50 protein-coding genes, 4 pseudogenes and 1 riboswitch (1 of these 55 running past the window's edge) are annotated in these 52226 nt (G+C 54.2%); of the genes and pseudogenes, 43 read left to right on the top strand and 11 right to left on the bottom strand.

Annotation, left to right across the window (positions count from 1 at the left end):
• The 12 genes and pseudogenes from AC27IT_RS11260 to AC27IT_RS11205 all read left to right on the top strand — a co-directional run.
• Positions 1 to 231, top strand: a pseudogene (locus AC27IT_RS11260) (hypothetical protein); the annotation flags it as partial.
• Positions 232 to 409: 178 nt separating this feature from the next.
• A complete protein-coding gene (locus tag AC27IT_RS11255; RefSeq protein ID WP_487091796.1) occupies positions 410 to 1543 on the top strand; it encodes a DUF6155 family protein in 1134 nt (377 codons plus the stop codon).
• A gap of 13 nt (positions 1544 to 1556) precedes the next feature.
• A pseudogene (locus tag AC27IT_RS11250) lies at positions 1557 to 1649 on the top strand (helix-turn-helix transcriptional regulator); the annotation flags it as partial.
• 209 nt (positions 1650 to 1858) lie between these two features.
• The gene (gene cas1c, locus AC27IT_RS11245; protein WP_487091795.1) at positions 1859 to 2983 is read left to right on the top strand and encodes a type I-C CRISPR-associated endonuclease Cas1c; all 1125 of its coding nucleotides are present in this window, start codon (positions 1859 to 1861) and stop codon (positions 2981 to 2983) included.
• Positions 2865 to 3155, top strand: coding sequence for a CRISPR-associated endonuclease Cas2 (cas2, locus tag AC27IT_RS11240; protein WP_025846424.1), 291 nt, complete (start codon positions 2865 to 2867; stop codon positions 3153 to 3155). The genes cas1c and cas2 overlap by 119 nt, the downstream gene beginning before the upstream one ends.
• An 875-nt stretch (positions 3156 to 4030) precedes the next feature.
• On the top strand, positions 4031 to 4351 hold the full coding sequence (locus tag AC27IT_RS11235; protein WP_081494716.1) for an SDR family NAD(P)-dependent oxidoreductase: 321 nt from the start codon (positions 4031 to 4033) through the stop codon (positions 4349 to 4351).
• Positions 4348 to 4686, top strand: a complete 339-nt coding sequence (locus AC27IT_RS11230; protein WP_005829166.1) for a hypothetical protein — start codon at positions 4348 to 4350, stop codon at positions 4684 to 4686. Before AC27IT_RS11235 ends, AC27IT_RS11230 begins: the two co-directional genes overlap by 4 nt.
• A 128-nt stretch (positions 4687 to 4814) precedes the next feature.
• On the top strand, positions 4815 to 5006 hold the full coding sequence (locus AC27IT_RS11225; protein WP_007784731.1) for a hypothetical protein: 192 nt from the start codon (positions 4815 to 4817) through the stop codon (positions 5004 to 5006).
• Between the two features lie 753 nt (positions 5007 to 5759).
• Entirely contained in the window at positions 5760 to 6335 is a 576-nt protein-coding gene (locus AC27IT_RS11220; protein ID WP_283857990.1) for a Wadjet anti-phage system protein JetD domain-containing protein, read from the top strand.
• On the top strand, positions 6325 to 7827 hold the full coding sequence (locus AC27IT_RS11215; RefSeq protein WP_005829160.1) for a hypothetical protein: 1503 nt from the start codon (positions 6325 to 6327) through the stop codon (positions 7825 to 7827). Before AC27IT_RS11220 ends, AC27IT_RS11215 begins: the two co-directional genes overlap by 11 nt.
• Positions 7820 to 8551 carry a DUF6063 family protein gene (locus AC27IT_RS11210; protein WP_005829158.1) on the top strand — a complete coding sequence of 244 codons (732 nt, stop codon included), beginning with the start codon at positions 7820 to 7822 and terminating at the stop codon, positions 8549 to 8551. Before AC27IT_RS11215 ends, AC27IT_RS11210 begins: the two co-directional genes overlap by 8 nt.
• The gene (locus AC27IT_RS11205; RefSeq protein ID WP_487091794.1) at positions 8552 to 12997 is read left to right on the top strand and encodes a coiled-coil domain-containing protein; all 4446 of its coding nucleotides are present in this window, start codon (positions 8552 to 8554) and stop codon (positions 12995 to 12997) included.
• Positions 12998 to 13337: 340 nt separating this feature from the next.
• On the opposite strand, the gene AC27IT_RS11200 is transcribed toward AC27IT_RS11205, so the two are convergent.
• Positions 13338 to 14249, bottom strand: a complete 912-nt coding sequence (locus tag AC27IT_RS11200; protein WP_487091793.1) for a LysR family transcriptional regulator — start codon at positions 14247 to 14249, stop codon at positions 13338 to 13340.
• 218 nt (positions 14250 to 14467) lie between these two features.
• Here AC27IT_RS11200 and AC27IT_RS11195 point away from each other — a divergent pair, with 218 nt between their 5' ends.
• Both AC27IT_RS11195 and AC27IT_RS11190 read left to right on the top strand, forming a co-directional pair.
• Positions 14468 to 14932 carry a DinB family protein gene (locus tag AC27IT_RS11195; RefSeq protein WP_487091792.1) on the top strand — a complete coding sequence of 155 codons (465 nt, stop codon included), beginning with the start codon at positions 14468 to 14470 and terminating at the stop codon, positions 14930 to 14932.
• 62 nt (positions 14933 to 14994) lie between these two features.
• Positions 14995 to 15150, top strand: a pseudogene (locus AC27IT_RS11190) (nuclear transport factor 2 family protein); the annotation flags it as partial.
• Between the two features lie 101 nt (positions 15151 to 15251).
• Here AC27IT_RS11190 and AC27IT_RS11185 read toward each other — a convergent pair.
• Positions 15252 to 16157 (bottom strand): DMT family transporter, encoded by a 906-nt coding sequence (locus AC27IT_RS11185; RefSeq protein WP_026557430.1) that lies wholly within the window; start codon positions 16155 to 16157, stop codon positions 15252 to 15254.
• Between the two features lie 210 nt (positions 16158 to 16367).
• On the opposite strand from AC27IT_RS11185, the gene AC27IT_RS11180 reads away from it, so the two are divergent.
• The 6 genes from AC27IT_RS11180 (at position 16368) to AC27IT_RS11155 (ending at position 22529) form a co-directional block, all read left to right on the top strand.
• Positions 16368 to 16871, top strand: coding sequence for an Lrp/AsnC family transcriptional regulator (locus AC27IT_RS11180; protein WP_005829150.1), 504 nt, complete (start codon positions 16368 to 16370; stop codon positions 16869 to 16871).
• A 131-nt stretch (positions 16872 to 17002) separates the two neighbouring features.
• A complete protein-coding gene (locus AC27IT_RS11175; protein WP_487091791.1) occupies positions 17003 to 17800 on the top strand; it encodes an HAD family hydrolase in 798 nt (265 codons plus the stop codon).
• A gap of 143 nt (positions 17801 to 17943) precedes the next feature.
• Positions 17944 to 18312: a hypothetical protein gene (locus AC27IT_RS11170; protein WP_487091790.1), complete on the top strand. Its 369-nt coding sequence runs from the start codon at positions 17944 to 17946 to the stop codon at positions 18310 to 18312.
• A 51-nt stretch (positions 18313 to 18363) separates the two neighbouring features.
• Complete coding sequence (locus AC27IT_RS11165; protein WP_025846406.1) at positions 18364 to 19515, top strand: SEC-C domain-containing protein; 1152 nt, start codon at positions 18364 to 18366, stop codon at positions 19513 to 19515.
• Between the two features lie 247 nt (positions 19516 to 19762).
• Positions 19763 to 21250: a type I restriction-modification system subunit M gene (locus AC27IT_RS11160; protein ID WP_025846404.1), complete on the top strand. Its 1488-nt coding sequence runs from the start codon at positions 19763 to 19765 to the stop codon at positions 21248 to 21250.
• On the top strand, positions 21243 to 22529 hold the full coding sequence (locus tag AC27IT_RS11155; RefSeq protein WP_238504052.1) for a restriction endonuclease subunit S: 1287 nt from the start codon (positions 21243 to 21245) through the stop codon (positions 22527 to 22529). The genes AC27IT_RS11160 and AC27IT_RS11155 overlap by 8 nt, the downstream gene beginning before the upstream one ends.
• On the opposite strand, the gene AC27IT_RS11150 is transcribed toward AC27IT_RS11155, so the two are convergent.
• Positions 22518 to 24002: a flavin monoamine oxidase family protein gene (locus AC27IT_RS11150; RefSeq protein WP_283857987.1), complete on the bottom strand. Its 1485-nt coding sequence runs from the start codon at positions 24000 to 24002 to the stop codon at positions 22518 to 22520. The genes AC27IT_RS11155 and AC27IT_RS11150 overlap by 12 nt on opposite strands.
• Positions 24003 to 24133: 131 nt before the next feature.
• On the opposite strand from AC27IT_RS11150, the gene AC27IT_RS11145 reads away from it, so the two are divergent.
• The 5 genes from AC27IT_RS11145 (at position 24134) to AC27IT_RS11125 (ending at position 29702) form a co-directional block, all read left to right on the top strand.
• The gene (locus AC27IT_RS11145; protein WP_197187559.1) at positions 24134 to 24733 is read left to right on the top strand and encodes a putative glycolipid-binding domain-containing protein; all 600 of its coding nucleotides are present in this window, start codon (positions 24134 to 24136) and stop codon (positions 24731 to 24733) included.
• 17 nt (positions 24734 to 24750) lie between these two features.
• Positions 24751 to 25167 carry a hypothetical protein gene (locus tag AC27IT_RS11140; RefSeq protein ID WP_005829135.1) on the top strand — a complete coding sequence of 139 codons (417 nt, stop codon included), beginning with the start codon at positions 24751 to 24753 and terminating at the stop codon, positions 25165 to 25167.
• 15 nt (positions 25168 to 25182) lie between these two features.
• Complete coding sequence (locus tag AC27IT_RS11135) at positions 25183 to 25626, top strand: HD domain-containing protein (RefSeq protein ID WP_007784707.1); 444 nt, start codon at positions 25183 to 25185, stop codon at positions 25624 to 25626.
• A gap of 441 nt (positions 25627 to 26067) precedes the next feature.
• A complete protein-coding gene (locus AC27IT_RS11130) occupies positions 26068 to 28203 on the top strand; it encodes an endonuclease MutS2 (protein ID WP_487091789.1) in 2136 nt (711 codons plus the stop codon).
• Between the two features lie 584 nt (positions 28204 to 28787).
• A complete protein-coding gene (locus AC27IT_RS11125; protein ID WP_283857985.1) occupies positions 28788 to 29702 on the top strand; it encodes a phosphotransferase in 915 nt (304 codons plus the stop codon).
• A gap of 59 nt (positions 29703 to 29761) precedes the next feature.
• On the opposite strand, the gene AC27IT_RS11120 is transcribed toward AC27IT_RS11125, so the two are convergent.
• On the bottom strand, positions 29762 to 30973 hold the full coding sequence (locus AC27IT_RS11120; protein ID WP_283857984.1) for a sigma-54 interaction domain-containing protein: 1212 nt from the start codon (positions 30971 to 30973) through the stop codon (positions 29762 to 29764).
• Between the two features lie 499 nt (positions 30974 to 31472).
• Here AC27IT_RS11120 and AC27IT_RS11115 point away from each other — a divergent pair.
• Positions 31473 to 31649: pseudogene (locus tag AC27IT_RS11115) on the top strand (acetamidase/formamidase family protein); the annotation flags it as partial.
• A 38-nt stretch (positions 31650 to 31687) separates the two neighbouring features.
• Here AC27IT_RS11115 and AC27IT_RS11110 read toward each other — a convergent pair.
• From AC27IT_RS11110 to AC27IT_RS11100, 3 genes are all read right to left on the bottom strand, one after another.
• Positions 31688 to 32209 carry a GrpB family protein gene (locus AC27IT_RS11110; protein WP_283857983.1) on the bottom strand — a complete coding sequence of 174 codons (522 nt, stop codon included), beginning with the start codon at positions 32207 to 32209 and terminating at the stop codon, positions 31688 to 31690.
• A gap of 104 nt (positions 32210 to 32313) precedes the next feature.
• Positions 32314 to 32448, bottom strand: a complete 135-nt coding sequence (locus AC27IT_RS11105; protein WP_274388681.1) for a hypothetical protein — start codon at positions 32446 to 32448, stop codon at positions 32314 to 32316.
• 328 nt (positions 32449 to 32776) lie between these two features.
• Positions 32777 to 33427, bottom strand: coding sequence for a TetR/AcrR family transcriptional regulator (locus AC27IT_RS11100; RefSeq protein WP_283857982.1), 651 nt, complete (start codon positions 33425 to 33427; stop codon positions 32777 to 32779).
• 303 nt (positions 33428 to 33730) lie between these two features.
• Between AC27IT_RS11100 and AC27IT_RS11095 the strand changes: the two genes are divergently transcribed.
• The 5 genes from AC27IT_RS11095 (at position 33731) to AC27IT_RS11075 (ending at position 38162) form a co-directional block, all read left to right on the top strand.
• Positions 33731 to 34423, top strand: a complete 693-nt coding sequence (locus AC27IT_RS11095) for a response regulator transcription factor (RefSeq protein ID WP_025846388.1) — start codon at positions 33731 to 33733, stop codon at positions 34421 to 34423.
• 6 nt (positions 34424 to 34429) lie between these two features.
• Positions 34430 to 35803 (top strand): sensor histidine kinase, encoded by a 1374-nt coding sequence (locus tag AC27IT_RS11090; protein ID WP_005829117.1) that lies wholly within the window; start codon positions 34430 to 34432, stop codon positions 35801 to 35803.
• The gene (locus AC27IT_RS11085) at positions 35800 to 36381 is read left to right on the top strand and encodes a PepSY domain-containing protein (RefSeq protein WP_025846385.1); all 582 of its coding nucleotides are present in this window, start codon (positions 35800 to 35802) and stop codon (positions 36379 to 36381) included. The genes AC27IT_RS11090 and AC27IT_RS11085 overlap by 4 nt, the downstream gene beginning before the upstream one ends.
• A gap of 91 nt (positions 36382 to 36472) precedes the next feature.
• A complete protein-coding gene (locus AC27IT_RS11080) occupies positions 36473 to 37039 on the top strand; it encodes a PepSY domain-containing protein (protein ID WP_005829114.1) in 567 nt (188 codons plus the stop codon).
• A gap of 190 nt (positions 37040 to 37229) precedes the next feature.
• On the top strand, positions 37230 to 38162 hold the full coding sequence (locus tag AC27IT_RS11075) for a manganese-dependent inorganic pyrophosphatase (protein ID WP_487091788.1): 933 nt from the start codon (positions 37230 to 37232) through the stop codon (positions 38160 to 38162).
• A gap of 158 nt (positions 38163 to 38320) precedes the next feature.
• Here the strand turns inward: AC27IT_RS11075 and AC27IT_RS11070 are convergent, their stop codons facing one another.
• On the bottom strand, positions 38321 to 38491 hold the full coding sequence (locus tag AC27IT_RS11070) for a hypothetical protein (protein ID WP_005829110.1): 171 nt from the start codon (positions 38489 to 38491) through the stop codon (positions 38321 to 38323).
• 120 nt (positions 38492 to 38611) lie between these two features.
• Between AC27IT_RS11070 and AC27IT_RS11065 the strand changes: the two genes are divergently transcribed.
• The 10 genes from AC27IT_RS11065 to AC27IT_RS11020 all read left to right on the top strand — a co-directional run bounded on the left by AC27IT_RS11065 (position 38612) and on the right by AC27IT_RS11020 (position 46834).
• Complete coding sequence (locus AC27IT_RS11065; protein WP_005829108.1) at positions 38612 to 39370, top strand: MerR family transcriptional regulator; 759 nt, start codon at positions 38612 to 38614, stop codon at positions 39368 to 39370.
• A 228-nt stretch (positions 39371 to 39598) separates the two neighbouring features.
• Complete coding sequence (locus AC27IT_RS11060) at positions 39599 to 39901, top strand: cupin domain-containing protein (protein ID WP_283857981.1); 303 nt, start codon at positions 39599 to 39601, stop codon at positions 39899 to 39901.
• A gap of 41 nt (positions 39902 to 39942) precedes the next feature.
• On the top strand, positions 39943 to 40428 hold the full coding sequence (locus AC27IT_RS11055) for a YbaK/EbsC family protein (RefSeq protein ID WP_283857980.1): 486 nt from the start codon (positions 39943 to 39945) through the stop codon (positions 40426 to 40428).
• Between the two features lie 77 nt (positions 40429 to 40505).
• The gene (locus AC27IT_RS11050; RefSeq protein WP_007784686.1) at positions 40506 to 41453 is read left to right on the top strand and encodes an MBL fold metallo-hydrolase; all 948 of its coding nucleotides are present in this window, start codon (positions 40506 to 40508) and stop codon (positions 41451 to 41453) included.
• Positions 41454 to 41588: 135 nt separating this feature from the next.
• Positions 41589 to 41737, top strand: a riboswitch (cobalamin riboswitch).
• 150 nt (positions 41738 to 41887) lie between these two features.
• The gene (locus tag AC27IT_RS11045; protein ID WP_221843563.1) at positions 41888 to 42865 is read left to right on the top strand and encodes an ABC transporter substrate-binding protein; all 978 of its coding nucleotides are present in this window, start codon (positions 41888 to 41890) and stop codon (positions 42863 to 42865) included.
• Between the two features lie 2 nt (positions 42866 to 42867).
• The gene (locus AC27IT_RS11040) at positions 42868 to 43905 is read left to right on the top strand and encodes a FecCD family ABC transporter permease (protein WP_025846378.1); all 1038 of its coding nucleotides are present in this window, start codon (positions 42868 to 42870) and stop codon (positions 43903 to 43905) included.
• Between the two features lie 7 nt (positions 43906 to 43912).
• Complete coding sequence (locus tag AC27IT_RS11035) at positions 43913 to 44689, top strand: ABC transporter ATP-binding protein (protein WP_283857979.1); 777 nt, start codon at positions 43913 to 43915, stop codon at positions 44687 to 44689.
• Positions 44690 to 44702: 13 nt separating this feature from the next.
• Positions 44703 to 45269 carry a bifunctional adenosylcobinamide kinase/adenosylcobinamide-phosphate guanylyltransferase gene (gene cobU / locus AC27IT_RS11030; RefSeq protein ID WP_283857978.1) on the top strand — a complete coding sequence of 189 codons (567 nt, stop codon included), beginning with the start codon at positions 44703 to 44705 and terminating at the stop codon, positions 45267 to 45269.
• Positions 45270 to 45546: 277 nt separating this feature from the next.
• Positions 45547 to 46206, top strand: a complete 660-nt coding sequence (locus AC27IT_RS11025) for a YitT family protein (protein WP_283857977.1) — start codon at positions 45547 to 45549, stop codon at positions 46204 to 46206.
• A gap of 163 nt (positions 46207 to 46369) precedes the next feature.
• A complete protein-coding gene (locus AC27IT_RS11020) occupies positions 46370 to 46834 on the top strand; it encodes a hypothetical protein (protein ID WP_487091787.1) in 465 nt (154 codons plus the stop codon).
• On the opposite strand, the gene AC27IT_RS11015 is transcribed toward AC27IT_RS11020, so the two are convergent.
• The 3 genes from AC27IT_RS11015 to AC27IT_RS11005 all read right to left on the bottom strand — a co-directional run bounded on the left by AC27IT_RS11015 (position 46831) and on the right by AC27IT_RS11005 (position 50154).
• Positions 46831 to 47952 (bottom strand): N-acetylmuramoyl-L-alanine amidase family protein, encoded by a 1122-nt coding sequence (locus AC27IT_RS11015; protein ID WP_035987236.1) that lies wholly within the window; start codon positions 47950 to 47952, stop codon positions 46831 to 46833. The genes AC27IT_RS11020 and AC27IT_RS11015 overlap by 4 nt on opposite strands.
• Before the next feature lie 101 nt (positions 47953 to 48053).
• Positions 48054 to 48860 (bottom strand): WYL domain-containing protein, encoded by an 807-nt coding sequence (locus AC27IT_RS11010; RefSeq protein WP_283857976.1) that lies wholly within the window; start codon positions 48858 to 48860, stop codon positions 48054 to 48056.
• Entirely contained in the window at positions 48847 to 50154 is a 1308-nt protein-coding gene (locus AC27IT_RS11005; RefSeq protein WP_026557422.1) for a helix-turn-helix transcriptional regulator, read from the bottom strand. The genes AC27IT_RS11010 and AC27IT_RS11005 overlap by 14 nt, the downstream gene beginning before the upstream one ends.
• A gap of 219 nt (positions 50155 to 50373) precedes the next feature.
• Between AC27IT_RS11005 and AC27IT_RS11000 the strand changes: the two genes are divergently transcribed.
• Together AC27IT_RS11000 and AC27IT_RS10995 are read left to right on the top strand one after the other, a co-directional pair.
• Positions 50374 to 51810, top strand: a complete 1437-nt coding sequence (locus tag AC27IT_RS11000) for an RtcB family protein (protein WP_429777055.1) — start codon at positions 50374 to 50376, stop codon at positions 51808 to 51810.
• 230 nt (positions 51811 to 52040) lie between these two features.
• Positions 52041 to 52226: the 5' end (the start) of a hypothetical protein gene (locus AC27IT_RS10995; protein WP_005829085.1), read on the top strand. It continues 321 nt past the right edge of the window; 186 of the gene's 507 nt are visible here — the first part of the coding sequence; its start codon is at positions 52041 to 52043; its stop codon lies beyond the right edge, outside the window.

Below are 52226 nucleotides of genomic sequence, written 5' to 3'. Positions count from 1 at the left end.
CCACAGATTGGTCGTGCCCGCAAACCACGGACTTATCGGGATAAAGCGCGAAAGGAGTACCTGGCCGTGGCCAAACAACGTCGTGCAAACGGCAAGGTGATTCGTCGAGCGATCGGCAAGCAACTCCTGGTGATGAACCTCGAGCGCAGGCTGCGGGATCTTTTTGCCTTCTGGTTAAACCCCCTTCTTTCGTATAGAATTCCTGGTTTTGGAAACGTTTTTGTAGTTTGAAAACCGTTCAGCAAACCCTAAGTACAAACCCTTTCGTTAATGGCTGAATTTTCATTCAATAACTATCTGTTAGAGTGAAAATTGATTTGTTTGTTGTCTGTTGTCTGTTGACGATTTCTATCAACTATAATAGGGTTAAAACATAAAGCGTCTTATTTTTTACTAAGGAGTAGAACGAATGATCTATCAATTTAAAGTGGCATTAAAAGATATATACCCGACAATCTGGAGAAGATTCCAAGTGAATGGCTTAATCACTTTTCACCAATTGCATAAGACGCTACAGATTGTCATGGGGTGGGAAGAGTATCATCTCTATCTGTTTGATTTTGGGTCTTTCACGATTACCCGTCCAGATCCGACATTTCCACCAGGAAACACACCAGAGCTGAATGCACGAAGGGAAAAAATCGTTGACCATATCACCAAAGAAGGGCAGCAGGTGCTGTATGTCTACGACTTTGGCGATGATTGGCAACATGATTTAATACTTGAGAAAATCTTGCCTGTCCAGCCTGAGAAGCAGTATCCTGTATGTCTCGAAGGTGAACGTCATTGTCCGCCAGAGGATTGCGGCGGTGTCTTGGGGTATCAAAGGATTTTGGAGATTTTAGCAACGAAGTCACATCCTGAATATGAAGATACGATTGCCTGGTTGAAAAAGGGGTTTGATCCCGAGCATTTTGACCTTAAAGGAGTAAATGAACAGCTTCTGCAAAAGAAAAAGCAACTAAATCCAAAAGAATTTATAAAAGTTGAAGAATCGAAGAAACCCATTAAGCTAACGACGGCAAAGCTGAAAAAACAACTGCAATCCCTTTCGCAGCAAGAACTTATTGAATTGCTTGTTGATACCTTTAAATCGAGCAAACAAGCCGAGCTATTTCTAACCGTAAAGTTGATTGGGGAGGAAGCCATAGAGGCATTGCTTCCCGTATATCAGAAAAAGGTGAAAGATGAGTTCTTTCCAGACCGAGGATTCGCAAAACTGAGGCTGGCAGATGCAAAAAAGGCAATTGATGAGTTTGAAAAGATCACTCAAAGCCCAAACCATACGTTGGAATTAATGCTCTTTTACGTTGAAATGGGTGTGGAATTTACCAATGCTTATGGCGATATAGATTCACGATTTTATGAAAGTATTCTGAAGATGTTTGCATCGGTCATCGACAGGATAAACGCGGACGACGGATACGATTTGTTTGAGGAGTTTGAGGAAAGAATCGCCGCTGTCGTTGAAAAAACGGAAGGAATCGGTTGGGGGTTCCACGAAAATATGCAGTATATTCATGAGGCAATTAGATGGTTATAGATTGTGTGCTTCAAACCACATCACGAATGTCATGCAAAAATTAGGTGTCAAAGGTCGATCTCAGGCAGTAGTCGAACTCGTTCGACTTGGTGAACTAGAGATTTGAACCCAGTCCACCCAGCCTCCCTTTTCTTCCCATGGTCGGAAGGGAGGGTTTTTTTATTTTGGGGGGAGCGGGGGGGAAGAGATGCCATACATAATATTGATTCATCACCATAACCCGTGCTAGACATTGAGGGAATGTAAATTTTTTTGTGTAAATGGGTTTTTAACAGGCAGATGGTTACGTGGGCGGCTTTACATGGAGGGGCGGGCATGATAGGCTCGTTTGCCATGCGATGCATGGTTGACTGGCATCGCGCTGATGGTGCCAAAGAATTGCAGGTGCCGCGCATTCAGTTAGAGTCGATTGTTATTTTCGGTTACGTCGGCGTCAGTCCGGAAGCGATGAACTTATGTGTGGACAACGGAATTTCACTGGTGTTTCTGACGCCCACAGGCCGGTTCAAGGCACGGGTGACGGGAGAGGTATCCGGCAATATTCATCTGCGGCGCACGCAGTACCGCTGGTGTGACAGGGAGGAGCAGTCGCTGCTGCTGGCAAAACGGTTCGTTTATTCCAAGCTTGTCAATGCAAGAGTATCCGTTAAGCGTACGCTGCGTGATTACGCAGAACGGATTCAAGCGGAGCAATGTCAATCCGTTGTGACGTGGCTGGATCGACAAATGCGGGAAGTCGTCAAGGCAAAGTCGCTGGATGAACTGAGGGGAATCGAAGGACTGGCGGCGCGGCATTACTTTTCAGTGTTGCCGGAGCAAATTTTGGCAAATAAAGAGGACTTCGCGTTTAGGGGCAGAGTGAAACGGCCTCCTCGGGACCGCGTGAATGCGCTCCTGTCTTTTCTGTACACGCTGCTCGCGAATGATGTTACGCATGCACTGGAGACGGTCGGCCTTGATCCACAAGCCGGATATTTGCATCGGGATCGCCCGGGGCGGAACGGTCTGGCGCTGGACTTGATGGAGGAGTTTCGGGTCTATATGGCGGATAAAACGGCGCTGACGCTCATTAACCGGAAACAGGTGACCAAGGATGACTTTGTAGAGAAGGAGTCTGGGGCGTTTATTTTGAGCGATGAGGCCAGAAAGCTTGTTTTGACGGAGTGGCAGCAGCGCAAGCGGGACGAGATTTATCATCCATTTTTTGAGGAGAAGATAGCCGTCGGACTTCTTCCTTACGCGCAAGCGATGCTGTTGGCGAGATACATGCGCGGCGATCTGGATGATTATCCGCCATTTTTTGGAAGTAGGGTGATGTGGGATGATGGTGTTGATTACTTACGATGTAAATACAACCTCTGCCGACGGGCAAAGACGGTTGAGGCAGGTTGCCAAAACATGCGAAAATTACGGCCAGCGAGTGCAGAATTCGGTGTTTGAATGTTTGCTTGATCCGCAGCAACTGAAGGAATTGCATATCAAACTGAAAAGGATGATAGAGCCGGAGACAGACAGCTTGCGCTTCTATCGGCTGGGTGCTAATTGGAAGGGGAAGGTCGAACACGTCGGTGCCAAACAAGGGTATGATCCGGAAGGGTTTTTGATGATTTAGCAGTGGATTTTGCATTTGCGAACCCAAGGCTCACAGAGATTTTCAGGGAGGTTCGCAAATGCCTGCTGTTGCTGGGATTTGGGGGAGTTTGGGCATACGTCGCTGCGTATTATACGACCGTACAAACGAGGTTCGCGGAAATCGCGTGAAATCCCCAGTCGGGACAAGGCTTTCTAGGTAGTACAGTCGCCTGTCGCAGGCAGGCGTGAATGGAAACATCTCATGAAGAGCCAAGTATACGAAAAACAAGAAGAATGCCTTCCTGGTCAGGAGTTGGCGATCACAGGAACTTCAATAGGCTGGGGTAGATAGGGTTTGACTACCGTCTATCCCGGTGCTAACCAATGAATGTCGACCCCGTGCCCGCTTCTGGGTTTTTGCGGATCTGAAAGCTGCGGGAGTTGTTGGAACAAATGCGTCAGGAAGTCGTTCAGCGGCAGATAGCTGCGCTGGCCTTTGCTTCACGAGCCATATTGACACACCCCGATCGTGGTCTTGGTTCCTCGACGATTTCAACTACACCCGCAGGCCATCGTTCCATCTAGGGCAGCCAGCTTTTCCCTGGCGCTCTGGTGCTCCGCACTATAGCGCTTCGTCATCTCTTCCCGTTGCAAAAATTCACCGAACCTGGTGACCAGTGACGGCCAGTCCGACCAGACGGCGTGCTCCTCACGAGGTCCCGGACCCGTTCTGCATAGAAATTCGCCCATCATCATTCACCGCCATTCTTTATTGGATCGGCCTTGAGCCGGCGACTTCAACTATACTGTCCGCAATGCTCCCGCAAAGGCTTCCTCATCTCAAGACCGTTCCCTAACCTCTGAGTATAGCATTTTCAAAATTTCACGCGTGTCCAATATCGAGATAAAGCAGCAATTTTTTACAGAGAGAATGTCGGAACAACCCAAATTGTAAACGAGATTCTTGAACGGTTTGGGGGCGTTGATATTTGGGTAAACAACGTTGGCGCCTCTCCTGCTCCAATCGGCGGAGCGCTCGCGCAAAGCGATGCGGATTGGCAGTTGGTATTCGAGACGAATTTGTTCGCGGCTGTCCGGCTAGATCGGGGATTATTGCCGTCAATGCTTAAACAAGGCCATGGAGTGATCGTTATCGGGGTAGAGCATACAATTGACGAAGGAGTTGTTCGAACCATCTACATACTTTGCCAAAAAGAAGGGGTATCCCAAAAATGAATGGACAATTACCAGAAGCGATTGAAACGTACTTTCAGGCATCCAACTCTTATGATAGCAATCTGCTTGCCAAGTGCTTTACAGAAGATGCCATACTCTATGATGAAGGATTGGCCTGTCACGTCCACGGCTCCTCGGTTATCGAATTGCATATTGTTGACATAAATAAGAACTTGCTGATTCAAACAGATGTGGCAAATGCCGTAGAAAAAATGGGGAAACGGTTGTCACTGCAACAATTTCCGGAAACTTTGACGGAAGCCCACTGGCGCTTGATTACTATTCACCGTGAAACACCAGAAGATTGCCAAGCGAAAAATCGGTTCGGCAGGTAGGCTGTGGATTCGATACCACCATTCTATCGGAGGGTTTTGAAAATGGCTCTCCTTGGAGGTTCATGGTACAATGGCACAGGCAGCGATATGAGAAGACGCCGTAAACGATAAGGAAATGAGGAAACAGCGTGTTTTTTGTACTGTTATTGCCAATTGGGTTCATTGCCGTTTTCATTGCGATTGTGATGGCGTTCGTAGGGATGCGAAAGGATGCCCAGCAGAAGAAGGATGAAGCCAAACGCATTTTTAAGCGCATGAACATCATTGCCGCGATTGGATTTGCTTGCATTGCACTTGGCCTTTTTGGCCCGAGCGGGTAAAAGGAATCGATGGACAGGTCGGATTCGGGCAAAGAGGCGGGAGAGATCACGGCTTTTATCGCTAAAAATTAGGCTGAACGGAAAAAACGATTATGTTCGAGCAGTTCTGCGAGAGAGCGTAAAAAGTTTTGTGTATGAACCTCACCGCTGTAAAAAGACTTTTCCCTCACTCAAACGCTCTTTTCCCCTAGAAGCAAAAGAAAAACACCCCCCCAAAAAAAATCCTGCCTCTCCTTGTTCCCTTGCCCTATAATATAAAAAGGGTGATTTCATTCTATGTACGATACATTTATCAAGCATCTAAAGTCCTATAAAAGCACAAAAATATCCCTCGGCCAGTTTGAAACATGGGCTGATCCGCAGACAACGTACCCGCAATTTCACCGAGCCATGCAAACATTGCTCGACAACCAGATCCTCATCCCCGTTCGAAGTTCCGGGACGAACGCCAAAAATCCGCCACTCCCTATGGCTTACCGCATCCAGAAATCCGTCCTTTCTCAGCCGATCAAGCAAGCAATAAAACAAGCACAGTTGTGCTTTCATCCGAGTATCAGGCTGGACGTCTATTTTCGGCTTGCTGAATCCAGATGGAGCAAAGATTTGCCGTACATCCAGCAAGTGCATGACTACCTCACGCAACGGGGATTTCCGCAGAGCGAAGCGACGGCACCTGAGCGTTCCTTTCACTTGGTCGGGGACGAAAAGTGGATCGATGAGAAAGGAGGGCGCAAGCTGCTGGAGGCGATCGGCGTGTGGGAGCAGTTGAAGGTTACAGCTATGCCCGATCCGCTTATGTTTGCGGTCCATCTGCAACAGGTAGGAGAAAAACAGGGTATCTATCGGCACTTGATCGTCGAGAATAAAACCACTTACTATGCGATATTGCCCATCCTGTCTTCGCTTCCCTATGCGACTTTGATTTATGGAGCCGGTTGGAAGGTTGTTTCCGGAATTGACGGCCTTTCAGAGCAGTTGGGAGTGGGGCGGGATGCGCGTCATCAGTTTGAATATTTTGGCGACCTCGATCATGAAGGTTTGGCGATCTGGCACGCGCTTTCTCAAAAATGCGGGGCCGTGCCGGCAGTTGAACTGTATCGGGCATTGTTGCGACAGCAAGCATCCACCGGAAAAGGAGGGCAGCGGGTGAACGGAAACGCGATTGAACAGTTCATCTCGTTCTTTTCGGAAGAAGAAAGAACGCAGGTTTCGGCCTTGTTGAAAAACAAAGAGTATGTGCCGCAAGAAGCGATCCCGGCAGAAGCGCTGCGAAACAGGCTGCTTGATTCGGCAGCAGAGAGAAGGGAGGAGAAAGGGAGTGGAGCATGAACGGCTGGAAAGTGTGCTGGAGGACTACAAGGAGCGCATCCAGCGTCTTGCGTTGTTTGATCCTTTGCACAAGCTGGATGCCAAGCGGGAAAAAGATCGGCAAGAGCGGCCTATCGATATGTTTGGACTGGGGTTGTTAGCTCTGCTGTTCTTTTTTGAAAATATGTTAATCCGCAACAAAAAGACCGGGGTGCAAGAGCTTGCCGCCTTTCTCATGCAGATGAACCAGGAGGAGATCGACCTAGAGGATGAGGGATTTGAAAAGATCGCCCGAACGATTATTGAGACGTTCCGGCCCGCCAGTGGCAAACGCAACCACCGGAGCTTTTATAACTGGGAGACACGGCAGATGGACAAGGTGGAGTTTTCGATTTTGAAAGCAGAGCGGGGAGATATAGCGGCCAACAAGCAGTATTATTCCCTCGACGAAGACGGGCTAGAGCTGGTTTTTGCCACAAAGGAGTTTTTCCGGGAGTTTCATTTGTCGATTAATCAATTGCTATTGAGAAAACAGTTGGAAAAAGGTGAGTTCGGAGGAGCGCTGCGGCAAATCAGCGAGATGCGGATCGATGTGGAAGCTTTGCAGGAACGCATGGTGCGGATGAAGCATGAAGTGCAGCGCAACATTATTTCGGAAGAGACGTATGTGCGCTACAAGCAAGTCATTGAAGACATCCATCTGCGTCTTGCGAGAGAGCATGAAGAGTTTCACGAACTGCAAGGGTTTGTCGATGAAACGAAAGAGCGGCTTCTGTATGAGCGCAAAGGAGAAAAAGAACACCGGGCGTATGAATATATTTTACGCATTGATCGGGAACTAGGAGAGGTGCACTTTGCCCATACGGAACTGTTGAAAGACAGCATCGTGCTGAAAACGACAGCTCTCCAGGCGGCACAGGAGACGCTATACCATGTGGCTTTGCAATCTTTCAATTTTGACCAGGAAATCGTCGCTCGCCTGATCGCTTCCCCTCTGCCTCTGACCGCGACGAGAACATTGCTTGCGCCGTTTCTTTCCCTGGAGCAACATACAGGCTGGTCGCCGCTGGCTGTGTTTGAAAAACAGCGGGTAGGGGGCGAACTCGAGGAAGAAGGTCAGGGCGATTTTGAAGAGGTAACCGATGAAGCGGAACAGGAGCAGACGATCGTCCAGCAGCAAAACTTTGGAAAAATCATGCGCTATGTCCTCACTGTTCTCGATGAACAAGGAGAGGCTACGATTTCGCAGGTTGCCCGGCATATGCGGGAAAACGGACATGAACATTGGCTGCAGCATCGTTCCTTTTATGATTTCTGGTTGCTCGTACATCAGCGTTCCCCGTTGCAAAAGGCGCACGAAGAGGAAGACCATCACTTGCTGGGGGAAGTGCTCGCCCTGCTGCAGCCTGGACAGCGCATCGAGGTGATTGAGCTAGAGGAACGCTTGCAGCTTACGAAGCGATTTGAAATACAAGATATGAAGGTATGCAGAAAGGAGAGTTCCCATGTATGACAACGAGCAGGTTCTGACGGCCTTTCGCATCTATTCTCAACTTAGCCGGGACGGACAGGCAGATACGGAAAGCATGAGAATGTATGTGGGCAATGACGTAATCAGAGGGCTGGTGGAGCAGTTCGCACGCGAAGTGGATTGTGCCGTCATTCCTGCGGGGGACAAGCTGTACATGGTTCCGCTCGCGGTAAGCTCTCCGTTCCATTTGAAAAATGCTTCGCTGAAAAAAGAATACTTGCCCGCCAAAGCCAAGAACATTGATTTGTACATGATGTACGTAGCTATCCTCATTCTGTTTGGCGAGTTTTACGACAGCTACCACTCAACGGAAATGACGAGAGATTTTATCACCTTGGGAAGCTGGTTGGAAAGCATCGACGCCCGTATCCAGACGTTGAAGGAACATGGTCCGGAGCGCTTGCAAGCACTTGACGCCGAGTATGAATATAACTGGAGTCTGCTGGTGGAGAAATGGGAGGCCATTGATGACTTACGTGAGTCTTCCAGGCAGCAGGATGGACGGACGAACAGCCGCCTGGGCTTTTTGTCTATCGTCCAAAATTTTTTGCGAGAACAAGGTCTGATCGCGGATCTAGGGAACCAGGAGTTGACGCTCACGGAAAAAGCCAAGACGATTATTCAGCGCTACTACATGGACGTGGATTACAATCGGGGAATTCTGGACTTCATTTCCGGGCAGGAGAAGCAGAAGGAGGGAGCGTAAATGCCTGTCATTTCCAAAATTCGCTTTACCAATGTGATCTATGAGGGAGGAAGCAAGCGCTATAATGATGAGCTGTTCGTGTTTGACGGGCATAACGGCGCGATTTTGCTTGAAAATGGCGGAGGGAAAACCGTCTTCATCCAGACGGCCCTGCAAACCGTGCTGCCGCATCAAGAGCTGGCGGGACGCAAAATCAGGGAGACGTTATCGCTGGCAGGCACTCCTGCTCATATTGCTATTGAATGGATTATCAACGACTCTCCTCGCCGTTACGCTTTGACCGCTGTCACCTTGTTTTTGCACAACAACGACCTCGATTCGCTGCGCTATGTGTATGAATATGAAGAGGGGAATCCTCATGCGATCGATGAGCTTCCTTTTTCCAGAGAAGGGGCGTTTGGGAAAAAGCGACCGGCAGATAAAGGAGAAATGCAGGAATACTACACGCAGATGAGTTCTCGGCATATGAACGCGCGTACGTTTGCGACGATCAGGGAGTATCATGCCTATCTGGAAGAACACTTTCAGTTGATTCCCGCCGAATGGCGTAAAGTAGCGACGATAAACGGTGCGGAAGGCGGCGTGGAGATTTTTTTTGACGACTGCAAGACGACGGACCAATTGGTGTCGCAGTTGTTGATCCCTACGGTGGAAGAGGCAATCAGCGGCAACAATGGTCAGGCTTTTGCGGAAATTTTTGAAAAACAGCGAGAGCAGTTCAAGCAAAGCAAGCAGCTCCGCATGCAGATCCAGGAGTGTCAACTGCTGGAAAGGTCCGTGCAGCAGTATAAACAAGTGTTTGCCACGTATCAGGAATCGAGAGAGTTGCTGGAACGGGAAAAGGAATGGACGAAGGCACTGTTTCAGCACGCCCGGAACGAACTCTTGCTGGTAACAGCGGAAGCCGAGAAAATCGCAGGGCAACTTTCCGAATTGCAGAGAAAAAAGCATACTTTAAACTGGAAAAAGGCATCCCGGGATATTGCAGCCCAGGAAGCAGTCGTGAAGCAATACGGTGCCGAATGGCGCGAGGAATCGCGCAAGCTTGAAAAAATGACGCTGGAAGCCGAAAGGGCGGAACGCCACCAGTACACCTTGGAATATGCCAAATACCTGTCGCAAAAGCAAGTGGCCGAAGAAAAGCTGACATTGGCCGAATCCCAGATTGCGAGGCTGGATGAAGAACAGGACGTTTCCCAGATCAAAGAAGCGCTTGGGCGCACGAACAGAGAAATTCGCGGGTACTACGACCAGGCGGAAAAAGAATGGAAACAGCAGGAGAGCATGATCCGCAGCCAACTGGACAGTGTGCTCCAGCAAAAAAAGGCCAAACGAAACGAAAGCGAACAAGAGCGGGAACGTCTCGAGGCAAATAAGAACAAGCAAGCGGCCTTGCGAGAGCGGATGGAAGGTGCGTCCAAAGAGCAGCAGAGAATTGCCGGAAATATTTTGAGCAATCCACTTCGCGAAACGGTCGAAGAATTCATTCCTGTCTGGCAGGAAGAGTTGAGGAAAAATCAGGAGAACCAAAGCCTTTACCAACAGCACATCAAAGAGTGCGAGGAGCAGCAGGCAAAGCTGGAAAGCAGGCTGGAGGAAACTCGCAAGGAGCTTATGGCTTGGCAAGAGCAAGCGAACCAATGGATATTGCGGTGTACGGAAGCCGAGAAGCAGCAAAAAAGCGTCCTGACAAGCTTGATCGAGCACATCCCCAGGCTGTCCTACCTGGATTCGCTCTACACCAGACAGGAGAGCGTAACCCAAACGGTAATGGACAAGGTCGCGATTTTGGAGAAGGAAAAGGAAGAGGCATTTTCGCGGGAGCGACAAGTGACAAGGCTGAGCGATGAATACGCTGAAAGCGGCGTGTATGCGGCCGATCCCGAATTGGCCGCGCTCGTCGTCAGATGGAGTGAGTCGTTTCACTATTTGGAGACTGGACCGCAGTTTCTCCAAGAGGTGCTGCAACGTGGAGAGATCGCTCTGGAAGCTCTCACTGCCCGCTTCCCTTATTGGGCAGCAGCCTTGATTACTACCGAACAGGAAATCGAACAACTGGCAGCGAGGCTGCAAAAGCATGCCGACCAGCTCCGCAGTCCTGTCATCCTCCTTTCCTTGCAGGAAGCGCGCAAATGGCTGGAAGCAGGCGAAGAGTATGCATTCTCTTACCGCCAAATCGTCCCGAGCCATTGGCAGGACAATCTGGATCACGAACGGTTTGAGAAGTGGAAGCGGGAGTTGCAAGAAAAAGCGGCTGCAGTCATTCAAGCGCGCAAAGACAAGGAAACCGAGTACCAGAAGCTGTACCAGTTGAAAAGCGAGCTGCTCTGTTTTTACGCAGACTATCCGCAGGCACGGTACGCAGACTGGACGCGGCAGCGGGACGAATGCCAGGCGCAAAAAGAACGATGCCAGAAGGACATCGCGAATCATACGGAACAAATCAAGAAGATCGAACAAGAAAGGAAGCATTATACGGAGAAGCTGTCCGAAGAAAAAGGACTGGAGCAGACTTTGGGCTATCGTTTGCAAGAGGCGAACCAGTATATGCTGCAGAAAAAAGTATGGGAGGAGGCAAAAAGACAAGAGGATGAGCTCGTGCGCGAGGCGGAACTGCTGAAGCAAAACTTGCAGGCCCTGGACAGGGCGTTGAAAACGCTGAAGGCGCAAGAGCAAGAACTGCAGGAAGAGCGGGAAGAGAAGACCACGGCCCTGGCACATCTTCGCGGGGAATGGCTCTATGAACAGGTGAGAGAGTTCCCGCCGGCCACTCCCCGGTTCTCCTTCGAAAGGTTGCGTGCCGAGCGAGAGCAATTGACAGATATGTTGCGGGAGCGGCAAGCGAGCCGGGCAGAATTAGAGAGGGAGGCCGAGCGTCTGGCGAAGGAGATCGAAGCGAATCAGCGCGGAATGAATCTGGTGCTGGCGAAGCTGGATCAGCCGCTGGAACATCCGGTCGTCTATCCGGTGGATGGAGACGTCCAGTACGAACGTATAGTCAGGAAGGTCGCAGAATTGAAAAAAGGGGTCGCGGCCCAGCGTATTGTGACGGAAGAGCGGAGCAATCGTTTGTCTGAGCAAAACGGCCGCCTTGTGACATTGATGGAGAAGTACGGAGAGCGATTTGGAGATGAGCCGCTGGAAAGGTTTGAAGGTGATCTCAACGACGCGCTGAAAAGGCTGAACCAGGAGGAAGCGGATACGGCAGCAAAACAAGAGTATTTGTTGACGCAGGAGCAGGGCTTCCGCCAAACAGTCAAAGAACTGGAGGGCACGATCCGGGAGCTGGAGGCCAAGAACGAGGTTTACCGTTTTGCCGAAGCCGCCGTTACCGATGTCCCGGTACGGGAAGAAGAGTTGCTAGTTTTCCCTTACCAGCGCTTGGCCGTGGCGCGAAAGCGAATCCGGGTGCTCTCCCAGAAACAGGAGACTGAACAGCAGGAATGGAGGAAGGTCATGGCTGAAAAGGACCGATTCAAGCAATTTTGCGAAAGGCAGATTCGGAATAACAAATTGCGGTACACAGCCATGGCCGGAATTCAGAACAAGCAGGAATTTTCCGAGGTGCAGGAATGGGCAGACACCTTGACCAGGACGATCGCCACTAGTATCCGGGTATTGGAGGATAACTTGCAAGGGCGGGACAAAGAACTGCAAGATTTCATCACGATCGTGCACACCCACTTGCAGCGAATTGCCGTCGAACTGAAGACGATCCCGAAAAAAACGAGTGTCCAGGTAGAGAGCGGCAGGAAGGAAGTATACAGCTTCCACGTTCCGGAGTGGAAAGAGGAGATCGGAAAACAGCTACTCCGTCAGCACGTTGACTGGATGTTGAATCGGCTGGACGGGGACGAGTTTAAGGATGTGGAAGGGAAAGAAGACGCAGGAAAAATGAAGAAGTTTATCTACGCCTCCCTGCAGTCCAAATCGCTTCTCGGCATCGTCATGGGCAATGACAGCATTCGTGTAAAGTGTCGGAAGGTCAGCAAAGACGGACAAGTGAGCGGGGCGCTCTCGTCCTGGGAAGAGTCAAACAAGTGGTCTGGCGGAGAAAAGTGGAGCAAGAACATGACGCTCTTTTTGGGCATCCTCAACTACCTGGCGGAAAAGCGCCAGCGTATCCAGCAAACGGGCAAGCGTTATCGGACAGTCATCGTGGACAATCCGTTCGGGAAAGCATCCAGTGAACACGTGCTGGACCCTGTTTTCTTCATTGCCAACGAATTAGGCTTCCAGCTCATTGCCCTGACCGCTCATGCGGAGGGAAAATTCATTCGCGATTATTTTCCTGTTGTTTACAGTTGCCGTTTGCGCGCTTCTGCTAGTGGCGACGCTTTGATTATGACGAAGGAGCGGGAGATCAAACACGCTTATTTCCGTGATTATGATCCGTATTCATTGCTGCGGCTGAGTGAGCATGAACAGCTTACTTTATTTACGTGAGAGATTGGCAAGTCGCTGCCGTTATCCCAATTTTTCTGTTACTCGTTGTGACTGTATAATGGGTTTTCTCCTTAGCCTTCGCTAGCACCACGGATGATCTTTTTCCAATAGGATAAAAATCTCTCCCTCCCAAGGGGCGTCGTATTCAGATTTTGTGTCCATGAACCCATCAGCCCACATGACAAACGAGTGACAGCGACAGTACCCAAGCCTGACAGCGGCTTCTTTCGCTTTAGCAGAACATTTCCTGGCTACGCGATGGGGGCACGCCAAGTCGAATGGATGTCATCATGCAAAAAGCCCGGTTAACAAAAGCCGGGCTTGTGTGCTGTCGACGCGTTCAGCCGAATGATCGGTTGCTTTGTTCCATGACGCGCTGAATATAAGATTGCAATCCCTCGATGAATAATTTGGCTGCTTTGCCCATAAAACGGTCTTCATGGTAGAGGATGCAGATATCTTGGCTTGGCGTAGGATTCAACAAGGTGACGGAGGTGATCTGATCTCGATGGAGATTATCCACTAACAAACGAGGGAGAATGCAAGCCCCCACGCCTTGTTCGACCAGGGATAACAAGGTCGAAAGGGTGGACGTTACGATCGGGCTGTCGATAGTGATTCCCTTTTGCTGGCAGCAGGCAGTAATGACCTTGGAAATTTGGTGCTCCGGACCGAACATGACCAGCTTCATATGCTGTAGTTGTTCGAAAGGAATGGCCTTTGCTTTGGCAGCGGGGTGGTCCGGGCGTACGGCCAAGACGAACTCTTCGTGGAACAGCGGTATAACTCCGATACGGTCGTCGGGATTGGCAGGTGTTGTGGTAACGCCGAGATCCCGAATACCGTTCAGAACCTGTTCGTACACATCTGTCGACTCCGTGACCTTTATCGACAGCTTCGGATACGACCGATGAAAGTCGATCAGGAGGGCATCGAACAAAAGATCCCCGTCGCCGGGAAGAATCCCGATGTCCAGCTTGCCGCCATCTACTTTCTTTAAATCCGCGATGGCCCTTTGAATATAGTCGACGCGTTCGAAGATCATTTTGCTCTGCTCCAAAAGAATTTGTCCTGCCTCCGTTAAAGCAATGCGTCTGCCCAGCCGGTCAAACAGCGGGATTCCTAGCTCATTTTCCAAAAACTTCATTTGCTGGCTGAGGTTCGACTGAGTCGTACAGAGATTTTCGGCCGCTTTGGAGAAGTGCATCTCCTTGCATATGGCAGCAAAATACTGGAGCTGTCTAAGTTCCATTCCGCCAGGCTCCTTTATCCATTTTTTGTACAGCGTGGCAAATGATTACTTTCCTTCTCTCCAGTATAGCGAAGATACGGATGATTTGCACGAAGGGATCAGCGAGCGATTAGCGAGACCGATCAAAAGCATCGGAATCGTGTGATTGTTGCGCGTTTCGGGGAGAGTTACACTTGCATGGAAGAGAGCAACAGCCAAAAAGAGGAGGCAAAGATCTTATGAGTCAATCCATGATCCACACCAGTAAAGTACTTCGGCACATTGTCATTGGTCAGGTTCAAGCCATTCCCGAGGAACAGCTCGATGTACAGCCGAAGGGCTTCGACAACACCATCCGCTGGAATGTCGGTCACATGATCTATTGGATGGATCGGTACTCCACGCTCTGTTTTGATACTCCGTCCTTGATTCCGGATCAGTATGAAGGGCTGTTTGCCTCCGGTACAAAACCGTCTTCGTGGACGACAGAGCCCCCGAGCAAGGAAGAATTGCTCTCCTTGCTAACGTTGCAGCTTTCCCGCCTATCCGAGCTGACGCCTGAGATGCTGGATGCACCATTGAAAGCGCCGTATGTCATGGGGCCTTTCCAATTCGATACCGCAGGCGAGCTGTTCAACTTTGCCCTGGTTCACGAAGGAATCCATCTTGGGACGATTTCCAGCCAGCGCAAGCTCAGCCAATGAAGACCTCGCGCTCGGATGCAGAAAACGAAGCAGGGTCACACCATAAAAGGAGGTTGGTCAGGATGAAAACCCGTGAAGCGTTTGACGCCTTTAGATGTGCGCTGGAAACAGGATATACAGGTGATTTCCTTGACAAGGTGACGGATGACTTTCATTTCTTCGTTCCGCTCCCGTTGGATGGGTGGAATCAGAAGCAGGAGGGCCGAGAGCGGTTCGAGGGGAGCCGGCTGCCTGTTTTTCGGTTGTACCCGGACGATCCCCCGCTTGCTCACACATGGCAAGCGGGGGACTGTTCCTGTCAGGGACGGCTTTCTCGCGTTCACGCCTCTCCGGCAGCGGACGGCTTTGTCGCGCTGCCTTTTGTTTTCCCGGAGGAGAACAAAAAACATCCGGCAATCACCATAATACCGCCCACTCCTTGCATCCACGTCAGTTGTTCCCCGAGGAATAGAAAGGCCAAAAGCGACGTGAAGATCGGATTGAAGTTGAGGAAAATGCCTGATGTAGTGGCGCCCAGCTTTTGCACCCCGATGTTCCACAGCACCATGCACACGACGGTGGAAATCACGCCGGTGTACAATAGGGAGCCGACGAAGGACGCATTCAGGTTGGATACGGTAAAGTCAGCCAGGTTAAAAGGCACCAGGATCGCCAGCCCGAAAACAGCCGAATAGAGGATGGACATCATCGGAGTCGTCTTGGTCATGGCCCACTTGCTGCAAATGGAATACAGTCCCCACACGCCAACGGCAGCGAGCATCCACAAATCGCCCGTGTTGAACTGCAAGGTGAGCAGGTAGTCCGTGTTGCCTTTTGACAACACAAGCAGCACGCCCGCGAGCAAAAACACCATGCAGCCGATCTGGAACAGGTTGATCTGCTCTTTTAAAAAGACAAAGGAAAACAGCGAGATCGACAGCATGTTCAACGTCGAAATCAGCCCGACATTCGTCGCGGTCGTCGTCTCCAGCGCGAGAAACTGGAACAAGTTGAAGAGGACGACGCCCGTAATGCCCATCAGCACCAAAGGCAGGATCGAGTCTTTGGCCGGCAACAGCTTTCGTTCCTTCCACCAGACCATCGGCAGCAGGCACAGAACCGCGATCAGCCAGCGCAGGCTGGTCAACGTCAGCGGAGACGCGTGCCCCACGAGCGACTTGCCCAGGACAAAGTTTCCTCCCCACAAAAGACTGGTGAGCAGCAGCAAGACATAAGCTTTTGGCATAGCAGATAGCCCCTTTTTCGCGATAACGGAAGAATGGATAATCATCTTGTTAATGAACATAACATTTTCGTTAGACTTGCAAAATAAGATTCTGTATAATAGAAAAAATTCGAAATAAAAGCTTCATAAAGTGGACTTCGACAAAATTTCATCTGTTTTTCGCGAAAAAAACGTGCCGCTGTTCGAATAATCAAAAGAGGGGAAAATCAAATGGAAGCTTTTGTCAGTAAAGTGCTGGATCGGGTCGATCTGCACATTCTGGATCTGCTGCAAAAGGACGCGACGATCAGCAATGCCGAGCTGGCGCGGCGCGTGAATTTGTCGCCGCCTGCGACGCACACACGGGTAAAGCGTCTGGAGGCGGAAGGCTATATCAATCGGCAGGTGGCGATTCTCGACCAGGAAAAGCTCGGCTTTGATTTGTTGTGCTTTATTTTTATCAGCACGAACATTCACCAGGCAGAACAGTTGGAGACGCTGGAAAACGCCTTGCGCGCCATGCCGGAAGTGCTGGAGGGCCACTGCCTGACGGGCGAATACGATTACTTGCTGAAAGTCGCGATCAAGGATCGGAAGGGGCTGAACAGCTTTATTCGCCGGCTGAACCAGCTCGGCATTTCCCGGCTGCAAACGAACCTGTCCCTGCGAGAAGTGAAATATTCGACGGTTTTGCCGATCACAGAGGCAGAGCAGGCGCCGTCCGACAGTCGCTAACGGGATTTTTCCGATATCATGCCGACCGAGAATCCGGCTTTCTTTTCGCAGAAGTCTGTTGATAAAACAGAAGATTTCCGTAATCATAGAACAAGAGACAGATTACGAGGAGAAAAAGGGGAATCAGACTGATGGCGATCAAGGCGATTTTATTTGATTTGGACGATACGTTATTGTGGGATGAGCGCAGTGTCAAAGAGGCGTTTCAGGCGACCTGTAGAGAAGCCGCCAAGCATTACGAGGTGGATGCGGAGCAACTGGAAGCTGCGGTCCGCAAGGAAGCTCGGGCGATGTATGAAGCCTTCGAAGCATTCCCCTTTACGAAAATGATCGGAATTAATCCGTTTGAAGGACTGTGGGCGCAATTTGCGGAAGGAAAGCAGGAGGAGTTTCGCCAGTTGCAAGCGTTCGTTCCTACGTACCGGAAGGAAGCGTGGACGCGCGGCTTGCGCTCTCTTGGCATTGAGGACGCGGAGCTTGGGCAAAAGCTGGGAGAGATGTTCGTCGGTGAGCGGAAAAGCCGTCCGCTCGTCTATGAAGAAACGTTCGAGGTGCTCGATCAGCTCAAAGCCAAATACAAACTGCTGCTGCTCACAAACGGCTCGCCTGATCTGCAAAAACAAAAGCTGGCAGGGGTGCCGGAGCTTGCGGCTTACTTCGACCATATCGTGATCTCGGGAGATTTCGGCCGAGGCAAGCCGGCGGCGGAGATTTTCGAGCACGCCATGAGCCTTTTAGGCATCACGGCGGAGGAAGGCGTCATGATCGGGGACAAGCTGACGACCGACATCCAGGGCTCCAACGCGGTCGGCATGCGCAACATGTGGATCAACCGGCACGGCGCGAAGCTGGAGGGCGAGATTGTTCCGGCGCATGAGATTACGAGCTTGCGCGAGATTCAAACCGTGATTGATACATGGGAAAACTAGCAGACAGACAAAGGACAAGCCCGCCGGACGTTTCGGCGGGCTTTTTTCCTAGCGTCTTATACTTCCAAGTGGAAGGTTATTCGCAGCCTGCACGGTCACGTCACTGCGATGCCTGAAAGAGAGAGGCGGGAGGAGGGACCCGTGTGAAGCGTCATCAAACAGATGGAGAACGGCAGCTTAGTCAGTTGTTTTCCCGGGAACACGTTGTCCTGGGACAATATATGGAAAAATTGAAGAAGCTTGTCTATCAAAACCGAAGCAATCATTTGCTCTTGCTTTGCCTGCCCTTTTTGCCGCATGTCCCCGCGCTTGTCAGCGTCATCTTTTTGCCGGGAGTCGTCAAAATGGCGATTGCCGCCAAAGGGGTAAAGCTGCTTGTAAAAACAGTCGGGATTATGAGATCGTCAATGTCCTCTGGTTTTTGGCGGGGGGATATGTGCTGCTTGCGGCGTGACTGCCCCCACGCGAAATATGATGTTTACACACTGGTGAAGATTGGGAAAATAAGCTAAAGTCAGATCAACATTTGACGAAAACCAGACGTGGGGGAATGGTCAGTGTCTATGTTCGGCAGAAACGAGCCGTGTCCGTGCGGTTCGGGCAAAAAATACAAAAAATGCTGTTTGCCTAAAGAGGAAGCAAAATGGTTGGCACTGTCCCAAAATCCTTCCCTTGCCGAAGTACAAGTGCAAAACGAATACTTCCAGCCCGCAACTACCTCGCACAACGCTTTGCAAGGAATGCGCGAATTTGCGTTGGCTGTCATGGATCAGATGGGAACGTATTTGAGACGGGAGCACAAGCGCGATGACATGATCCGCTTTCTGGCAACCGATCTGTTGAAGCTGGTGGATGTAGGCGAGCGCCATTATTTTGAGGCAGTCAGAGAGATACTGGAAATGAAAGGGCTGCCTCCAGCGGCGCGGAACCAGGTAAAGGCCGTACCTGCCTTGACCAGAGCGGAGCGCATTCTGGTCCGCAATGCAGCGCAGAGCATTTTGGCAGAGTATGCGTTTATGGGAGAACACGATACGGCCGATTACGGAGCGATGAAAGTCATCATGGAGTGCTGCTATCAGGCGGTTGCACGGGGCATCGAGGAACAGGCCGATTTGTGGAGCGTCAAGCTGTTTGTCGATACGGGCAACCAACTGGTCGATTGGGAATTGCAGTTCAGTGACGACATGGCGTTCGGGCTGGATCAGGAAGAGAGTGAGGTCATGATTTACTTTGACTGGCACTCGCTCGACGAGATTGAGAACGAATATGAATCCTACGCCCACACGCTCATCGGATTGCGCGAGGAGTCGTTGAAAACGTTGGCGACGGCTCTCGTCCAGGAATCGTCGACACCGCGCAAGTCAGCCGACAAAATCTCGTACACGGGACTGGCGATGAACTATTTCGGCTTGCTGGAGCAGGAGCTGCGGGATGTCATCTCTTTTCACGAAGGGGCGACCGCTCCGAAAAAACGGATGTGGCGAGAGCTGTGTGAATACTTGCAAAACGAGCACGTTCCGATCGTAAGCGACGGCATCGAGCTTTTGGGGGACAAGCTGAAAGCGTTGCACGGGCTGCGCAATCGGGCTGCACACGGGGAGTTCATTACGCATGAGGAATTTGCGGCAGTAAGAGCGCTGGCGCTCGACTCGAACTTGCTCGCGTACATCTCGCAGGCAAAATCGGCGTATGCCGAGCAGCGGGCTCAAGGCTAGGCCGGGCCAGAGTGCTGCTACCCGCCAGCCACGGAGACGTTTTGCACCAAAAAAATTGTCAGTAGCCACTATTTGCGAATAGTGGTTTTTCTGTTCGGCTCAGTGGTGCCGCGCCCCTCGCCTTGCCTGCTATAATAGACAAAAAATCGGTACAGACGATGAACTTTTGACCTGGACTGACCATGCTTTTCGCGGGAGGAACAGGCCAAAAGCGAATGCCAGAACGGCGGAACAAAAGGAGGTCATCATGTTCAAGATCACGCTGCCGCAGCTAGAATCCCATTTGTGGGAATCGGCCAATATTTTGCGCGGGAGCATTGACTCCGCTGACTATAAAAACTACATTTTCGGCTTGTTGTTTCTCAAGCGGCTGCACGATGTTTTCAGCGAAGCCGAGCAGCATCCCCCGGAGCGCGGAGATGGCGTCGGCGATGGCGACAAACACACTCGGGACGCTCACCTGTTTGTCGTCCCGGAAAACTCGCGCTGGCACAGACTGCAGGCGCTGACAGAAGGGATTGGAGCCGCGATCAACGAGGCGTTTGCCGCGCTCGAAGCGGAAAATCCCGTGCTGCGCGGCGTTCTGGCGACAATCGACTTCAGCGATACGGAAAGGCTGCCGGACAAGCTTTTGCAGCAGTTGATCCGGCATTTTTCCGCGATTGACCTCGGCAATGGCAACTTGTCGGAGCCGGATATTTTGGGACGAGCCTACGAATATTTGCTCAAGCAGTTTGCCGCTGATGCAGGGAAAAAGGGCGGAGAATTTTACACGCCGAGCAAAGTGGTGGAATTGATCGTGAGGCTCATCAAGCCGGAGGAAGGCATGCGCGTGTGCGACCCGACGGCAGGCTCCGGGGGGATGCTAATTCAGGCGGTGGACTACATCAAGGCAACAGGCGGCAATCCGCAGCGCATTACGCTGCACGGACAAGAGCGCAATTTGAAGACGTGGGCGATTTGCAAGATGAATTTGCTGTTGCACGGCCTTTGGGACCACCGGATCGAAAAAGGCGATACGATCCGCGAGCCGAAGCTGCTCGAAGATGGCGAGCTCATTTTGTACGACCGCGTCATTGCCAACCCGCCGTTTAGCCTGAGCAACTGGGGGCTGGAAGAAGCAAGGACGGACACGCTCGCCCGGTTTCGCTTCGGACTGCCGCCAAAAGACAAGGGCGATTTCGCTTTTGTGCAGCACATGGTGGCGACGCTTGCGCCAAACGGCAAGGCCGGGGTGGTCGTGCCAAACGGGGTGCTGTTTCGCAGCGGGGCGGAGGCGGCCATCCGCAGGGGGCTGCTGGAAGAAGACTTGATAGAAGCAGTGATTGGCTTGCCGCCCAACCTTTTTTACGGCACGGGGATTCCCGCTTGCATCCTGATTTTGAACCGCAACAAAGAGGCGGCGAAAAAGCGGAAAGTGTTTTTCCTGAATGGCGCAAGCGGCTATCAGGAAGGGAAAAACCAAAATTTCCTGCGCGACTCCGATGTGCAGGACATCGTGTCCGCCTATGAAAAGTGGGAAGCGGTCGACCAATACTGCCGGGTAGTCGAGCACAGCGAAATCCAGGCCAACGACTACAACCTGAACATGGCCCGCTACATCGACTTGTCCGAGCAGGAAGCGCAGATCGACGTAGGGGCAGCTCTGGCCAAGCTGCGCGCGCTGGAGGCAGAGCGTGGCGAGGTAGAGGGGAAAATGCTCCGTTTCCTGAAGGAGTTGGGGTACGATGCCTGAATGGAAAAAAGGGCCGCTCGGATGGGCCGTGCGCGTGCAAGGCGGCTATCCGTTTTCCTCGACCGCGTTTGTGGACAAAGGGGTTCCTGTCGTGCGGATGAGCAACATGAAAAACGGCCGCCTGGACTTGTCGCAGGCGAAATGCCTCGATAAAACCGCTCTTGAGAAGTTCAAGTCGTTCGTGCTCCAGCCAGGCGATCTGTTGCTCGGGATGTCTGGCAGTATTGAAAATTTCGCCGAAGTGCACGCAGACGATCTGCCCGCGCTGCTCAACCAGCGCGTCGGGAGATTGCAAGTCAAGGACGACGCGCTCGTGTGCAGAGAGTATTTGAAATTCGTGGTGACCTCCAAACGGTTTCGCGACCAGGTGCTGACCATGGCGGCGGGCGTGGCCCAGCTCAACATCAGCTCGAAACAACTGGAGTCCATCCCGATCTGCTACCCGCCCCTGCCGGAGCAGCAAAAAATAGCGGCCATTCTCGCCTCCGTCGATGCCGTCATCGAGAAGACCGACGCGATTATCGCCCAGGTGCAGGTTGTAAAAAAAGGGTTGACGCAGCAACTTTTTACGCAAGGAATCGGCCACACGGCGTTTGTCCAGACGAAAATGGGCACGATTCCAGAAGGCTGGTCGCTGGTCAGGCTCAAGGAGATCGCCAAGGTCAAGGGCGGAAAACGAGTGCCAAAAGGCAGCAGCCTGACAGACACCGTTACTCCTTATCCGTATATACGGGTATCCGACTTTGGCGAGCATACGGTGCGGATGGAGCAGCTCAAGTACGCAACCGAAGAGATTTACAGCAAAATCAAGCGCTACACCATCTCCAGACGCGATATTTACTTGTCGATCGCAGGCATTTATTTAGGCGTGGCGGGCAGAGTCCCGGACGCGCTCGACGGTGCGCTGTTGACGGAAAACGCGGCGAAAATTACGCCGACGAGCGACCAGGTTGATCTCGACTATTTGATGTTTGCCCTTGGCTCGGAATTTTGCCAGCGGCAGATTGCAGTGCTAAAAGGCGTGACAGGAGTGCCGAAGCTGGGCTTGAAGCGCGTGGAGACGATGCTCGTCCCCCTCCCCCCTCTGGAGGAACAGCAAAAAATCGTGGCCGGGATCAAAAGCGTCCTCTCCAAGCGCAGCATCGAGGAAGCGAGGCTGCAGCAGTTGCGGGCGGTCAAAAAAGCGCTGATGCAGATGCTGTTGACAGGCAGCGTGCGCGTGCAGCCGGACGAAGCGGCGGGGGAGAGCCGCCCGGCTTCGGTGCCATCACGCGTTTGACGCACGGGGCCGAGGCGTGCTGTGTCCTTGAACCGCCGCGCGTACACCAGACTCAATCGCGCCTTGAATCCAGCCGTGGTACTGGGGAGAAGTGTGCTCCCCGGCCAAAAGCACAGGGCCTTCCTGCGCGGTCAAAAACGCGGACAGCTCCGTCTCCTGCAGCGGTTTGAACAAGGCAAAACCTCCTGCGGCAAAAGGCTGTGTCGCCCAATTGTGGACCACGCCTGTCACAAACGTCCTGTACACTTGCTCGTCGAAGAGGATAGCCAACTGGCGCAGCACCTGCCTGATTTGCTCGTCGTGGGACATGCTGATCCACGGCAGCGCGTCGTCTTCCCACGTGTAGCTCGCCAGGATGGTCCCGCCAGGCTGCTGAAACCCGTGGCTCGGATAATAGGCAAAGCGCAAAGGCAGGTCGCAGATCGTCTGTCCGCCGTACAGCCCTTCTTCTTCCCAAAATCTGCGCGAAAACTGCAAGCCGATTTTGGTCGCGGAGACGTAGTGGAGCTGGTGAATCGCCTTCCATTTTCCAAACGAAAACAGGCTCGTCGGCTCGACATCGACAAATTGCAGGACGGAAAAGGGAACGGTAACGATCGCGACATCTCCTTTCAGTTGAAACGAGCGGGAAGAGGCGAGGTTGATTCCCGATATGGCGATTTTTGGCCCGCGCTGGCTGATCTTGGTCATCTTGTGATGGAACAAAACGTTTTCCTGCAATTCCGGCGCGAACGACTGGGGAAGCTGGTCAAACCCTCTGCTTATTTCATAGAAGAGAGTAGCGGGCGAGAAAAGGATGAAGTCGCGCAAAATTTCCAGAAAAGACAGCTCGGGAAAGCCTTCAAAGCCGCTCATGACCTTGATTTTGTCGACCGCCGCCGCTGACAGGGACGCACCGAGCGGATTGTGGCGCAAAAATAGCTCCATCGAATATTTATCGTATTCCTGGATGACAAGCGGCCAGTGTTGCTCCGGATTTTGCCGGATGAAATCGAGGAGCGACCCGATGGCCATGAGGGCAAGGGCGTCAGCCGACTTGCCTTTTTCGTGTAGCGCGACGGGGAAGCGCAGCATGTCTGGCTGTTGCTCGTACAGCCAGCGCCGTTTTTTGATTCCGTTTACGTAAAGGAGATCGTTCGGCGTGCTGTTGATGAACTTGTTGAGAGGCAGCCCGAACTTGGCGATGTAGGCCATCGTGAGCTGGTGGGTGCTGGGGATGCGCATGGCGCCGGCTTCCAGGTAGTGGCCGTCTGTAAAAGGCGCGCGCAGCGTGAGCACTCTGCCGCCGAGGCGTTCCGACGCTTCCACAATCGTGACGCGGTGCCCGGCTCGCTTCAACAGCGACCCGGCGACCAGTCCAGCCATGCCAGCGCCGACAATGATGATCTTTTTGGGCTGGTTCGTCGGTGGCAGCCCGTCGCGGATGATGGTCAGCATTTGCGATTCAGTCAGGGAGGATGAAGTGATCTCCATTTCGTTTCTCCTTTGTGCACTTGTAAAAATAAGGTATTCTCGCATGGCGCAATGGTGTTTGCCAGATTCCATTTTCATCCAAGTCGTGGTAGACTGGAATGGTAGGGGAACAAATGATCGGAGGCCGAGTCATGCTGCCAACATACGTAATCTGGAAACCAAGCACGGGAGCGGGGTATGAGCATCTTGCCATCAGCGAAAGCGAGGAGCAGTTGACAGTCGACAGCTTCGTGATCGGGGAGAGCGAACCGGACAAGCTCGCGAGAATCCAGTATGAAATCGTGCTCGATCGTAGCTGGGCCACGAGAAAAGTTTCAATTCGGCATTGGGGAGGGCAAAAAGCGCTCTGTCTTTTGTCCGACGGAAACGGACAGTGGACGGACGAGGCGGGACAGCCGATTGCCGAGCTGGCAGGCTGCGTCGGTATTGATCTTTCGTGTACGCCGTTCACGAACACGCTGCCGATCAGAAGACTGGCGTTTACTCCGAACGTGCCGCAGGAGATCGACGTCGCCTATTTTTCTGCCTACGAGCTGACCTGGCGGCGGGTGCGGCAGCAGTACACGCTGCTTGCGTCTGACGCCGATACTGCGGTGTTCGAATATCGCGCGGGCGCTTTTGTGCAAAACATCACAGTGGATGCAAACGGTCTTGTCCTTTTGTATCCCGAGCTTTTTGTTCGCGAGAGGCCGCTGGCCGCAAGCGGTATCGAAGTGGAAGCAGGCAAGTAGAAAGGGGCCGTTTTGTCATGGCGGAGCGTTTTCTGGCGGGGCTTTTGGCCAGCTTTTTGTTTACGTTTGGCGCGGCGATCTTCTATTTCCAAGATCGCTTCATGGTTCTGCCGACGGCTATGTTCACATTCCCGACCGTCTTTGTATTGGGGCTGCCGCAATCTGTCGCGATCGACTGGCTCCTGCGGCCTTTGCGCAGTAGAAAAAGGAGCAGAGTGGTCGTGCTGCTGGAGGCTTTGCTCTACGCCGTAGCCGGAATCGCGGCGACCGCCTTGTTGCTCTGGCTCGTAACAGGAGAGTTGTTCAAGGGGATTTCTTCTTTTTACTGGCTGGGGATGACGGCTTCGCTGCTTTACTATGCGTGCTTGCTCGCCCTCAGAAGGCAGAGGAAAAAGCGGGACACGCCGCATGCCAAGGAAGCCGAGAACGAATGAAGCGAGGGAGACGGGATGAGCACATTGGAAAAGGCAATTGCACTCGCGGCACAGGCGCACGCGGGGCAAACAGACAAAGGCGGGAATCCGTACATCCTCCATCCGTTGCGCGTGATGCTGAACATGCCAACGGACGAGACGAAAATCGCGGCTGTGCTGCATGACGTGCTGGAAGACACCGCTGTCACGGTGGCGGATTTGCAGGCGGCAGGCTTTTCCGAACCGGTCATTGCCGCAGTGATTGCCCTGACCCGGCGCGAAGGCGAAGCCTACGAGGACTTCATCCGCCGGGCGAAGCAGGATGCGATCGCCAGGCAGGTGAAGCTGGGCGATATCGAGGACAACATGGACTTGTCGCGGATTTTGGAACCGACTGAACAAGATTACGAAAGACGCAAGCGCTACGAGAAAGCTGCCCTGCTGCTGACTTCGCAAGGGCAATACGAGGGGAACGGCTAGCGGCGGCAGCTTTTCTTGACGGCGGCTGTTTTGGTGAGCTATAGTGGGAGTAACCTTATCAGGGGAGAGATGTTGATGTCGGCGGTTGTTCTTAACTAACGCAATTCCATACAAAAGGCTAGAAGCAAGTTCACGAAAATTTTGCGCGTTTGGCAAAGTTTATTTGTGATGGTTACTTTCCGGCCTTGGAATTTGTTAAGAACAGCGGATATCATCCAATGCTCCAGGGGTTTTTCCCCCAATCATTGCGCCCAAATCCGTGCTGTTTTCAGCGCGGTTTTTTTGCGTCCTTTTGACGGCAGCCCAGCCACTTTTTCGTGAGCGGATTGCCGTTTGGAAGAGAGGCTGTTTGCGCGCGCTTGGTTTGGGGTCACCCACAAAAAGGGCGGAGAATGACGTTTGTTCATTCTTCGTCCTTTTTTTGTTGATGAGCAAAAAAAGATGCGAAAAAAGGAGCGATTCACCTTGAACGAAAAAGCATTGCAACGCCTCGAATACGACAAGATCAAAGCTGCGCTCATGGAGTACGCGGTGTCGTACGTGGGGAAAAAGCACGTCGCGCACATGCAGCCGCTCGACTCGGCCAAAGTTCTGCGCAAAAAGCTCGACGAAACAGCGGAAGCAAAAGCATTGCTTGCGCATGGCGCGAGCGTCCCGATTCCTTCGCTTGCAGGAATCGAGCAAATGATGTCGCTGCTCGGGACCGGGTATGTGTTTACGGAAGCCGATTTTTCGCACCTGCACCAGTTTCTCGCAAGCTGCGCCCAGCTCTCGAAATACATGGCGAGCAAAGCGCAAATAGCGCCGCGTGTCAGCTCCTACGCGCTGACGATGTACACGCTGAGCCGCTTGAAGGCGGAGATCGAGCAGTGCATCCGGCACGGGCAGGTCGTGGATACGGCCAGCAAAGATTTGCTCAAGGTCCGCAAGCGCATCGTCGTGTTTGAAGAGCGGCTGAAGCGGCAGCTCGATTCGCTCACGAACAAATACCGCTCGATCATGCAGGAGAACGTCATAAGCAAGCGCAACGGCAAATACGTCCTGCCGATCAAAAAAGAGCATCGCAGGCAAGTGGCGGGCAGTGTCGTGGACGAATCCGCGAGCGGCCAAACTGTCTACATGGAGCCGGCAGAGCTTGGCGCGGTACAGTTCGAGCTGGCGGCGCTCAAGGCCGAGGAAGCGCGCGAGGTGACCAAGGTGCTGATGCAACTGTCCGCTGTCGCGGAGGAATTTTCGCAAGAGCTGCATGTAAATGTGGAGACGGTCGGCATGTACGATTTTTTGTTTGCCAAGGCCAAGTACGCGCTGGCATTGGGCGCAGTCAACGTGGAACTGAACGAGGACGGACTGATCGACGTGAAAGAAGCGCGGCATCCGCTGCTGGGCCGGCAGATGGTTCCGTTGGATTTTCAGATTGGAAAAAGCTACAAGTCGCTGGTCATTACCGGTCCGAATACGGGCGGGAAGACGTTGGCGCTCAAGACGGTCGGCCTGTTGACCGCGATGGTGCAGTCCGGCTTGCTGGTGCCTGTGAGAGAGGGCAGTCGCTTCGCTGTTTTCCGCAATATCGCGGTAGATATCGGCGATGGGCAGAGCATCGAGCACGCGCTGAGCACTTTTTCCGCCCATATTCATCATGTGATCGAAATCTTGCGGGTCACGGACAGCTCGACCCTCGTGCTGATCGATGAAATGGCGTCCGGCACCGATCCGGGCGAAGGGGTGGGCTTGTCGATTGCGATTTTGGAGGAGCTGCACCGAAGAGGCGCGACGGTGATCGCGACGACGCATTTTAACGAAATCAAAAATTTTGCCGCCGCGACAGACGGTTTCCAAAACGCGCGCATGGAGTTTGACGAAGAGACGCTGCAGCCGCTCTATCGCTTGCGCATCGGCGAAGCGGGCCAGAGCTACGCGTTCGTGATCGCCACGAAGCTGGGGATTCCGCCGGAGATGATTAAGCGCTCGCGGGAGATTACGCAAAGCGGCTTTGCTGGTGCGCGAAGGGGCGAGCAGGGGGCTGTGGCAGCGGAGCGGGATGCGCAGGTAGAGGTAGCGGGGGAAGAACAGGGACGTTTGGCGAGAGGTGATGGAGAGAGGGGGCGGGCCGAGAACGCGGCCGGAGAGTTAGGGAATAAGGGGGAGGCTTTGGCAGCGGCGCAAGTCAGCGAGAAGCAAGCAGTCACGATGCGAGAAGCTGAGGGGCAAGCAGCCGAGCAGCAAGCGAACCAAGACCAGCAGCCATTGCCGCCCACCCCCGAGATCGACGGAGAGCCACCCGCGACAAAGAAAAAGCCGTTCGCCATTGGGGATTGCGTTTTCGTGTCGTATCTGGGCAGAACGGGCATTGTCTTTTCCACCGCGGACGCCAAAGGCAACGTCGGCGTGATGATCCAAAACCAGAAATTCAAAATCAACCAGAAACGGCTCAGCCTGCACATCGAGAGCAAGGAGCTATACCCGGCGGACTACGACATGGACATCGTGTTTGAAACGAAAGAAAACCGGAAGAAACGAAAGCTGATGAGCCGCAAGCACGTAGAAGGGGTATCCATCGAAACGAAGCAGGAGGGATAAGGGCACACACAGCCAGCCGTTTTTCGAGCGGAACAGGCATTTGAATAAATGGCAAGGGGAGCAAGCTGCGCGTTTGGCAGCGGCTTGAGAGGGCATGGCGTGGGCTAGCCAGCATGCTGGTTTTGCTCCCTTTGCTTTTTCCGCCTTTTTCATCCGATTTGATTCCACTTCCACCCGGCTTTCATTCGGTGAGTAAAAGGAAGGGAGAATACAGCTCAATGAAGAGGGACAGGCGGAAAAAGGAATATAGACAGGTCCGTTCTTTTACTTATGGTGAAAACTTACATCACGTTTTCCGATAAAGTGGTAAGATGCAGGCAGGCGATTGGGAAACGAGGCGGCGAGCGCACAAGTGGCAAGGGCAAAGGGGGCCATGAACTTCGCCCGGTTTTTGCTCATGCTGACGTTACCCGTAAAAAGCGGTCGGAAAAAAGGCAATCAGCCAAAAAGCAGAAAGTGACCCGCACATATCCGCCCGGCAGCGAATGGAACAATACGAGCTGTACGCCGAGGCCGTTTGCGATATTCGAGAGCCCTGTGCCACAAACCACTACCAACAGAAAAAAGAAAGAAGGTGAACAGCAATGAGTCGTACAAATCCATGGGATGCGGAATGGCAAGTGACGGAGGACCTGGCTCAAGCCTTGATCTACAGCCAGTTTCCCGCATTGTCCTTGAAACAGGTAAGGCGTCTCGGGGACGGATGGGACAATACCGTCTATGTAGTTGGCGGGGAATACGTTTTTCGCTTCCCGCGCAGAAAAATCGCTGTGGAGCTGATCGAGCTGGAAGGCAGGCTTTTGCCCAAGCTTGGCCCGTTTCTTACGCTCCCGTATGCAAAACCGCTTTTTTACGGGGAGGGCAGCGCAGCGTATCCATTGCCGTTTCTCGGCTATACGTACATCGCCGGGAATTTTCCGCTTGGGTTGCCAGAGGAGCAGCGCGCGGCGTCTGCGCTCGTGCTTGCCCGCTTTTTGAAAAACTTGCACGCATTCCCCGTCCAGGTGGCCAAAGAAAACGGTGCGCCCACTGACCAGCGCGGATTGCAGGATATTCGGGGACGGAAAGAAAAAATGCAGCAGTTTCTGGCTGAAACGGACATTCCTTTTGCGGAAGCCGATCGCGCGCTGATTGCGGATTATTTGCAGGGGCTTGGCGTGGAGCAGATTCAGCCGAAGGAAGTGTTGATGCACGGCGACCTACACTTTAAAAACATGCTGGTGGCTCCCGATGGAAAAATCGCGGGCATTATCGACTGGGGAGACATGAACATCGGTCATCCCGGCTGCGATCTGAGCATTGCCTACAGCTTTTTGCCGCCACAGGCAAGGGATGGCTTTTTCCGCGCATACGGCGAAGTCGATGAAGAGACGAAGCTGTTGGCGCGTCTGATTGCCGTCTACATCCCGATGCTGATTTACATGCAGGCAAAAGACACGGGCGACGACCGCGTAGCAGCGGAAGCGAGCGCGGTCATCAGGCGCGCCTTGGCAAATTAAATTCGTAGCGGGCCGTCGGGCGAGCTGTCTACAAGCATAGGCGAGGCGAGGCCGAAGCGTCACACATGGCTTTCGCTGCACGGCCCAATGGCAAGCTCGCTCATCTTGCGGTACAGCGTGCTGCGGGCGATGCCGAGCTTTTTCGCGGCGGCGCTGATGGAAGGGGCTTCGCGGATCGCTTGCTGGATCGTTTCCCGCTCCAACGTGCGCAACAGAGGCGAATGGTCTGCCTGCGCGTCCGCTTCGTTCTGCCCGAGCCATGTCCAATCAGGCGGGAGATGCTGAACCGAAATTTGCGTGTCGGGGAAGGCATGCAAAAAGGCGCGCTCCAGCACATTGCGCAACTCGCGCACATTTCCCGGCCAGGAATGGCGATGCAGGGCGGTCATGGCTGTTTCGCACAGTTGCGTGGGGCCGCCCTCGTATTGCTCGTGCAACTGGTGGAGAAACTGCTCTGCCAAAGAGGCGATGTCTTCCTTTCGCTCGCGCAGCCGCGGGATGCGAATTTGCAGCACATTCAAGCGGTAGTAAAGGTCCGCGCGAAACAGGCCGTTTTGCACATCGTCCTCCAGAAAGCGGTTTGTGGCGGCGATGATCCGCACGTCCAGCTCTTTTTCGGTGTGCGAGCCAAGCCGCGTAATTTTCCGTTCCTCCAGCACACGCAGCAGCAAGACTTGCAGCTCCAGTGTCATTTCCCCGATCTCATCGAGGAACAGCGTACCGTGGCTGGCGGCTTCAAATTTGCCGGGCTGCCCTCCTTTTTTGGCCCCGGTAAAAGCGCCGTCTGCGTAGCCAAACAGCTCGCTCGCAATCAAATCTTTGGGGAGCGAAGCGATATTGACTGCGACAAACGGCCCGTTTTTGCGCGGGCTGGCGTCGTGAATGGCTCTGGCCAGCACTTCTTTGCCGGAGCCTGTTTCGCCCAGGAGCAGCGTATGGGAGAGCGAGTGGGCGGCGATTCGCGCCGTCTGCAACTGTTTTTGGTACAGCGGGCTTTTCGTGGCGATGGCTGGGAAAAGTGTCGGTTGTTGCTGGGCGGGCGAGGAAGCAGGGCGTCGGCGAAGAAGATAAATCCACATAGGGGCAGCTCTTTCTGTTGCCTGTTCCTCAAAGGTCCAGTCTTTTCGCAGCGCATCTTGCCAATGTTCGTCCAGCGTCATCCCGGCGCGGATGCCGAATCGTTCGCCAGCAAGCCGGGTGGCAAACACGACTGTCCGGGACTCGTCGAGGGCGATGAGGTGCTCGTGACTTTTTTCTGCCCAAAAAAGCAAGAGCCTGCGCCAATCTGCCTCGGTCTGCGAGAGAGGGCGCGAAGGTGGCGTGGCAGGTTGCGATAGATTCAAAGAATCGGCAGGAGGCTTGGCGACAGGGAGAGGTTGAGAGGCAGCGCGATGTTGCGAACGCTCGATGACGGATGAAGCCCCGATAAACGAGAGTGGCACGTCGGCTTCGAGAATGGTACTCGCATCCCTTCTTGGTAAATGGTTTGTTTTCGTTGTCCGATCGCAGGACAAGTGTTCGAAAGTGAAACACGCAAACAATTTTTCCGTTAACCAATGAGGCAATACAAGCAGGACAGGGGAGACAACGAGAAAAGAAAGCCAGTAGCTGACCCGTTTTGCGACAGGCTTCTCTTCCCTATTATACAGGAAAATATAGGCAAAAGAAGCGTGGTGGGTAAATTTTGCGAATTTTCCGTCTGTTGGCATGCGCGTTGCTTCCAAGGAGAGGGAGTGACACTCATTCTTCAGCAAAAAAGGAGGATGCAGCATGCCAGAAGTATTATTTCGCGTCGACCTGAACAAACCGATGGAGGAACAGGATACACCCGGCCACAACCGATGGCATCCTGACATTCCCGCTACGGTATCGGTCAATCCGGGGGCGGTATTCCGCATAGAGTGCAAGGATTGGACGGATGGACAAATCAAGAACAACGACGATCCGGTCATCCCATAGACGCCCGGCGTTTTTTTCGTGGGCGCTTAGTTGGCGCCACGCGCTTTCCAGGCCAGCGCCTTTTGCTCCAGAGAGCAGGCCAGCTCATGCTTGCCTGCGACATAGCTGGCAGCGTCGTACGGGAAGCGCTCTGCCAACTGCTCCTTCAGCTCCCCGTACAGCCGGGCACAGTCAGGATGGGCGCGCAAGTAATCGCGAAACGCCAGATGGCGTCGAATCGCCGGATGGTCTTGCTCGTAAACGTGGACGTGATGGGTGCGCTCGTCGCCGCCTTTGGCAAAATACCGTCTGCCGGGCAAGCCGAACTCGCCTTTTGGCAAGTAGCCTAGCGAGCGCATCTGTTCGTTTGTCTCATCGACGCGCCCGATATCGCGCACGACTGGCAACAGGTCGATGATCGGCTTTGCTTTCAGCCCGGGCACGGCTGTACTGCCGATGTGATGAATCTGTATGAGGTTGTCCTGGAATACTTGGCGCAGCAGCTCGGCTTCCGCGGCAAACAAGGCTTGCCAGCGCGGATCGTAGGGGCGGACTTCGACTTTTCGCATGACAGACTCCTTCCTGTACGTGAGAGGGATCGCTTTTTGGCGTGAAAAGGCCCGGACATTTGGCAAGGCGAGCAATGTCCGGGCGCGTTTTGGTTCTTTTCTAGTTATGATTTTCGGTTCGGCGACCATTCGCTAGGAGCCGAACCGAAAACTTGGCTCGGCGGTCCAGCGACTTGCACGCGCGCCGGGTTTGTCACTTCCAGCGTAATCATCGAGCTGACGACGGCTTGCATGGTCACAACCAGATACGTTCAAAAAAAGATAGCTTTCCAAATGGGTGATTCCAACGAAAATCGTTTCTCCTTCTCATTTTCACGGTGTTTTCCAACAGAAAAATGGCAGAAACGATACGGTTACACGTGTTTCACACTCTCTTTCCTGATCTTGGCGATCGTGGCAAATGATCGCTGCTCTGGTTATATTGTAAGGCTTGCCTGGGCCGGGATGCAAAGCTGCCATTTCGGCATTTTGGACGGTTTTCGGGCAGGCTGGGGCCGTTTTACCTGAGCAGGTCGCTCGCTCATCGCGTACGTAGCCAGCGCTCGGCGGCAATCGCGCGCGTGATTGTCAGTTGTCCAGCGCAATGCCGCGCGCGGCGGCGCGAAGTGCTTCCAGCGCAAACGAGCCTGGCGCGACCCCAAACAAGTTTTCAAAAATCGGCTGGATCGCCTGCAGACGCAGGCGGCGTTCTTCGGGCGTCCATTTGAACAGGGCCGAGTCCGCCCAATGGTGCAAGGTGCTGAGAAAAAACTCGGCAGCAAGCGCCGGATTGGCGACGCGAAACCGCTGTTCACGGTTGCCCTGGACGATGATTTCCGTCAAGATCGGCGTGAACTTGCAAATGGTTTGGATGTACAGTTTTTGCCGGAGTACGGCGTTGTTGTCATGCTGCAAATATTTGAAGTTTTCCACATGCCCGGTCGGAGCGTCCAGCTCGTAGACGAACACCCAGGCGATTTTTTCGTAGGCGGTAAGGTGTGAGGCGCGGGCAATCCGCGCATAGTGCTCCCGGATTTGCTCCAGTTGCCGCGCGATCAGGGCGCTGGCGAGAGCGTCCTTGGATTCAAAGTAATAGTACAGCGTCCCCTGCGCGACCTGCATCGTTTTGGCAATGTCGATCGTGGATGTTTTTTCATAGCCAACCCGGTTGAACAAGGCTTCGGCAGTGTCGAGAATTTCATTGCGGCGGACGAGAGGATCTTTCGAAATTCTTGGCATCGGTCATATCACCTCCTGTTCATTAAAGCATCCGACAAGTTATCAGTCAAACCTGTCACCGTAATTGAATGGTAGTCAGTCAAAAAGAAAACTTCACCCGTTGCCCGCCTGTTTCAACGGACCGAATCGGGGAAACAAAGAGGCGGCCGCATCGGGGTTCAAGCAGCGCGCCTTTTCGTAAAAAGCGCCCGGACCGCTGGAAAAAAATGCGCACCCGAGCAAACTTTTATGGTTTAATCTACGGTATCAGACCACATTTTGCACGATGTGTCATTGGGTATCGGCAGAGAGGAAGGCGTCAACATGAACCATGCCAAAATATTACTGATCGAAGACGAGAAAAAAATCGCCCGTCTCCTGAAGCTGGAGCTGGAGTACGAAGGCTATGAAGTGAAGACGGCCGAGGACGGGGCAACCGGACTGGAGTGGTTCAAAAGCGAGCCGTGGGATTTGGTCTTGCTGGACGTGATGATTCCGCAGCTCAGCGGGATGGAGGTGCTCAGGCGCATTCGCGCATCGGACAGCGTCACTCCGGTGATTCTGGTCACCGCCCGGGATTCGCTTCCCGACAAAGTGAGCGGCCTCGACTTGGGAGCCAACGACTACATTACGAAGCCGTTTGCCATCGAGGAGTTGTTGGCGAGAATCCGCGCCTGCCTGCGTGTGGCGGCGGGCGTCAGGAAAAAGGAAGAAGAAGAGGCGCCGCTCAAGGTCGGCGATCTTTTTATCGATGAAAAAAAGCGGATCGTCATGCGCGGGGAAACGGTGGTGGAGCTGACGCCGCGGGAGTTCGACCTGCTCGTCTACCTGGCCAGGCACGTCAATCAGGTGCTGGACAGGGAGCAAATTTTGACGGAGGTATGGGGCTATGACTACTACGGCGACACCAACGTCGTCGACGTGTACATCCGGTATTTGCGCAAAAAGCTGGACGATCCTGCCCATCCGCCGCTGATCCAGACGGTGCGCGGAATCGGCTACGCGTTGAAGGAGTAAAAAACGATGACGATTCGCAGCAAAATCCATCTGTTCTCGACGGTGTGGCTCGTGCTGACTTTATGTCTCATCAACACGTCGATTTACTGGCTGTTTTACAAACAAACGACCGACCTGGAATTGGAAAGACTGCAACTCCAGACCGAAAACATCGCCCAGCGGCTGCATGAAGCGGGCAGTCAGGCCGAGCCGGCCGAGCTGTTGCAGGCGTATTTGTCCCCGATCGACATGATCCGCATCGTAAACGCCGAGTCCCGCGCAGTGGTGACGGCGACGAAGGAGCTGGCCTACGGCAAGTGGCCGCCTGCGTTCAGCCCGCAAGAAACGTACCGGATCGAGGAAAAAGACGGCGTGCTCTACGCCATCGGGCAGATGCCGCTGATCGCGGGAGACGGCAGCGTCATGTCGATGGAGGTGACGACGGCCTTGCCGCAGGTGCAGGAGACGATGCAGGTGCTGCTCGTCGTGCTCTTGATCGCTTCGCTTGTCGTGCTCTTGCCTTCGTTTTGGGCGGGCAAAATGCTCGGCAACCTCATCGTCGGACCGATCAACTCGCTCATTCGCACGATGGAAGAAATCCAGCGCAAAGGCCAGTTCAAAAAGCTGGAGCTGCCGGCCAGATCAAACGACGAGCTGTACCAGATGGGAAACACGTTCAACAAAATGATGGATATTTTGCAGCAACATTTTGTCAAGCAGCAGCAATTTGTGCTGGACGCGTCCCACGAGTTGAAGACGCCGCTCACCGTGATCGAAGGCTATGCGACGATGCTGAAAAGATGGGGCATGAACAAGCCGGAGCTGCTGGAAGAATCCGTCGAGGCTATCTACTCGGAAGCTGTGCGGATGAAAAAGCTGACCCGGCAAATGCTGATGCTGGCGAACCCGGACGAGGAGTCGAATCTGGACGTGCAGGCGGTAGACGTGGAAAAGCTGTGCGAGGAGACGAGCAAATGGATGCGGCGCACCTACGAGCAGGAGATTCGCGTCGAGGCGCAAACGCCGGGGATTCACGTGCTCGCCGACGAGCAGCGGCTCAAGCAGTTGCTGGTCATTTTGCTCGACAATGCGCTGACCTACAGCACGGAGGCGATCCGGGTAGAGATTGCCGAGCAGGCGGACACGGTGACGCTGTCTGTGATCGATCAAGGGGTGGGCATCCCGCCGGAAGACCTTGCCCACATTTTCGACCGTTTTTACCGGGTGGACAAAGCGCGCGCACGCGATACAGGCGGCACAGGGCTCGGCCTGTCGATCGCCAAGCGGATTGTCGACGTGCACGGCGGCAGGCTGGATGTGCGCAGTGAGGTCGGGGTAGGCAGCGCGTTTACCGTGACATTGCCGAGTGCGACCCAAAAGAAAGCGGGGGAGAGCGAATGAAGCGAAACCATGCGATCGGGATGATCGGACTGGCGCTGGTGGCGGGAGCCGTGTTCGGCGTGTCGCAGCTTGCGGCAGGCGAGCAGGACAAGAAACGCACGAGCGAAGAAATCACGAAGTCGCTGGAAGCCAGATACGGCAAGGCGAAGACAGCTTTTGAGCTGACGACAGAGGACGGCAGGGAGGTCTACGCGGGGACAGTGGAAAATCAAACCGGAACGTATCGCGTGCAAGCGGATGCGCTCACCGGACAAGTCACCCACATTACGCTGCTGTCGGCAAAGCCCAAGCCGCAGCCTGCTTCCGCAGAAACAGCGCCGCAGACAGCGGAGGAAGGCGGCAGCCGCCCGGCTTCGCCAGCGCCAACTAGCGAGATTGCCAAAAGCGGCATTTCCCTCGACCGGGCGCGAGAAATCGCTTTGCAACAAGTAGCCGGGACGTTTGACGGCATCGAGGTGGAGCAGAAGGATGGGATGGCCGTCTACGAGGTAGAGGTCGTCACCGCCGAAAACCGGGAAGTGAAGGTCGCCGTCGACCCGCTCACCGGACAAGTGCTGTCGATCATGTGGGAGGACTAAAGGCTTTCTCATCAAATTTTAATCTTTCTCTCGCTTTCTGCTCATCTGCCTCTTGTACGATGAGGTCAGTAGAAAAAAAGGAGAGAGAAACATGAAGAGAAACGTCATTATGATAGCAGCAGGTGCAATCGTCGTGGGGAGCCTTGGCGCGTCAGCCATGGCGAAGACATACCAGCACAATCCTCAGCCGAACCAGCAGCCGACCAGCTTCAACTATTTGCACGTGGATGACGACGTTCCGTTCGGTTGGGAAAAGCAAATCCGCATCACGTCTGAGCAGGCGCAAAAACTGGCCCTGGGCGTCCAGCCTGGCGTCATCAAGGAATGGAAGCTGGACCGCGCGGGAAAAACGCTTGTGTACAAGGCGGAGATTTTCCACAACTACCGTGAGATCGACGTCTACGTCGACGCGGTAACGGGCGAGGTTTGGCGCGAGAACGATCCGGTGCGCAAGCAGAAAACGGTGAAGATCACTGTGGAGGAAGCGAAAAAAATCGCGTTGTCCAAAGTAAACGGAAGCATCAAAAAAATCAAGCTGGACGAAGACGACGGCTACTACATCTACGAGGTAGAGGTCCGCACAGGCAACAGACAGGAAGCCGAGATGGACATATCGGCTACGACTGGCGAGATTTTGAGCATGGAGTGGGACGACTAAGTTGTAACGCGCGAGCACAGTCCGCAGCAAACCGCAAACCGGCCTTTGTCCAGACGACAAGGCCGGTTTTTTCATTTTCTGGCAATTCCGTATTCCCATTCATCAGCGTAGAACCTATAATGTTACTTGGGATTACCCGCTAGATTGTGGTATAATTTTGACGCCAATATACGACTAAGGAGTATGGATGATGGAAAAAAAGCTAATCTTCGGTCATAAAAATCCAGATACGGATTCCATTTGCTCGGCGCTCGTCTACGCTGATCTGAAAACGAAGCTCGGCGCAAACGTAGAGCCAGTTCGCCTCGGTGTCATCAGCAGCGAGACGGCGTTCGTCCTGAACTACTTCCATGTAAAAGAGCCTCGCCTCGTGGAAACCGTGGCGAACGAAGTCAACGAAGTAATCCTCGTGGACCACAACGAGCGTCAACAGAGCGCAAACGACATCGAGCAGGTGCAAGTAGTCGAGGTAATTGACCATCATCGCATCGCGAACTTCGAGACAAGCAATCCGCTGTACTTCCGCGCGGAGCCTGTCGGCTGCACCACGACCATCTTGAAAAAAATGTACAAAGAAAACGGCGTGGAGATTCCAAAAGACATCGCGGGTCTGATGCTGTCCGCGATCATTTCCGACACGCTGCTGCTGAAATCCCCGACCTGCACAGAGCAAGACGTAGCCGCTGCCCATGAACTGGCGGAAATCGCAGGTGTGGACCTGCAAGCGTACGGACTGGAAATGCTCAAGGCAGGCGCAGATTTGAGCGACAAAACTATCGCCCAACTGCTCTCCCTCGATGCCAAAGAATTTCAAATGGGCAACGCGAAAGTGGAAATCGCCCAAGTCAACGCAGTAGACGTCAATGACGTGCTAGCTCGCCAAGGCGAACTGGAAGCGGCTATTTCCGCCATCATCGCGGACAAAGGTCTAGACCTGTTCGTGTTCGTCGTAACCGACATCCTGAACAACGACTCTGTGGCGCTGGCGCTCGGTACGGCTACACAAGCGGTAGAAAAGGCGTACAACGTCACGCTGGTTGACAACAAAGCCGTTCTCAAAGGAGTCGTTTCCCGCAAGAAGCAGATCGTGCCTGTATTGACAGATACATTCCAGGCTCTCTAAAAATACGCTACCGAAATACCAAAAAACACAAAGGCTGCCCGCGAAAATGTGGGCAGCCTTTTTCCTATCAAATAAAAACGGATCAGATTCTCATCCAGGATAAGGGCAACCAAGGCTGCGCCAAGTCATCGGCACAGCCTTTGGTTTTCTCATGGCGCTCAAAACGGATTGTGGTTGTGATGACTCAGATGGTTCATCGTCTGCTGCGCATAGGCGTCATCGTCGTAATGCCGGATTGCGTGTTTGTCTCTTGCCCGCAGGCTGATCGAGCCTGTCAAAAAGTAGGCGGCGCCGAGAACAGCCAAAATAACAACGAGGGTATAGAGCATTAGAAAGTCCCCCTTTTTCCAGTGGCTTACCAATAGGTTAACATATTTTTCCTGACAGAACTACGGTTGACTTTGACGGTGCGTAAATGTGTACGATGAATTTGTCAGGAGGGATGGAAGATGGAATATACGGTGCAAAAGCTGGGTCTCCTGGCGGGCGTCAGCACCCGGACGCTCCGATACTACGATGAGATTGGCCTTCTCAAGCCGGCGAGAATCAATTCATCCGGGTATCGCATTTACGGGCAGGCAGAAGTGGATCGCTTGCAGCAAATCTTGTTCTACCGCGAGTTGGGTGTGAGCTTGGAGGAGATCAAGGAAATTGTCAGCTCGCCGACCTTCGACGCCGTCCAGGCACTGCGGGAGCACCGCGCGAAGCTGCTGGACAAACGGGCGCAGCTCGATCGGCTGATCGCCAATGTCGATCTAACCTTAGCGCAAAGAGAGGGGACGAAAACGATGACGGACAAACAAAAATTCGAAGGCTTCAAGCAGCAACTGATTGATGACAATGAGAAGCAGTACGGGCAAGAAATTCGCGCCAAATACGGCGACGAGCAGGTGGACCGTTCCAACCGGAAACTCAAGGAAATGACCGAGGAAGAGTACAACCGGCTTGAGCAGTTGAACGCAGAGTTGCACAAGACGCTGGAAGAGGCGTTTGCCACGGGAGATCCGGGCAGTGAGCTTGCGCAGAAAGCGGCCGACCTGCATCGCCAGTGGCTGACGTTTTACTGGGACAGTTACAGCAAGGAAGCGCACGCCGGGGTGGCGCAAATGTATGTGGACGACCCGCGCTTCACCGCCTACTACGATAAAACCCAGCCGGGACTGGCGGCGTTTCTCCGCGATGCTGTCGTGATTTATACGCAAGCGTAGACAGCCGATAGCGTCGAGAAAAACAAACCGCGCACCGCCCTGAATCAGATCGGAAAGCTTCGATCCGGTTGGGGCGGTGTTTTTTCATGCCTGTTTCATGCCAAGCTGGCCTGGCTCACGCCCCTTGGCTGGAACCGGAATTTTTTCGCTGACGAAAACTTTTGGCCCAAGGGAGTGAGCCAATCCGTCCATCGAGGTCGAGTTTTTTCGCGCTGAACGCGTGTTACCGTGAACAGACAGCGGGCGGGCAGCAGGGAGCCGCCCAACCGCTTTTCTTTTCTGTTTGTTGCGTTATATAATCTGTTCGAGCTGGACCCGGGCGCGAGCTATCTCTCCATGCCGCACAATGACGGTGTTTACGAGTATATAAGCGTCAGCGCCGGACGGTTTGCCTTGAAAATCAAGGAAGAGACGTTTCGCCTCGGCGAAGGGGACGCGATTCGCTTCACGGGCAGCGTCCCCCACGCGTACAGCAATGACGGCGAACAGCAAGCGGTCATCCAGGTCGTGATGTACTACGAAGAGAGATGAGTGGCAATGCTACTCAAGGGAGCGAAAGGAGAATGAGGCAGATGCAACCAGTAAAAGAAAGCGCGCAAAAGGTACAGGCGAAGCTGAAAGAACTCGGGTACGCCAATCAAGTCGTCGAATTGCCGGACAGCACCCGGACGGCGGCGGAAGCGGCGGCCGCGATCGGCTGTGAGGTAGCGCAAATCGCGAAATCAATCATTTTTCGGCTGCCCTCGTCAGACAAGCCGTTGCTCGTGGTCGCCAGTGGCGAAAACCGGGTCGACGAGAAGCAACTGGCAAAGCTGGTCGGAGAAAAGCCGGGCAAAGCCGATGCGGATTTTGTCCGGGAAAAAACGGGCTTTGTGATCGGCGGCGTGGCCCCTGTCGGGCATCGCGAGCCAATCGAGACGTGGATTGACGAAGACTTGTTCCGCTATGAAGTCATTTGGGCGGCGGCAGGGCATCCGAAAGCGGTGTTTCGACTGACTCCCGAGCAACTGGTGCAAATGACGAACGGACAGGTCGCCTGTATCGCTTCGTGCCGCTAGCGGCAAAGGGGTCTATCGCCTCGTTGTAGAATAGATGATAAAGTGGAAATATTCCTAAAACAACGAGGAGGGTATACATGAAAGCTACAGAACCGATTTTCCTGGGGCATCGCATCCATCTGATCGACGGGTTTGATATGGGCTGGGCGCAGCGGACGGGAACGTACGTCATCGCCGAGGACGAGCTGACCCTGGTCGAGACAGGGCCGAGTCCTTCTGTCCCGTACATACGGGAAGGGCTGCGCAGGCTCGGATTTTCCCCGGAGCAAGTGAAGTACATCATCGTGACGCACATTCACCTCGATCACGCGGGGGGAGCGGGACTTTTTTTGCGCGAGTGCCCGCAGGCAAAAATCGTGGTGCATCCAAAAGGAGCGCGCCATCTGGTGGACCCGAGCCGGTTGATCGCGGGCGCCAGAGCGGTGTATCACGACGATTTTGACCGCCTGTTCGACCCGATTGTCGCCGTTCCCGAAGAGCGGATCATCGTGCGCGCCGACCAGGAGACGCTGCAAATTGGCGCCAACTGTGTCCTGGAATTTTGGGACACGCCGGGACATGCCAACCATCATTTCAGCATTTACGACCCGGTCAGCCGCGGCATGTTCACGGGAGATACAGCGGGTGTCTTCTATCCGCAGCTTCAACGGGACGGGATTCACTTCGTCCTGCCGTCCACCTCGCCGAACCAGTTTGACCCGCAGGCGATGCTGCGCTCCGTGGAACGCTTTGAACAGCGCGGGCTTGCGCGAATCTATTTCGGGCATTTCGGCATGACTGACGATGTTGCCGACGTCTATCGGCAGGTGCGCGAGTGGCTTCCTGTCTTTGTCGCGGAAGGGGAGGCGGTCGTAGCCGCCGGACTCGGCGATGGCGAACTGGCGGAGCGGCTGTTCGGGCGTGTACTGGCGCATCTGCAATCGTTCGGGATCGGCGACGGGCATGAGGTGCTGGACGTGCTGCGGCTCGATTTGCAAGTATGTGCGATGGGAATTGTCGACTATTTGCAAAAGCGCAGGAAATAGCGGGAGACGCCAGACAGCGGGTACGAGACGGGCAGCATGGGCTTACGTAGCCGTGGCAGCAGCGAAAAAGCATTCTTTTTTTGGCAAAGGAATGCTATCATGATGGATGAGTCTTAGCAGTTGTAGGCCATTGCAATTGAATACGCGCAAACAGGTGCCTTGGTCCTTGCCAAAGGACGAGGTGAAAAGGGAAGCCGGTGCAAGTCCGGCGCGGTCCCGCCACTGTAAAGCGGCTGTCGCAATAGCTGCCAAGCCAGGAGACCTGCCTGTTTGCCTGATGTGCCTGCGCCTTCGCGGAAAGGTTCGGCCCGTTCAGGACGTTTTTTTGCGTGAGCATGGATGAGCCTGACATGTCGACCCTTTGGTTCCGGTTGGAAGCGAAGGGTTTTTGTTTGCTAAGAATCAACCAGTCGCACAGAAAGGAAGTCATACATATGAAACGCGCATGGAAACTGCTCAGCCCGCTGGTGCTTGCTGCAAGTCTCGTCGGCTGCGGCGGCAACACCCAGACGGCACCTGCTCCGCAGGCAGAAGCACCGCAGACAGCACCACAGGACGCGGCTGCCAAGCAGACCGTCTACCCGCTTACCGTCACAGACGCGACCGGAAAAGAAGTGACCGTGGCAAAAGAGCCGCAACGAATCGTCTCGACTTCCCCGGCAGAGACGGAAATCTTGTTCGCGCTCGGCTTGAACGAGCGGATTGTCGGTGTCTCCGACTTCGACGACTATCCGGCAGAAGCGAGCACGAAGCCAAAAGTGGGCGGAGTCGTCAAGCCGAGCGAAGAAGCGATTCTCGCCCAGTCGCCCGATCTGGTCATCGGCGGAATTTCGATGGAAAAGCCGGTTGCCGACAAGCTGAAATCGCTCGGCATGCCAGTGTACGTCACGCATCCGAAAAAAGTGGATGACATCCTGAACAACATTTTGACGATGGGGGTTATCACCAACCGACAGGAGCAGGCGGAAAAAGTCGTCGCCGCGATGAAGCAGGATATCGCCCGCGTACAGGAAGCCGTCAAAGCGGTGAAGCCGGAAGACAAGAAAAAAGTGTACCTGGAGTTTGCGCCAGGCTGGACCGTGGGCAAAGGGGAGTTCCTCGACGAGTTGGTGACGCTGGCAGGCGGGACGAACATTGCGGCCGACACAGAGGGCTGGAACCCGATCAGCGAGGAAAAGATTTTGAAAAGCGATCCCGACGTCATTTTGTACGCCAAAGGCATTACGGATGACAAGACGGGCACGAAGCTGGAAGAGATCATCGCAAAGCGCAACGGCTGGGATACGATGAAGGCGATCCGCGAGAAGCAAGTGTTCGGAATGGACCAAAACCTGCTGGCGCGCCCAGGCCCGCGCATTACACAAGGTTTGATCGAGGTAGCTAAAGCGATTTATCCTGACCTGGTGAAATAAAAATGAAAAAGCAATGGCTTATATGGGGAGGAGCGAGCAGCCTTGTGCTGCTCGTATCCGTGGTGGTCAGCATTTCGATGGGGGCGGCGTCGCTCCCTCTTTCGCAAGTATGGCTCATCCTCTTGCACCAGCTTCCCGGCATGTCGGAGTGGATTCCGGCGACATGGCCGGAGTCGTCCGAGCAGATCGTGATGAAAGTGCGTTTTCCGCGCGTCGTACTGGCCATTTTGATCGGAGCTTGCCTGTCGCTTGCGGGCGCGGGCTTTCAAGGCGTGCTGCGCAACCCGCTTGCGGACCCGTTCACGATGGGCGTAGCGTCCGGTTCGGCCGTCGGGGCGGCTTTTCTGATCCTGTTCGGCTTGCAGTTCGCTGTTCTTGGAGAGTGGAGCACGCCTGTCGTCGCCTTTTTGACGGGGCTTGTCAGCTTGTGGATTGTGCTTGCCCTCGCCAAGACGCAAGGCAAGCTGCAGACGGAGACGCTGATTTTGTCCGGCGTCGTCATTCAGGCGTTTCTCGGCTCGCTCGTGTCCTTCATGGTGTCGCTGTCGGATCAGACGGTGAACGAGATCGTTTTCTGGCTGATGGGAAGCCTGTCGTTTCGCGGCTGGGCCTTCACGTACGTCCTGGTCCCGTATTTGCTGATCGGCGTGCTCGTGCTGCTTGGCTATGCCCGCTCGTTGAACCTGTTTGCGCTCGGGGAGCGGCAGGCGGCGCATCTCGGAGTCAACGTTGACAAGACGAAGCTCATCATTTTGCTCGTCTCTACGCTACTGACTGCAGCGGCGGTTTCGATTGCGGGCGTCATCGGGTTTGTCGGGCTGGTCGTGCCGCATCTGGTGCGGATGATGGTCGGGCCTGACTACCGCATTTTGCTGCCGATGGCGACCATCTGCGGCGGTGTGTACGTGCTGTGGGCGGATACGCTGGCGCGAATGCTGCTCGTGCCGACAGAAATCCCGCTCGGGGTCGTGACTGCGTTTTTGGGAGCGCCGTTTTTCGCCTATTTGCTGAAGCAAAACAAACGGATCGGAAGGAGGTAGTCGCGTCATGATCGAAGTGCGTGGGCTGCAAAAGTCTTACCAGGATGTGTCCGTCCTGCGCGAGATCGGGTTTACAGTCCAGCGGGGCGAGTTTTTTGGCATCATCGGCCCGAATGGGAGCGGAAAATCAACGCTTTTGAAAATGCTCTCCGGTGTGATTGCCGCTGATGCGGGAGAAATCACGCTCGCGGGCAAACCGGTTGGCCGCTATACGCGCAAGGAGCTGGCGCGGGTTCTCGCCGTACTCGAACAGGAGGGGCTGCCTCCGGTCGGCTTTCGCGTTCGCGAGGTGCTGGAAATGGGGCGCTACCCGTACCAAAACTGGCTGGGCGAGGAACAGACAGACGTCGGGCCGCTCATCGACGAGATCATGCAGCTTTTGGGCCTGACACCGCTTGCCGATCGCACACTGGATCAACTGAGCGGAGGGGAAAAGCAGCGCGTCGCCTTGGGCAAGGCGCTCGTCCAAAAGCCGCAGGTGCTGCTTCTGGACGAACCGACGACTTATCTCGATATCGGCTACCAGATTCAACTGATGGACATTGTGCGCAAGTGGCAAAAGACGACGCAGGTGACCGTGGTCGCGGTGCTCCACGACCTGAATCTCGCTTCGCTCTATTGCGATCGCATCCTGATGCTGCACAAAGGCGAGCAGATCGGCGTAGGCACGCCAACAGACATGCTGCAAAGCGACCGGATCGAGGCGGTGTACGGGACGCGGCCGATCGTCATGGAGCATCCTGTCCACCGTTTGCCGCAAATCATGCTGCAATCCGGGTCGTAATGGGGGAATACAGATGATCGTACTCGTGACAGGCGGCGCTCGCAGCGGCAAGAGCACCTTCGCGGAAAAATACGCGGCCCATCTGGGGCAATCGGGCGTCTATATCGCCACCGCGCAAGCTTTTGACGAGGAGTTGCAGGAGCGCATAGCCAGGCATCGCGAGCGCAGGCGAACGAGCGCGTTTTGCTGGGAGACGATCGAGGAGCCTTACGCCCTCGCAGACGTGATCCGCTCGCTTGGGCAACGGGACGAGCTGGCGCAAAAACAGGCGGTCGTCGTGGTCGATTGCCTGATCGTCTGGCTGTCCAACTGGCTGATTCGCCACGAGCAGGACGAGGCGTTCGCGCGCACGCTTGCGCAGGCAGACGAGCTGATTGCGGCTGTAGAGGACTTTCCCGGGACGATTTTGTTTGTCACAAATGAAGTCGGGGCCGGACTGGTGCCGGAGTATCCGTTAGGGCGCATGTTCCGCGATCTGGCAGGCTTGATGAATCAGCGGCTGGCGGCGGTGGCCGACCAGGTGTTTCTGCTCACAGCAGGCATTCCGCTGGAACTCAAAAGCAGGGCGTTTCGCTTTTAGGCAGGGGAAAAGACGGTTTCGCGTCGTCTTTTTCCCTTTTTTGTGCTATACTATAAGAAAAGCAATGGAAAGGATCAGGATACCATGCGTCCCCATAGGACGATCTGGAAACGGTATGACCTCTCCTACATCTAGCTTCGTAGTAGTCGACCGTCACTTGGACGACTAGCCTACTACGAAAGCGAGGCCCTTTGTATGAGTAGCGACTTATACTTGCGATGTTCCTCCGTAGTCGGTTGGTCGTCTGTGCCAAAACCGACAAAAATGCGAGGAATCGATGATGAGGAGAGCGCTGCAATTTACTCGACGTTACGGTATGATTTTGTTTGGAGCATGTTTGCTTGCTTTTGCGTATTATCACATCAACTTTCAGAACCACTTGTCTGAGGGCGGCTTCGTCGGCCTGGGGTTACTGGCCAAATACGCCTTTGACCTGTCGCCAGCGATGATGATTTTACTCTTGGACATCCCGCTGTTTCTGGTTGCCTGGTTAGTGCGAGGGCGTCAGTTCATCTGGGACACGATCTTTGCCTCACTGGCGTTTACCGGGTTTTATGAACTGTTCGAACAGTTTTCCCCGATTGTGATGGATATGAGCAGAGTAATGCCGCTCGCTTCTGTGTTGTCCGGGGTATTGACCGGACTCGGCACCGGGCTGGTTCTGCGCTACGGAGCTGCGACAGGCGGCGACGATATTATGTCCCTGTTGCTCAGCAAGTACACAGGATTGTCGATCGGTACGATTTTTCTGTTGCTGGACGCCATGGTGTTGGGCCTGTCGTTCTGGTATGTACCGATGAAAGAGATGCTCTACACCATTTTGGCCGTCGTCATCTCCAGCCAAGTGATTACCTGGACGGTGAATGCCGGCGGTGCAGGAATCGCTGTGGAGGAAGAGGCGCACGGACATGGCAACGTCTCGATGACACACCAATGATGAGAAATCCAGTTGAAAAACATGCCTATACAAAAGCGCGAAAAAGGCCAGGTCGGTTTACCAGTCGACTTGGCCTTTTCCCTGTTCCTGTACATAACGACACGGGGAAGTAGTGGATACTAACCCATACGTAAAGCTGTCTGACGGAAAGGACGGGGTCTGCATGAGCGATCGTTTTTTTGGCAACTACAAAGCGTTCGTGGTCATCCCGGAAAAAAAACAAAAGGCGGGGCCGAAAGCGTTTGATCCGAGCGACTACACCCGCCACTTCGTTCTCACATTTTCCTTGTATGATTCGCTGATTGCAAACTGGAAGGAAGCCGCCAAGTTCAAAGTCCAGCCGCGACAGGGCCTGGCGCGAGTCGTCGACGCCTTTAACCTCAAGCATGGCGGCGATGCTTACCTGCAAATTTTGGAGATGGAGGAGGACCAGTCCTACTTTGTGCTGGCGCTGTCCTGCAAAACAGCCAGCGATCAGGAGCAGGCGGTCATGAACCGGATCACCCATCTGCTGGAAAAAGATTTCGCGACGGACCTGTTGATCGGAGAAACGTGGTACCAGCTTATTGGCACCAAAGGCAAGTTCGAGCGCAAGCTGTTCTCCTACAGCGTCCAGCCGTACCACTAGCCGCCGAAGTAGTCGGCAAGTCCGTCCACGATCGCTTGCGCTGCTTTTTCCTGGTAAGCGGCAGTGCGAACGAGCTGCTCGTCTTTCGGATTCGACAAAAAGCCAAGCTCAACAAGCACAGACGGCCTGTCGTTTTCGCGCAAAACGTGGTAGTCGCCGAAAGAAATGCCGTTGCTCTTCAAGCCGATCCCGCCTGCCAGACGAGTCTCGATGCTTCGCGCGAGGTCGTAATCTTTGTTTTGCGCGTAAAAAAACGTCAAGGTCCCGCTGTTCGGCTTCGTGGAGGAGTTGTAGTGAATACTGACAAAGGCGTCCGCCGCCTTCGCTTCGCTAATGGCTACCCGCTGGGCGAGAGAAGGCTTTTCCGCATCGCTCGTCCGGGTCAAAATCACCTGTGCCCCTCGCTGGCGCAGCTTGCTCGCCACCAGTAGCGAAGTTTGCCGATTCAGCGTCTTTTCTTCGGTACTCCATTTGGTTCCGAGCGTCCCCACGTCGCTTCCTCCGTGCCCCGGATCAATGACAATCACTTTTCCCCGCAATCCGCCTGACTTGTTGCTGCTGCTTACGACGCGGTTGCTTGTTCCCTCGCGGATGTACATGGACGATACCCAGCCTGTTTTTCCATCGGCGGTTCTGGTTTGCAGCCAGTCGGCCTGCTTTTTGAGTATCTCAACCTGTGTGCCCATGGCGAGCACATGAAGGATGTCGTGCTCCAGCCCAGGGCCTTTGCGCATGCGCAGGGCATCCGCCGCTACGGTCCCGGTCTTTTTGCTTGCCGACGCAGCAGGAACGGGAGCAGGAGCTGGCGAGGCAGCAGTGCCTGCTTTGCCTTTTTGCAAATAATAGCCGGCTACCCAGCCGCTCGCCTGCTGGTATTTGATTTTGACCCAGCCATGGGAATCTTCCAAAACGACAGCCACAGTAGTGCCGTATTTCAGCGTGGCGACGACGGACGACTGGAGGGACGGTTCGCTGCGAACGTTCAGGGAAGTCGCGACGACTTTTGCCTGGGAAGAATTTGCTGTTGCTTGCGTCGGCTCCATGAGCGCGGGCCATGCCAAAAGCGCCGTCAGCAGGCCCGCTCCCAGGAGTGACGCTGTTTTTGCGGTTAGTTTCATGATGTGTACCTCTGGTCTCGATTGTCTGTCTCTCTTTGGACAATGATAAAGGGAAACGAAATCGTCCAGTAGTGCATTTTTTCCTGATTTTTCTTAGGAAATTAGTGGAGGGGAGGCGCGTAGCGGGCCAAAGCGTTTGCCGCCGACTCGGCCATGCGCCGTTTGAGCTGGTCGTTTTCCACTACTTTTACCCGCAAACCGAGAAAGCGGAGGCGCGACAAAATAAACTCCTGCTCGTCTTGCAAAAAACGGAGCGTAATCGTGTACTCCTGCGTGTCCGGGTCGTAGGCGACTTCTTTGTCGAAGCAGGAAAAGGCGTATAAAATGCGCTGCAGCTCCGGGTTGTAGCGGCGCACGACCTGAATTTTCGCCGTTTGCCGGCGCGCCGCGAGCATGTTTTCGATCACGGGCAAAAAGCTGTCGTACCACGCGTCCTCGACGTAGATTTCCTTCGCGGAACGGATGAGCGACAGCGGCGTTGTGAGCAGATGCTCGGAATCGAAGGTCAGCCAGATGAGATACCAGTCTTTTTTGGCGAGCGAGTACTCCAGCTTGTACGGGACGCCGCGCTGGTTGCGGTAGGCCCGGCCGTTTCGGGTGCCCGCGTGGATCAGGATGTGGTTTTTGCCGAGAATGATCCGGCGCAGCTTGCGGACGAGCGGATGCCAGACGTTCCGGGTTCGCGCTCCGGCTTTTTCGATGAACAGCGCGCGTTCGTCAGCCGGCGCGTAGGCGGCTGTCAGTTGTTGCAGCTTGGACAGCGTCCCGGCTTCGAAAAAGCTTTGCGCCGCCGGGTGCTTGAGCATCATGGCGAGCCACGCCTTTTCGTGCGACGTCACCGGGTACAAGCCAGCCTCGTCCAGCCGGGTGACGAGCTGATAGTTGTGGATTTTGTCAAACAGATTCATAGTAAGCGAGCAGCTCCTTCCATTCCTTTTGAAATTGCCTGCGCAAAAAGAGCGGCTCCAGCACCTCGCAACTGGAACCGAAGCTGCGAATCCACGGCGTGATCTCCAGCGTGCTGTTGACCGTAATTTCGTAGAGGAAGCTTTCCCTCGTCTCTTCCGTAATCACGCCCCACTGGCCCTGGGCCTCGACCCGTTCCTTGATGAACGAGTGCGGCGTCCCTTTGGGCTGGAAAAATTTCAGCCGGATCGTCACAGGCTCCCCCGTATCAATCAGCCAACTGTGTTGAATGCGCTCGTCTACGCGCGCCTGCATGCGCGAAAAAACGTCCGGCGCAGCCTGTCGGCCGAGAGCAAGCTGGGTGATCCCTTCCACCCGGTACTTTCGCAGCGGTCTTTTTTCGCTTTCCTGGGCGAGCAAATACCAGCGTCCGTACTGATGGTCAAACACGACCCGCAGCGGATATACATTCTGCGGCTTGCCCGAGGAGTCGCGCAGGAAGGCGGGGTTCGTGTTTTGCGAATCGTAAAATTTGCGCCGTTTGGGCGTGAAGTAGCAAAATTCCACCATTCTTTGCTCGGCGATCGCAGTGGCGAGCAGCAGCGCCTGATGCTCGTCGAGGATGCGGGACACAAAGTGGTACTTGTACAAAAAGACGGCCCAGTCCTCGCGCTCGAGCCGGGTGTCCAGGCAGCGCTTGACTTTATGGCGCAAAAGGTAGCCAGGCACAGCGGGGAGCTGGGTGTTGGCCATGACGTCGATAAAGTCATGCAGGTCCAACAGCTCGTCATCGGCGAGCGAATTCCACAGCTCCTGGTCAAAATGATAAACATAAGGCCGCGCGTCGCCGCTCTTTTTGATGACGGCCAGCTCTTCCAAGTATTTCAAGTCCTGGCGCAACGTTTTTTCGTCCGGCACTTCGCCCGTCGGAGTCGCGAGAAACGCGTCCAGCAGCTCCTTAATCGAGCGCGGCTGCTGGCTGAGCTGCTCGAGGATGCGGGACAGCCGCTCTACCTCCGATTCCTTGAGCGATTTGGCGTGGTAGAGGAACATCAAAAAATTGTCTGTCACAGCAAAGTAGTTGTAGCGAAGCTGCGCGTAGTAGCCTTTTTTCTCGCTATCTGTCACGTGCTGGTAGAGGGTGGACTGAATCTCCCTGAGCTTTTTCACGGTTTTGTCCAGCGTATGGACGGAAATGCCCAGCCGCTCCGCCAACTGCTGGCGGTTGTACGCCCCTGCGGTCAAAAACATCAGGCGCAGCAACTGCAATTCTTTGTCAAAGCCTTCTTTTGCCATCCGCATTCATCCTTATCTGTGCGGTAATTTCCAAATTAGTCCTCATATTACGAAAGCGGGGGAGCACAAGTCAAGACGTGGCGACGATTTTGCCAAAAATAGCGGGTCGTAATACTTTTGCCATGTTCAGCCATGGAAAAATCAGCGAAGATAGCAGCAAGAGAAAGCCGTCGCGTTGTCTGCTGGCGCGGCTCGGCAAGGAGAGGAGCAACAACGAAAATGAAAACGATCGATCACGGGAATTACCATCGGGAAGTGCAGCTTGGCGCTGGCTCCGTTCACGTGTTTGCCAATGACGAAGTGTTTGCCACATTTGGGCAGCGCGTGTTCGAGATGGCGGAACATAACTTGCGCATCCCGCGCAATGTGTACTTTTCCTATACGCCGGATGCCCATGTCGGAATCGGGACGTGCATCGGGACGACGGCCGTCTGGAATATGCATGACGGGTTTGTGTCGCCCTCGATTGTCGGCTCGGATATCGGCTGCGGCATGCGCGTGCACCTGACGCCGCTGCATCGGGATGAGCTGAAAGACAAGCAATTGAAGCGCGAGCTGATTCAGGCGATTGAAACGTACGTACCGACGACGGAGCGCGGGCAAACGAGCTACACCGATATTTCCCTCGAAGAAGTGGTGAAGCATGGCCTGAACGGCCTGCCTGCCGCGTATTTGGCGGAGCCGGCGGGCGAGCCGGGCGGGGTGAGCCGCTCCTTGACTCATGTGGAAAAGCATACATTTGCCTTCGATCACGCGGCGCTTGCGCACATCCCGGCCAAGTCGTGGCAAAGAGCGTGGGGACAGCTCGGCACGCTCGGCGGCGGGAATCATTTTATCGAAATCCAGTCGCTCGAAATCGCGGAGGACAACCGGGAGATCGCACAGGAATGGGGCTTGTTCGACGGGCAGGTCGTCATCATGATTCACTCCGGCTCCCGCGCCTGGGGCGCCATGCTCGGACGGGATTACACGAAAAGCTTCAAGGAAGCGATGTTCAAGTGGGGGATTGAAAATCCGGAGCCGAGCCTGGTCTACGCCCCGATTGATACAGAGGAAGGCAAGCGATATTTGAACCTGATGTACTCGGCCTTGAATTACGCGGTGGTGAACCGCCATCTGATCGGCTATGCGGTCGAGCGGGCTTTCCGGGACGTGCTGGGAAAAGACTTTTCCACGCCGGTCCTGTACGATTTGATGCACAATTACGCCTTGCAGGAATATCACCGCAACACGCCGATGCTCGTCCATCGCAAAGGGGCGACCAAAGCGCTTCCGGCTGGCCACTTCCAAAATCCGAAGGCGTACAAAAAGACCGGACATCCGGCATTGATTCCAGGCTCGATGGGGACTTCGTCCTACATCATGGTCGGTGCGGAAGGCGGCGCGAAAAACTTTTACTCGATCTGCCATGGCGCGGGACGCATCCGCTCGCGCAAGGCCACGAAAGAAGCGGTCACGATCAATGAGTTCGAGCAAGCGCTGCGGATCGGTCAGGAGGACGAAATTTTGGTCAACCACCGCTCGCTCGAAGCGATTCTCGATGAATGTCCGCAGGCGTACAAAGACGTGGATCAGATTATTGATTCCGTCGTGGGGGCAAAGCTGGCGACAGTCGTAGCCAAGTGCAAGCCGCTCGTCGCGATCAAAGGAGTATGAGCCGAGATGGTTTCCGCTGCCGGGCGGGAGCCATCTTTTGCTTTCCTTTTGGCAAAATAGGTTCGAATGTAACATAAATTGCACCGCTTCCCCAACCGATATGAGAAAAGAGACCAAATAGGGGAGATAGGGGAACAGCTATGGCTACATACTACTACTTCACCTGCCAAAAGTGCCGGACCCGGGGGGGAGTTTTCGGCGAACAACCTTGGGGGTGGGGGAACTTTGACATGATCGAGTCCTTTAAGTTCCTGGCTCATCACATTCGCACGTGCGGGGAGGAGCACATCCGCGTCATCTCGGAGGAAGTGGACGAATACATCGATCAGCTTCACGGAGAGTACAACACGTTCCTGGAGCAGACGAAGCATATTTTTCCGCACTCGAAGGATTGGGAGTTTCTCGACCGCTGGAAG

Source organism: Brevibacillus sp. YAE8, from assembly GCF_057543335.1.
Note: the sequence above shows the minus strand (reverse complement) of the source record. Positions and strands in the feature narration are given on the sequence as shown.

Bases quoted from the DNA above. Each gene is read 5' to 3' on its own strand.
- AC27IT_RS11000 (WP_429777055.1), top strand. From the start codon at position 50,374: ATGAAAACGATCGATCACGGGAATTACCATCGGGAAGTGCAGCTTGGC.
- AC27IT_RS11155 (WP_238504052.1), top strand. From the start codon at position 21,243: ATGCCTGAATGGAAAAAAGGGCCGCTCGGATGGGCCGTGCGCGTGCAA.
- AC27IT_RS11130 (WP_487091789.1), top strand. From the start codon at position 26,068: ATGCGAAAAAAGGAGCGATTCACCTTGAACGAAAAAGCATTGCAACGC.
- AC27IT_RS11180 (WP_005829150.1), top strand. From the start codon at position 16,368: ATGGAAGCTTTTGTCAGTAAAGTGCTGGATCGGGTCGATCTGCACATT.
- AC27IT_RS11035 (WP_283857979.1), top strand. From the start codon at position 43,913: ATGATCGAAGTGCGTGGGCTGCAAAAGTCTTACCAGGATGTGTCCGTC.
- AC27IT_RS11230 (WP_005829166.1), top strand. From the start codon at position 4,348: ATGAATGGACAATTACCAGAAGCGATTGAAACGTACTTTCAGGCATCC.
- AC27IT_RS11045 (WP_221843563.1), top strand. From the start codon at position 41,888: ATGAAACGCGCATGGAAACTGCTCAGCCCGCTGGTGCTTGCTGCAAGT.
- AC27IT_RS11050 (WP_007784686.1), top strand. From the start codon at position 40,506: ATGAAAGCTACAGAACCGATTTTCCTGGGGCATCGCATCCATCTGATC.
- AC27IT_RS11175 (WP_487091791.1), top strand. From the start codon at position 17,003: ATGGCGATCAAGGCGATTTTATTTGATTTGGACGATACGTTATTGTGG.
- AC27IT_RS11095 (WP_025846388.1), top strand. From the start codon at position 33,731: ATGAACCATGCCAAAATATTACTGATCGAAGACGAGAAAAAAATCGCC.
- AC27IT_RS11040 (WP_025846378.1), top strand. From the start codon at position 42,868: ATGAAAAAGCAATGGCTTATATGGGGAGGAGCGAGCAGCCTTGTGCTG.
- AC27IT_RS11140 (WP_005829135.1), top strand. From the start codon at position 24,751: ATGGCGGAGCGTTTTCTGGCGGGGCTTTTGGCCAGCTTTTTGTTTACG.
- AC27IT_RS11100 (WP_283857982.1), bottom strand. From the start codon at position 33,427: ATGCCAAGAATTTCGAAAGATCCTCTCGTCCGCCGCAATGAAATTCTC.
- AC27IT_RS11145 (WP_197187559.1), top strand. From the start codon at position 24,134: ATGCTGCCAACATACGTAATCTGGAAACCAAGCACGGGAGCGGGGTAT.
- AC27IT_RS11210 (WP_005829158.1), top strand. From the start codon at position 7,820: ATGTATGACAACGAGCAGGTTCTGACGGCCTTTCGCATCTATTCTCAA.
- AC27IT_RS11125 (WP_283857985.1), top strand. From the start codon at position 28,788: ATGAGTCGTACAAATCCATGGGATGCGGAATGGCAAGTGACGGAGGAC.
- cas1c (WP_487091795.1), top strand. From the start codon at position 1,859: ATGATAGGCTCGTTTGCCATGCGATGCATGGTTGACTGGCATCGCGCT.
- AC27IT_RS11110 (WP_283857983.1), bottom strand. From the start codon at position 32,209: ATGCGAAAAGTCGAAGTCCGCCCCTACGATCCGCGCTGGCAAGCCTTG.
- AC27IT_RS11085 (WP_025846385.1), top strand. From the start codon at position 35,800: ATGAAGCGAAACCATGCGATCGGGATGATCGGACTGGCGCTGGTGGCG.
- AC27IT_RS11020 (WP_487091787.1), top strand. From the start codon at position 46,370: ATGAGCGATCGTTTTTTTGGCAACTACAAAGCGTTCGTGGTCATCCCG.
- AC27IT_RS11015 (WP_035987236.1), bottom strand. From the start codon at position 47,952: ATGAAACTAACCGCAAAAACAGCGTCACTCCTGGGAGCGGGCCTGCTG.
- cas2 (WP_025846424.1), top strand. From the start codon at position 2,865: ATGATGGTGTTGATTACTTACGATGTAAATACAACCTCTGCCGACGGG.
- AC27IT_RS11150 (WP_283857987.1), bottom strand. From the start codon at position 24,002: ATGGAGATCACTTCATCCTCCCTGACTGAATCGCAAATGCTGACCATC.
- AC27IT_RS11255 (WP_487091796.1), top strand. From the start codon at position 410: ATGATCTATCAATTTAAAGTGGCATTAAAAGATATATACCCGACAATC.
- AC27IT_RS11065 (WP_005829108.1), top strand. From the start codon at position 38,612: ATGGAATATACGGTGCAAAAGCTGGGTCTCCTGGCGGGCGTCAGCACC.
- AC27IT_RS11205 (WP_487091794.1), top strand. From the start codon at position 8,552: ATGCCTGTCATTTCCAAAATTCGCTTTACCAATGTGATCTATGAGGGA.
- AC27IT_RS11135 (WP_007784707.1), top strand. From the start codon at position 25,183: ATGAGCACATTGGAAAAGGCAATTGCACTCGCGGCACAGGCGCACGCG.
- AC27IT_RS11025 (WP_283857977.1), top strand. From the start codon at position 45,547: ATGATGAGGAGAGCGCTGCAATTTACTCGACGTTACGGTATGATTTTG.
- AC27IT_RS11195 (WP_487091792.1), top strand. From the start codon at position 14,468: ATGAGTCAATCCATGATCCACACCAGTAAAGTACTTCGGCACATTGTC.
- AC27IT_RS11080 (WP_005829114.1), top strand. From the start codon at position 36,473: ATGAAGAGAAACGTCATTATGATAGCAGCAGGTGCAATCGTCGTGGGG.
- AC27IT_RS11185 (WP_026557430.1), bottom strand. From the start codon at position 16,157: ATGCCAAAAGCTTATGTCTTGCTGCTGCTCACCAGTCTTTTGTGGGGA.
- AC27IT_RS11090 (WP_005829117.1), top strand. From the start codon at position 34,430: ATGACGATTCGCAGCAAAATCCATCTGTTCTCGACGGTGTGGCTCGTG.
- AC27IT_RS11055 (WP_283857980.1), top strand. From the start codon at position 39,943: ATGCAACCAGTAAAAGAAAGCGCGCAAAAGGTACAGGCGAAGCTGAAA.
- AC27IT_RS11010 (WP_283857976.1), bottom strand. From the start codon at position 48,860: ATGAATCTGTTTGACAAAATCCACAACTATCAGCTCGTCACCCGGCTG.
- cobU (WP_283857978.1), top strand. From the start codon at position 44,703: ATGATCGTACTCGTGACAGGCGGCGCTCGCAGCGGCAAGAGCACCTTC.
- AC27IT_RS11165 (WP_025846406.1), top strand. From the start codon at position 18,364: ATGTTCGGCAGAAACGAGCCGTGTCCGTGCGGTTCGGGCAAAAAATAC.
- AC27IT_RS11070 (WP_005829110.1), bottom strand. From the start codon at position 38,491: ATGCTCTATACCCTCGTTGTTATTTTGGCTGTTCTCGGCGCCGCCTAC.
- AC27IT_RS11005 (WP_026557422.1), bottom strand. From the start codon at position 50,154: ATGGCAAAAGAAGGCTTTGACAAAGAATTGCAGTTGCTGCGCCTGATG.
- AC27IT_RS11075 (WP_487091788.1), top strand. From the start codon at position 37,230: ATGGAAAAAAAGCTAATCTTCGGTCATAAAAATCCAGATACGGATTCC.
- AC27IT_RS11200 (WP_487091793.1), bottom strand. From the start codon at position 14,249: ATGGAACTTAGACAGCTCCAGTATTTTGCTGCCATATGCAAGGAGATG.
- AC27IT_RS11160 (WP_025846404.1), top strand. From the start codon at position 19,763: ATGTTCAAGATCACGCTGCCGCAGCTAGAATCCCATTTGTGGGAATCG.